52 protein-coding genes (2 of these 52 running past the window's edge) are annotated in these 57,671 nt (G+C 67.0%); 32 read left to right on the top strand and 20 right to left on the bottom strand.

Translation table 11 applies throughout. From position 1 onward, the window contains the following. Nucleotides 1-106, bottom strand: partial view of an AAA family ATPase gene (locus tag OG203_RS20435; RefSeq protein ID WP_405167226.1) — the start only. It extends 3,152 nt beyond the left edge of the window; the window shows 106 of its 3,258 coding nt (coding positions 1-106); its start codon is at nt 104-106; its stop codon lies beyond the left edge, outside the window. 391 nt (nt 107-497) lie between these two features. Here OG203_RS20435 and infA point away from each other — a divergent pair, with 391 nt between their 5' ends. From infA to OG203_RS20370, 13 genes are all read left to right on the top strand, one after another. Further along, nucleotides 498-719 carry a translation initiation factor IF-1 gene (infA, locus tag OG203_RS20430; protein ID WP_003418601.1) on the top strand — a complete coding sequence of 74 codons (222 nt, stop codon included), beginning with the start codon at nt 498-500 and terminating at the stop codon, nt 717-719. Nucleotides 720-970: 251 nt separating this feature from the next. Beyond that, complete coding sequence (gene rpmJ, locus OG203_RS20425; protein WP_011207363.1) at nt 971-1,084, top strand: 50S ribosomal protein L36; 114 nt, start codon at nt 971-973, stop codon at nt 1,082-1,084. Nucleotides 1,085-1,333: 249 nt separating this feature from the next. Further along, nucleotides 1,334-1,708, top strand: coding sequence for a 30S ribosomal protein S13 (rpsM, locus tag OG203_RS20420; RefSeq protein WP_218473860.1), 375 nt, complete (start codon nt 1,334-1,336; stop codon nt 1,706-1,708). A gap of 10 nt (nt 1,709-1,718) precedes the next feature. Next, nucleotides 1,719-2,132, top strand: coding sequence for a 30S ribosomal protein S11 (gene rpsK / locus OG203_RS20415; RefSeq protein WP_040731638.1), 414 nt, complete (start codon nt 1,719-1,721; stop codon nt 2,130-2,132). Nucleotides 2,133-2,154: 22 nt separating this feature from the next. Next, entirely contained in the window at nt 2,155-2,760 is a 606-nt protein-coding gene (rpsD, locus tag OG203_RS20410; protein ID WP_357386299.1) for a 30S ribosomal protein S4, read from the top strand. Nucleotides 2,761-2,862: 102 nt separating this feature from the next. Further along, a complete protein-coding gene (locus OG203_RS20405; RefSeq protein WP_014981770.1) occupies nt 2,863-3,921 on the top strand; it encodes a DNA-directed RNA polymerase subunit alpha in 1,059 nt (352 codons plus the stop codon). 52 nt (nt 3,922-3,973) lie between these two features. Continuing rightward, nucleotides 3,974-4,510 carry a 50S ribosomal protein L17 gene (rplQ, locus tag OG203_RS20400; RefSeq protein ID WP_405167225.1) on the top strand — a complete coding sequence of 179 codons (537 nt, stop codon included), beginning with the start codon at nt 3,974-3,976 and terminating at the stop codon, nt 4,508-4,510. 94 nt (nt 4,511-4,604) lie between these two features. After that, nucleotides 4,605-5,501 (top strand): tRNA pseudouridine(38-40) synthase TruA, encoded by an 897-nt coding sequence (gene truA / locus OG203_RS20395; RefSeq protein ID WP_405167932.1) that lies wholly within the window; start codon nt 4,605-4,607, stop codon nt 5,499-5,501. Between the two features lie 51 nt (nt 5,502-5,552). Beyond that, complete coding sequence (locus OG203_RS20390) at nt 5,553-6,383, top strand: LLM class F420-dependent oxidoreductase (protein ID WP_405167224.1); 831 nt, start codon at nt 5,553-5,555, stop codon at nt 6,381-6,383. 198 nt (nt 6,384-6,581) lie between these two features. Continuing rightward, nucleotides 6,582-8,030, top strand: coding sequence for an MFS transporter (locus OG203_RS20385; protein WP_405167223.1), 1,449 nt, complete (start codon nt 6,582-6,584; stop codon nt 8,028-8,030). A gap of 50 nt (nt 8,031-8,080) precedes the next feature. Then, nucleotides 8,081-8,740, top strand: a complete 660-nt coding sequence (locus OG203_RS20380; RefSeq protein ID WP_405167931.1) for a response regulator transcription factor — start codon at nt 8,081-8,083, stop codon at nt 8,738-8,740. 13 nt (nt 8,741-8,753) lie between these two features. Then, nucleotides 8,754-10,187, top strand: a complete 1,434-nt coding sequence (locus OG203_RS20375; RefSeq protein ID WP_405167222.1) for a sensor histidine kinase — start codon at nt 8,754-8,756, stop codon at nt 10,185-10,187. 175 nt (nt 10,188-10,362) lie between these two features. Continuing rightward, a complete protein-coding gene (locus OG203_RS20370; protein ID WP_405167221.1) occupies nt 10,363-11,274 on the top strand; it encodes a TAXI family TRAP transporter solute-binding subunit in 912 nt (303 codons plus the stop codon). Between the two features lie 87 nt (nt 11,275-11,361). On the opposite strand, the gene OG203_RS20365 is transcribed toward OG203_RS20370, so the two are convergent. Beyond that, nucleotides 11,362-11,685: a metal-sensitive transcriptional regulator gene (locus tag OG203_RS20365; RefSeq protein WP_357386312.1), complete on the bottom strand. Its 324-nt coding sequence runs from the start codon at nt 11,683-11,685 to the stop codon at nt 11,362-11,364. 191 nt (nt 11,686-11,876) lie between these two features. Here OG203_RS20365 and OG203_RS20360 point away from each other — a divergent pair, with 191 nt between their 5' ends. Further along, nucleotides 11,877-12,686, top strand: coding sequence for an S-methyl-5'-thioadenosine phosphorylase (locus OG203_RS20360; protein ID WP_405167220.1), 810 nt, complete (start codon nt 11,877-11,879; stop codon nt 12,684-12,686). A 32-nt stretch (nt 12,687-12,718) separates the two neighbouring features. Next, nucleotides 12,719-13,861, top strand: coding sequence for an NAD-dependent epimerase/dehydratase family protein (locus OG203_RS20355; RefSeq protein ID WP_405167219.1), 1,143 nt, complete (start codon nt 12,719-12,721; stop codon nt 13,859-13,861). Nucleotides 13,862-13,865: 4 nt separating this feature from the next. Here the strand turns inward: OG203_RS20355 and OG203_RS20350 are convergent, their stop codons facing one another. Next, complete coding sequence (locus OG203_RS20350; protein ID WP_405167218.1) at nt 13,866-14,837, bottom strand: GAF domain-containing protein; 972 nt, start codon at nt 14,835-14,837, stop codon at nt 13,866-13,868. Between the two features lie 133 nt (nt 14,838-14,970). Between OG203_RS20350 and OG203_RS20345 the strand changes: the two genes are divergently transcribed. Next, nucleotides 14,971-15,531, top strand: a complete 561-nt coding sequence (locus tag OG203_RS20345; RefSeq protein ID WP_405167217.1) for an NADPH-dependent FMN reductase — start codon at nt 14,971-14,973, stop codon at nt 15,529-15,531. Between the two features lie 84 nt (nt 15,532-15,615). On the opposite strand, the gene eccE is transcribed toward OG203_RS20345, so the two are convergent. Further along, nucleotides 15,616-17,265: a type VII secretion protein EccE gene (gene eccE / locus OG203_RS20340; protein ID WP_405167216.1), complete on the bottom strand. Its 1,650-nt coding sequence runs from the start codon at nt 17,263-17,265 to the stop codon at nt 15,616-15,618. 112 nt (nt 17,266-17,377) lie between these two features. Here eccE and eccB point away from each other — a divergent pair, with 112 nt between their 5' ends. Continuing rightward, a complete protein-coding gene (gene eccB / locus OG203_RS20335; RefSeq protein ID WP_405167215.1) occupies nt 17,378-18,868 on the top strand; it encodes a type VII secretion protein EccB in 1,491 nt (496 codons plus the stop codon). Nucleotides 18,869-18,872: 4 nt separating this feature from the next. On the opposite strand, the gene OG203_RS20330 is transcribed toward eccB, so the two are convergent. From OG203_RS20330 to eccD, 3 genes are all read right to left on the bottom strand, one after another. Then, nucleotides 18,873-19,667 carry a potassium channel family protein gene (locus OG203_RS20330; protein ID WP_405167214.1) on the bottom strand — a complete coding sequence of 265 codons (795 nt, stop codon included), beginning with the start codon at nt 19,665-19,667 and terminating at the stop codon, nt 18,873-18,875. 124 nt (nt 19,668-19,791) lie between these two features. Continuing rightward, a complete protein-coding gene (gene mycP / locus OG203_RS20325; RefSeq protein ID WP_405167213.1) occupies nt 19,792-21,207 on the bottom strand; it encodes a type VII secretion-associated serine protease mycosin in 1,416 nt (471 codons plus the stop codon). Next, a complete protein-coding gene (gene eccD / locus OG203_RS20320; protein ID WP_405167212.1) occupies nt 21,204-22,670 on the bottom strand; it encodes a type VII secretion integral membrane protein EccD in 1,467 nt (488 codons plus the stop codon). Before eccD ends, mycP begins: the two co-directional genes overlap by 4 nt. Nucleotides 22,671-22,918: 248 nt before the next feature. On the opposite strand from eccD, the gene eccCa reads away from it, so the two are divergent. Continuing rightward, nucleotides 22,919-26,950: a type VII secretion protein EccCa gene (gene eccCa, locus OG203_RS20315; protein WP_405167211.1), complete on the top strand. Its 4,032-nt coding sequence runs from the start codon at nt 22,919-22,921 to the stop codon at nt 26,948-26,950. After that, on the top strand, nt 26,950-28,404 hold the full coding sequence (locus OG203_RS20310) for a type VII secretion-associated protein (RefSeq protein ID WP_405167210.1): 1,455 nt from the start codon (nt 26,950-26,952) through the stop codon (nt 28,402-28,404). Before eccCa ends, OG203_RS20310 begins: the two co-directional genes overlap by 1 nt. A gap of 108 nt (nt 28,405-28,512) precedes the next feature. Here the strand turns inward: OG203_RS20310 and OG203_RS20305 are convergent, their stop codons facing one another. The 8 genes from OG203_RS20305 to OG203_RS20270 all read right to left on the bottom strand — a co-directional run bounded on the left by OG203_RS20305 (nt 28,513) and on the right by OG203_RS20270 (nt 37,344). Then, nucleotides 28,513-28,815 (bottom strand): WXG100 family type VII secretion target, encoded by a 303-nt coding sequence (locus OG203_RS20305; RefSeq protein ID WP_405167209.1) that lies wholly within the window; start codon nt 28,813-28,815, stop codon nt 28,513-28,515. 38 nt (nt 28,816-28,853) lie between these two features. Then, nucleotides 28,854-29,171 (bottom strand): WXG100 family type VII secretion target, encoded by a 318-nt coding sequence (locus OG203_RS20300; RefSeq protein WP_405167208.1) that lies wholly within the window; start codon nt 29,169-29,171, stop codon nt 28,854-28,856. A 391-nt stretch (nt 29,172-29,562) separates the two neighbouring features. Continuing rightward, nucleotides 29,563-30,750 carry a hypothetical protein gene (locus OG203_RS20295; RefSeq protein WP_405167207.1) on the bottom strand — a complete coding sequence of 396 codons (1,188 nt, stop codon included), beginning with the start codon at nt 30,748-30,750 and terminating at the stop codon, nt 29,563-29,565. A 77-nt stretch (nt 30,751-30,827) separates the two neighbouring features. Then, nucleotides 30,828-32,015, bottom strand: coding sequence for a hypothetical protein (locus OG203_RS20290; protein ID WP_405167206.1), 1,188 nt, complete (start codon nt 32,013-32,015; stop codon nt 30,828-30,830). Nucleotides 32,016-32,041: 26 nt separating this feature from the next. Then, nucleotides 32,042-33,601, bottom strand: coding sequence for a serine/threonine-protein kinase (locus tag OG203_RS20285; protein ID WP_405167205.1), 1,560 nt, complete (start codon nt 33,599-33,601; stop codon nt 32,042-32,044). Nucleotides 33,602-33,676: 75 nt separating this feature from the next. Beyond that, nucleotides 33,677-34,900, bottom strand: a complete 1,224-nt coding sequence (locus OG203_RS20280) for a hypothetical protein (RefSeq protein ID WP_405167204.1) — start codon at nt 34,898-34,900, stop codon at nt 33,677-33,679. After that, nucleotides 34,897-36,102 carry a hypothetical protein gene (locus OG203_RS20275; protein WP_405167203.1) on the bottom strand — a complete coding sequence of 402 codons (1,206 nt, stop codon included), beginning with the start codon at nt 36,100-36,102 and terminating at the stop codon, nt 34,897-34,899. Before OG203_RS20275 ends, OG203_RS20280 begins: the two co-directional genes overlap by 4 nt. An 81-nt stretch (nt 36,103-36,183) precedes the next feature. Then, nucleotides 36,184-37,344 carry a hypothetical protein gene (locus tag OG203_RS20270; RefSeq protein ID WP_405167202.1) on the bottom strand — a complete coding sequence of 387 codons (1,161 nt, stop codon included), beginning with the start codon at nt 37,342-37,344 and terminating at the stop codon, nt 36,184-36,186. Nucleotides 37,345-37,532: 188 nt separating this feature from the next. On the opposite strand from OG203_RS20270, the gene OG203_RS20265 reads away from it, so the two are divergent. Continuing rightward, nucleotides 37,533-38,810, top strand: a complete 1,278-nt coding sequence (locus tag OG203_RS20265) for an FHA domain-containing protein (RefSeq protein WP_405167201.1) — start codon at nt 37,533-37,535, stop codon at nt 38,808-38,810. Nucleotides 38,811-38,817: 7 nt separating this feature from the next. Here the strand turns inward: OG203_RS20265 and OG203_RS20260 are convergent, their stop codons facing one another. Continuing rightward, the gene (locus OG203_RS20260; protein WP_405167200.1) at nt 38,818-40,266 is read right to left on the bottom strand and encodes a metallopeptidase; all 1,449 of its coding nucleotides are present in this window, start codon (nt 40,264-40,266) and stop codon (nt 38,818-38,820) included. Nucleotides 40,267-40,373: 107 nt separating this feature from the next. Here OG203_RS20260 and OG203_RS20255 point away from each other — a divergent pair, with 107 nt between their 5' ends. The 5 genes from OG203_RS20255 to glmM all read left to right on the top strand — a co-directional run bounded on the left by OG203_RS20255 (nt 40,374) and on the right by glmM (nt 47,389). Next, a complete protein-coding gene (locus tag OG203_RS20255; RefSeq protein ID WP_405167199.1) occupies nt 40,374-42,845 on the top strand; it encodes an FHA domain-containing protein in 2,472 nt (823 codons plus the stop codon). A 76-nt stretch (nt 42,846-42,921) separates the two neighbouring features. Continuing rightward, a complete protein-coding gene (locus OG203_RS20250) occupies nt 42,922-44,691 on the top strand; it encodes a hypothetical protein (RefSeq protein ID WP_405167198.1) in 1,770 nt (589 codons plus the stop codon). Nucleotides 44,692-44,850: 159 nt separating this feature from the next. Beyond that, a complete protein-coding gene (gene rplM / locus OG203_RS20245; RefSeq protein WP_218474021.1) occupies nt 44,851-45,294 on the top strand; it encodes a 50S ribosomal protein L13 in 444 nt (147 codons plus the stop codon). Then, complete coding sequence (gene rpsI / locus OG203_RS20240) at nt 45,291-45,806, top strand: 30S ribosomal protein S9 (RefSeq protein WP_405167197.1); 516 nt, start codon at nt 45,291-45,293, stop codon at nt 45,804-45,806. The genes rplM and rpsI overlap by 4 nt, the downstream gene beginning before the upstream one ends. Nucleotides 45,807-46,012: 206 nt before the next feature. Then, a complete protein-coding gene (gene glmM / locus OG203_RS20235; RefSeq protein WP_405167196.1) occupies nt 46,013-47,389 on the top strand; it encodes a phosphoglucosamine mutase in 1,377 nt (458 codons plus the stop codon). A 52-nt stretch (nt 47,390-47,441) separates the two neighbouring features. On the opposite strand, the gene OG203_RS20230 is transcribed toward glmM, so the two are convergent. After that, entirely contained in the window at nt 47,442-49,097 is a 1,656-nt protein-coding gene (locus OG203_RS20230; RefSeq protein WP_405167195.1) for an ABC-F family ATP-binding cassette domain-containing protein, read from the bottom strand. Between the two features lie 257 nt (nt 49,098-49,354). On the opposite strand from OG203_RS20230, the gene OG203_RS20225 reads away from it, so the two are divergent. From OG203_RS20225 to OG203_RS20205, 5 genes are all read left to right on the top strand, one after another. Beyond that, nucleotides 49,355-49,546, top strand: a complete 192-nt coding sequence (locus OG203_RS20225; RefSeq protein ID WP_357386371.1) for a PspC domain-containing protein — start codon at nt 49,355-49,357, stop codon at nt 49,544-49,546. A gap of 106 nt (nt 49,547-49,652) precedes the next feature. Continuing rightward, nucleotides 49,653-49,961: a DUF6802 family protein gene (locus tag OG203_RS20220; RefSeq protein WP_405167194.1), complete on the top strand. Its 309-nt coding sequence runs from the start codon at nt 49,653-49,655 to the stop codon at nt 49,959-49,961. 243 nt (nt 49,962-50,204) lie between these two features. After that, nucleotides 50,205-50,429, top strand: coding sequence for a hypothetical protein (locus OG203_RS20215; protein ID WP_405167193.1), 225 nt, complete (start codon nt 50,205-50,207; stop codon nt 50,427-50,429). An 11-nt stretch (nt 50,430-50,440) separates the two neighbouring features. Further along, nucleotides 50,441-52,282 (top strand): hypothetical protein, encoded by a 1,842-nt coding sequence (locus tag OG203_RS20210; protein WP_405167192.1) that lies wholly within the window; start codon nt 50,441-50,443, stop codon nt 52,280-52,282. Between the two features lie 151 nt (nt 52,283-52,433). Continuing rightward, entirely contained in the window at nt 52,434-52,781 is a 348-nt protein-coding gene (locus OG203_RS20205; protein WP_405167191.1) for a hypothetical protein, read from the top strand. A gap of 4 nt (nt 52,782-52,785) precedes the next feature. On the opposite strand, the gene OG203_RS20200 is transcribed toward OG203_RS20205, so the two are convergent. After that, nucleotides 52,786-53,643, bottom strand: a complete 858-nt coding sequence (locus OG203_RS20200; protein WP_405167190.1) for a dienelactone hydrolase family protein — start codon at nt 53,641-53,643, stop codon at nt 52,786-52,788. A 36-nt stretch (nt 53,644-53,679) separates the two neighbouring features. Between OG203_RS20200 and glmS the strand changes: the two genes are divergently transcribed. Then, on the top strand, nt 53,680-55,563 hold the full coding sequence (gene glmS, locus OG203_RS20195) for a glutamine--fructose-6-phosphate transaminase (isomerizing) (protein WP_405167189.1): 1,884 nt from the start codon (nt 53,680-53,682) through the stop codon (nt 55,561-55,563). Nucleotides 55,564-55,816: 253 nt separating this feature from the next. Here the strand turns inward: glmS and OG203_RS20190 are convergent, their stop codons facing one another. After that, entirely contained in the window at nt 55,817-57,016 is a 1,200-nt protein-coding gene (locus OG203_RS20190) for an MFS transporter (protein ID WP_405167188.1), read from the bottom strand. 137 nt (nt 57,017-57,153) lie between these two features. On the opposite strand from OG203_RS20190, the gene OG203_RS20185 reads away from it, so the two are divergent. Continuing rightward, nucleotides 57,154-57,645, top strand: coding sequence for a MarR family winged helix-turn-helix transcriptional regulator (locus tag OG203_RS20185; protein ID WP_405167187.1), 492 nt, complete (start codon nt 57,154-57,156; stop codon nt 57,643-57,645). Nucleotides 57,646-57,655: 10 nt separating this feature from the next. Here OG203_RS20185 and OG203_RS20180 read toward each other — a convergent pair whose 3' ends face one another. After that, a protein-coding gene (locus tag OG203_RS20180) for a cupredoxin family copper-binding protein (RefSeq protein WP_405167186.1) crosses the window boundary here: on the bottom strand, nt 57,656-57,671 show its final stretch. The gene runs 413 nt beyond the window's last position; 16 of the gene's 429 nt are visible here — the last part of the coding sequence; its start codon lies off the right edge, out of view — the gene reads right to left on this strand; it ends in the stop codon at nt 57,656-57,658.

The following is a 57,671-nucleotide window of genomic DNA, read 5'->3' as shown; positions in this document are numbered from 1 at the left end:
CGTCGGAGGGAAGGTTCTGTACCGGCGCTTCGTAGCCGACCTGTGTGACATCGCTCTCGGACAGCCACGGCGGCAGCATGGGGAGGCCGTCATTATTCCGGCTCATGCCTGCACCTCGCTAACGCTCGGCGCCGTCATGCCCGAGGGCGCTGCGTATGGGGTTCGCTCGCTGCGCTCGCTCACGGATCCCCCTCGATCTGCTCGACCCTGATACCTGGACAGCGGTCAGTTTACGCGACGCATGGACACGGCAGCGGGGCAGGAGGCCGGGCGCTCTCGCCCCCGATTCAGTGCTCTGATCGGGGCGAAAAGAGTACCGAGGCCCGGTGCTGGCAGGGGGCATTTTTGCCGGAACCATCCGGTACCGGTAAGCTGGAGCGGCGGTGCACCTATGCGCCGACTGTTTGTGTGTCTACCGGTCACTTCGACCGACAGGTCCATGTAAGCAGAAGCAAGCCAAACAAACCAGGTTGAGCGTAACCGGGATCGCGGAGGACATGGCGAAGAAAGACGGGGCCATCGAGGTCGAGGGTCGAGTTGTCGAGCCGCTGCCCAATGCGATGTTCCGGATCGAGCTCGAGAACGGTCACAAGGTTCTCGCGCACATCAGCGGGAAGATGCGGCAGCACTACATTCGTATCCTCCCCGAGGACCGCGTGGTCGTTGAGCTGTCTCCCTATGACCTCTCACGCGGCCGAATCGTCTACCGCTACAAGTGAATCGAGTGGGCGAACTCCGCTCGCGGAGTGCGCTCGCCGAAGTCGATTCACTTGGAGTTTTGTGGGGGTGCAACCCCCACACCCCGCCCGGCGGGCTTCGCCCCCGGACCCCGGCGGGGGTCGATAGAGCGATTACCGCTTGTTAAGGTACAACGTTCGCCCGACAGGGCGGCACAACAGACTTCCCCAGCCATTGGGCTGGGGAAAAACTGTGTTCACACCCGTGTGAACCACAACAAGATTGGACGGACGTGAAGGTTCAGCCGAGCGTCAAGAAGATCTGCGAGAAGTGCAAGGTGATCCGCCGTCACGGTCGGGTCATGGTGATCTGCGACAACCTGCGCCACAAGCAGCGCCAGGGCTGATCGAACGGGGGCAACCCCATACCGATCCGAGGCTTGCCGAGGGTCGAATCGACGCAGCACCAGCCGGGCACCGATCACTGATCGGCTTGGCCAACTAAAGAAGAACTCCCAGCTCCAGCCGCACGCTGCGGTATTCCAGGTTCGCCAGGAAGGCGTGTGTGCCAACCACCGGTACGGAGGCCGGTGCCCCACTAAGACGAGGGGACGGACAGGGAGCAGACCTCCGCAACAGCTAAAGGAACCTGCCACATGGCACGTCTCATGGGCGTTGATCTCCCGCGCGAAAAGCGCATGGAGATCGCGTTGACCTACATCTACGGCGTCGGCCGTACCCGCTCCAAGGAGATCCTCGCGGCCACCGGCATCAGCCCGGACCTGCGCAGCAAGGACCTCAGCGACGACCAGGTGACGCAGCTGCGTGACTACATCGAGAGCTCGCCCGAGCTCAAGGTCGAAGGTGACCTGCGCCGCGAGGTGCAGGCCGATATCCGTCGCAAGATCGAAATCGGCTGCTACCAGGGCCTGCGCCACCGTCGTGGCCTGCCCGTGCGTGGTCAGCGCACCAAGACCAACGCGCGCACCCGCAAGGGCCCGAAGCGCACCGTCGCCGGCAAGAAGAAGTAGGGGATAACCGATGCCTCCGAAGTCCAGGGCCTCCGGCCCCAAGAAGACCCAGAAGTCGCGTCGCCGGGAAAAGAAGAACGTCCCGCACGGCCACGCACACATCAAGAGCACGTTCAACAACACCATCGTGTCGATCACCGACCCGGCCGGAAACGTCATCTCGTGGGCGTCCTCGGGCCATGTCGGCTTCAAGGGCTCGCGCAAGTCGACCCCGTTCGCCGCGCAGCTCGCCGCCGAGAACGCTGCCCGCAAGGCGCAGGAGAACGGCGTCAAGAAGGTCGACGTCTTCGTGAAGGGCCCGGGTTCGGGCCGCGAGACCGCGATCCGTTCGCTGCAGGCCGCAGGCCTCGAGGTCGGCACGATCTCCGATGTCACGCCCCAGCCGCACAACGGCTGCCGTCCGCCCAAGCGTCGTCGCGTCTAGCGGGAAAGGAAACAGATAAAAAATGGCTCGTTATACAGGCCCCATCACCCGCAAGTCGCGTCGTCTGCGCGTCGACCTCGTCGGCGGCGACCAGGCGTTCGAGCGTCGCCCCTACCCGCCCGGCCAGCACGGCCGCGCGCGGATCAAGGAGAGCGAGTACCTGCTCCAGCTGCAGGAGAAGCAGAAGGCTCGCTTCTCCTACGGCGTCATGGAGAAGCAGTTCCGCCGGTACTACGAAGAGGCCAACCGCCTCAAGGGCAAGACCGGTGACAACCTGCTTCGTCTGCTCGAGTGCCGTCTGGACAACGTCGTGTACCGCGCCGGTCTGGCCCGTACCCGCCGTCAGGCTCGCCAGCTGGTCTCGCACGGTCACTTCACCGTGAACAACCGGAGCGTCAACGTTCCCAGCTTCCAGGTGACCCAGTACGACATCATCGATGTCAAGGAGAAGTCGCTCAGCACGCTGCCGTTCCAGGTGGCGCGCGAGACCGTCGGCGACCGTCCGGTTCCCGGCTGGCTCCAGGTCATCCCGGGCCGCCTGCGGATCCTGGTGCACCAGCAGCCCGAGCGCGCCCAGATCGATGTGCCGCTCTCGGAACAGTTGATCGTCGAGTACTACTCGAAGTAACACGCTGCTACACGGTGTGTGGTCCATCGAATCGGTGGACCACACACAACCCCTTAAACGAGGCGTCAAATAGCGGGCGCCCAAACAGGAGGATGATCCTAAATGCTGATTTCACAGCGTCCGACACTGACCGAAGAGGTCGTTGCCGAGAACCGGTCGAAGTTCACCATCGAACCGCTCGAGCCGGGTTTCGGTTACACCCTGGGCAACTCGCTTCGGCGTACCCTGCTGTCCTCGATTCCGGGGGCCGCGGTCACGAGCATTCGTATCGACGGCGTGCTGCACGAGTTCACCACCGTTCCCGGCGTGAAGGAAGATGTCACCGACATCATCCTGAACCTCAAGGGTCTGGTCGTGTCCTCGGAGGAGGACGAGCCGGTCACGATGTACGTGCGCAAGCAGGGCCCCGGCACCGTCACCGCCGGTGACATCGTGCCGCCGACCGGTGTCGTCGTCCACAACCCGGACATGCACATCGCCACCCTGAACGACAAGGGCAAGCTGGAGATCGAGCTCGTTGTCGAGCGCGGTCGCGGCTACGTCCCCGCCGTGCAGAACAAGGCGTCCGGTGCGGAAATCGGCCGGATCCCGGTGGATTCGATCTACTCGCCGGTGCTCAAGGTGACCTACAAGGTCGAGGCCACCCGTGTCGAACAGCGCACCGACTTCGACCGTCTGATCCTGGACGTGGAGACCAAGAACTCCATCAGCGCACGGGACGCGCTCGCCTCGGCGGGCAAGACCCTGGTCGAGCTCTTCGGCCTGGCCCGTGAGCTCAACGTCGAAGCCGAAGGCATCGAGATCGGCCCTTCGCCGGCCGAGGCGGACCACATCGCCTCGTTCGGTCTGCCGATCGAGGACCTGGACCTCACCGTCCGGTCCTACAACTGCCTCAAGCGCGAGGGTGTGCACACCGTGGGCGAGCTCGTCGCCCGCACCGAGTCGGATCTGCTGGACATCCGCAACTTCGGCCAGAAGTCCATCGACGAGGTGAAGGTCAAGCTGCACGCGCTCGGCCTCTCGCTGAAGGACAGCCCGGCGTCGTTCGATCCTTCGTCTGTGGTGGGTTACGACGCGAGCACCGGAACGTGGAGCGACAGCGGCACGTTCAGTGACACCGACGGTGGCGAGCAGGACTACGCCGAGACCGAACAGCTCTAGGCCAGACGCGGGGTAGGCACCCCGGCCCGGCCTCACACAAGGAGAACCAACAATGCCCAAGCCCAAGAAGGGTGCTCGCTTCGGCGGGTCGGCGTCGCACCAGAAGGCGATCTTCGCCAATCTGGCGACGGCGCTCTTCGAGCACGGTCGTATTTCGACCACCGAGTCCAAGGCCAAGGCGCTGCGCCCCTACGCCGAGAAGCTTGTCACCAAGGCGAAGGCAGGCACCCTTGCCGACCGTCGCGAGGTGCTCAAGGTGATCCGCAACAAGGACGTCGTGCACGAGCTCTTCGCCACGATCGGCCCCTCGTTCGAGGGTCGCGAAGGCGGCTACACGCGCATCACCAAGACGCTGCCGCGTAAGGGTGACAATGCGCCGATGGCCATCATCGAGCTGGTCCGCGAGAAGACCGTGACCAACGAGGCCGACCGGGCTCGCCGGGTCGCGTCGTCCAAGAAGACCGAAGAGGCCCCGGCCGCTGAGGTTGTCGAGGAGACCGCTGACGAGGCCGTTGCCGAGACCGCCGAGGTCGAGGCTCCGGCCGCCGATGAGGCCGCCGAGGACAAGAAGGACGAAGACAAGGCCTGAGGTCGAGTTCAGTTCTGAACGAGCCCGCCGCCCGCTCTGCGGGTCGGCGGGTTCGTTCGTTGACCAGGAGATCGAAGTGAGCGCGGAGGATTCGATGCTGTCGGCTGCCACGTCGTCGGATTCGGCTGAGCCGACACAGGATTCGGCGCCGGTCGAGGTACCTGCGCGTCCGGCGGCCCGGTTCCGGCTCGACATCAGCTACGACGGAACCGATTTCACCGGCTGGGCGCGACAGCCCGGGCTGCGCACCGTGCAGGGTGTACTGGAGGAATCGCTGAGCAAGGTGCTGCGCGAACCGGTGCAGCTGACCGTCGCGGGCCGCACCGACGCCGGTGTGCACGCCGAAGGGCAGGTCGCGCACTTCGATACGATCGCCGAGGTCGACACGGACCGGCTCGTGCACCGGATGGCACGATTCCTGCCGAAGGACGTGCGGATCAAGGACATTCGCGTCGCCCCGCCCGAATTCGACGCTCGTTTCTCGGCGATTCGCCGTCACTATGTGTACCGGCTGACCACCGCCCCCTACGGTGCCGAACCGCTGCAGGCACGCGGCATCGTCGCCTGCCGCCACGACGTCGACATCGACGCCATGCGCGCGGCGTCCCGAAACCTGTTGGGACTGCACAACTTCGCCGCCTTCTGCCGCCGCCGCGAGGGCGCGACCACGATCCGCGAACTCCAGCGCTTCGACTGGGCCCGGCACGCTGATCTACTCACCGCCTACGTCAGCGCGGACGCTTTCTGCTGGTCCATGGTTCGCAGCCTGGTCGGTGCCGTGCTCGCGGTGGGGGAGGGGCGTCGTACTCCGGACTGGGTCGGCGGTCTGCTGACCGAAACCGAACGTTCCAGCTCGGTGACCGTAGCCCCCGCGCACGGTCTCAGCCTGGTCGCCGTCGACTACCCCGCCGACGCGGACCTCGCCGCCCGCAACGCGGAGACCAGGGAAGTGCGCACGGTGCCGGTCGGCGATGGCTGTTGCGGCAGCTGAACCCGTTCCCTTGGCTGGAATAGGAACGACGGCACGGCGGTTCCGCAAAGCATGACAATCGAGGGTCTCGGACGGTTCGGCGTGTGGCGGGGGTACAACCTGTTTACCCCGGAAGACGCACAGGAGCTGGAGCAGTCCGGCTATGGAACGTTGTGGCTCGGGGCGTCGCCGCCCGCCGATCTGTCGACTGTCGAACCGTTGCTCGAGGCGACGGCGACGATCAACGTGGCGACCAGCATCGTGAACATCTGGTCCTCGCCAGCGAAGCAGGTCGCCGAGTCGTTCCACCGGATCGAGGCGCGGTTCCCCGGACGCTTCCTGCTCGGCGTCGGTGCGGGCCACCCTGAGCACACCGGTGAGTACCGCAAGCCGTACGACGCCCTCGTCGAATACCTCGATGAGCTGGACGAATTGGGCGTTCCGGTCGAGCGCCGCGCCGTGGCCGCCCTCGGCCCCCGGGTGCTGAAGCTGGCCGCCGAGCGCTCCGCGGGCCCGCTGCCCTACTTCGTCCCGGCCACGCACACCGCGCACGCCCGTGCCATCCTCGGCCCGGACGCTTGGATCGCCACCGAGCACAAGGTCGTGCTGACCGACGATGCGCGGCAAGCGCATTCGGTCGCGGACGGGACCGTCGGGTTCTACCTCGGCCTGACGAACTACGCCTCGAACCTGACCAGGCTCGGCTTCACCGACGAAGAACTCGCCAACCCCGGCGGCCGCGTCTTCGATGCCGTTATCGCACACGGCAACCCGGAGCAGGTCGTCGCCCAGCTCACCGCGCACCTCGATGCCGGTGGTAACCATGTCGCGATCCAGGTCCTGAACGAGGACTACGTGTCCGCGCTCCGCACGTTGGCTCCGCTGCTGAACAGCCACGGCTGAGCGACACACTTCGCACCCCGCACGAGGTCGAGACACCTTGTGCGGGTGCGCTCTTGTACCGGCGGTGACCAGGGGAAGCCCGTCGAGCAATCGCCCTAACGGAGTGTTAAGAACGGGCCCGGACAGTTCCCTTGCACCTGTGACAGCAGACACACTCGATCTCGGCTGACGCGCTGATGCGTCGAAGAAGGAGATCTTGTGACTACGACAAAGCCCGTCAGCGAGCGGCGGGTCGTCGCGAACGTGCTGCGCGGTTCCATCGGCAATCTCGTCGAGTGGTACGACTGGTACGTCTACGCCGCGTTCAGCGTCTACTTCGCGAAAACGTTCTTCCCCAAGGACGATCCGACGGCGCAGCTGCTGTCCACCGCCGCCGTTTTCGCCGTCGGCTTCCTGATGCGTCCCATCGGCGGCTGGCTGCTCGGCCGCTACGCCGACAAGTTCGGCCGCCGCTCCGCGCTGACGTTGTCGGTGACGGTGATGGCGGCGGGTTCGCTGCTGATCGCGGTGACCCCCGGCTACCAGACCATCGGCCTGGCCGCGCCGGCGATCCTGCTGATCGCCAGGCTGCTGCAAGGCCTTTCGGTCGGCGGTGAATACGCCACCAGCGCAACGTATCTGTCCGAGGTCGCCTCGTCGGGCAAGCGCGGGTTCTACTCGAGCTTCCAGTACGTCACCCTGGTCGCGGGCCAGCTCGTCGCGCTCGGCGTGCAGATCATCCTGCAGCAGTTCCTGACCAACGCGGAAATGAACAACTGGGGTTGGCGCATCCCGTTCTTCATCGGTGCGGCCGGTGCGCTCATCGTGATGTGGCTGCGGCGAAGCATGGACGAGTCCGAGCAGTTCCGGGCCGCGGCCGCGGATCCGGAGAACCGGGTCTTCATCACCGACGGGATCGCCGAGCACGCTTACCAGCACGGCAAGGACAAGGCAGCCGCGTCGGCGGCCGCGAAGCGGGGCGAGCCGAAGCCGCCGCCCGCGCGTGGTTCGCTGCGGATGCTGCTGCAGTACCCGCGCGAATGCCTGCTGGTGATGGGTCTGACGCTCGGTGGAACGGTCGCGTTCTACACCTACACGACCTATATGCAGAAGTTCATGATCAACACCTCCGGCATCTCCAAGGGCACGGTCGCCTGGATAAACTTCATCGCCCTGCTCGTGTTCGTTGTGCTGCAGCCGCTGGCCGGCGCGCTGTCCGACCGGATCGGGCGGCGCAAGCTGCTCATCTTCTTCGGTGTCGCAGGCACGCTGCTGACCGTGCCGATCATGACCGTGCTCGCGCACACCACGAACGTGCTCGCCGCGTTCGCGCTCATGATGCTGGCCTTGGTGATCATCTCCGGCTACACCTCGATCAACGCGATCGTGAAGGCGGAGCTGTTCCCGACCAAGATCCGCGCGCTCGGCGTCGGCCTGCCCTACGCGCTGACCGTCGCCATCTTCGGCGGCACCGCGGAAACCATCGCCCTCTGGCTGAAGCAGGCGAACCACGAATCGGTGTACTTCTGGTATGTCGCCGGGTGCATCCTCATCTCGCTGGTCACGTACTTCTTCATGCCGGAGACCTCGGCCACGTCGACCATCGACACCGAGGGATCCATCGCCGCCGCCGACGAGCCGAGATCGTCCGTCGGCCACCGTGCGTGACTGACCGCCCGGCGCACGCGCCGATCCACCCGCTATGGGACGATCGGCGCGTGCGGCTTGCGGTGGTCGAAGACGACGACGGCGTTGGCGATGCGCTGGTAGAGGCGCTGAACGCCCGGGGATACCGGGCCGAGCGCAAACGACGCGGCGCGGATCTGCTGATGGCGCACCGCGGCTACGACGCGGTCATTCTCGACCTCGGGCTGCCCGATGCCGACGGGCTGCAGATCCTGCGGCAGCTGCGCGAGGTGAGTCAGGTGCCGGTGCTCATCCTGACCGCGCGCAGCGACGAACGTTCGATCGTGCGCGGGCTGCGTGGCGGCGCCGACGACTACCTGGTGAAGCCGCCGCGCATCGCGGAACTGATGGCCAGGCTGGAGACCGTCACCCGGCGCGCGGCGGCCGCGGCGCAACCGACGCAAGCGGTGGTGGTCACCGGGGATGTGCGGGTGGACCTACAGGCCCGCGTGGTCGAGGTGGGCGGCGCGCCGATCACGTTGACGCAGAAGGAATTCGAATTGGTGCAGGCGCTGGTGGAGCGGCCCGGCGCCGCGGTGAGCCGCCAGCAGCTGATGGACCGGATCTGGGGCGACGCGTTCGTCGCGGTCTCGCGATCGCTGGACGTGCACATGACGGGGTTGCGCGCCAAGCTGAATCGGCCCGGGCTGATCACGACTATTCGCGGCTACGGATATCGGTGGGGGCAATGACCAGGGGGAGGCCATGCGCCGCCGCCTACTCATCGCGCTGACCGTGTTCGCCGCGATCGCGGTGCTGGCCTTCGCCGTCCCGCTATCGCTGACGGTCGCGACGAGCCGGACCCAGCAGCTGGTGCTCGCCCGCTCCGGCGACGCCGACCGGTTCGCGAATCTCGCCGCGGCCGCCTCGACCGCGGGCGACAGTCGCGCGCTGTCCGACGAGGTCGGCCGCTATCACGAGCTGTACGGCGAAAACGTGCTGGTGGTCGATGCCAAGGGCGCGACGACCGCCAATGGTGGCGCGAACATGGAAGATCCCGGTATCGCCGCCGCCGTGGCGGCGGCCCGGCGCAATCAGCGCCCGCACGCGGAGAACCAGCTGACGCCGTGGGGTGCGCCGACCATGCTCATCGCGCGCCCGGTCGGTACCGGTGTGCAGGTGAACGGCGCAGTGGTGATCGAGGCGTCGACCGCGCGTGCCCGTGCCGATATCGCGCAGACCTGGGCGTTGATCGTGCTCGGCGGCGTGTTCGCGATGGCGCTGTTCACCTTGCTCGCACTGACTTTGAGCCGCTGGGTGCTGCGCCCGCTCGCGGCGCTCTCGCACGCGGTCGCCGATCTCACCGCGACGCTGCCGAAGCCGCGAGCCGAGTCGCTCGCCGCGGCACATCCCGTGTCGATCGCCAGGCATCACGGCGGTCCGCCCGAAATGCGCGCCGTCGCGGAATCTTTCGACACGATGGCGCTTGCGGTCGCCGACTCGGTGGACGCGCAACGCCAGCTCGTCGCCGACACCGCGCATGCGATGCGGAACCCGCTGGCCGCCTTGATGATTCGACTCGACTCACTCGAGCACGCGGTACCGGCCAACGCGGCGAACACATTTCGTAGTGCCGGTGCGGAGGTCGAACGGCTGACCGCGCTGCTCGACGGTCTACTCGCGCTCGCCTCCGCCGAAACTCCCGCCGCATTCGATGCGGTCGGCCTCGAGGAAGTCGACGACCACCATTGCGACGCGGTACAGGTGGTCGCCGACCGCTTCGACGCGTGGTCCTCGGCCTATGCGGCCGCAGGTCAGGAACTGCATGTCAGCCCACCGATCGGACATGCCGACGTCGCGATTTCCGCCGACGTGCTCGCGCAGATTCTCGATGTGCCGCTGAGCAATTCATGCCGCTATGCGGGGACCGGCGCCAAGACCGTACTCACCGTCGCCGCCGAACCCGGCTGGGTCACCCTCACCGTCCACGACGACGGCACCGGTGTTCCCGCCGACGAGATCGACCGGCTCAGCACCCGCTTCTTCCGCGGCTCGACGGCCGTCAGCGGCGGCTCCGGACTCGGCCTGCCTATCGCTGCCGCCCTCGCGCAGGCCCGCGGCGGCACCCTCACCGTGGCGTCGGCGCACCCGCATGGCCTTGCTGTGCACGTCAGGCTGCCTGCGGCGGAGTCCGCATGATCACGCGCCTGGATCGGTTGGTGCGGCACCCTCGCCGTGACCGCGATCAACCTGCGCGGTCGTGCCGTGCAGATCAGGTGGCCGGCTGCGAAGTTCGTATGACCGAACGCTGGAACTGGTTGCGATTGGCGTGGGCAATTTCCGGGGCCGAGCGCGAATGCGGGGTGTCGCGGTGATGATGGGACGGCGTGGATTTCTCGCACTGACCGGCGTGGCAGCGGCGAGTGTCGCTGGATGCGGGCCGAGTAGCGGTGGGCCGCTCGTGCGGCTGGCTTCGGGTGAGGTGGGCGGGTTCTATTACGCGTTCGCGGGATTGCTGGCCGCCGCCGCGGCCCGGGTGGGGGACGTACGGATCGAGCGGATTACCACGTCGGGATCGCAAGAGAATCTGACGATGCTGGCGCGCGGACAGGTGGATGCCGCGCTAGCACTGTCGGATTCGGTGGGGGACACCACGGATCGGATGCTGGCGCTCGGCCGGGTATACGAGAACTACCTGCAGCTCGTGGTGCGGTCGGACAGCTCGATCGGGAGCGTCGCCGCACTGCGTGGTACCCGGGTGAGCCTGGGCGCGGACGGGTCAGGGGCGGCGTTGACCGGCGACCGAATCCTTCGGGTGGCCGGGCTGAATCCCGAGACAGACGTGCAGGTTTCGCATCGGCCGTTGCGAGAAGCGATGGCGGAGTTGACATCCGGGGCGGCGGACGCGCTGCTCTGGGCGGGCGGCGTGCCGACGAGCGTGCTGGAGATCCCCCAACGCATGCGCCTGGTCGACATGGGCGAGCTGGCGATGCCGATGCGTGAGCGATTCGGTCCGGTGTACGACCGGGTGGAGGTCCCCGCCGACGCCTATCCCGGCGGTGTCGCCGTGCACACCATCGGTGTGGCGAATTACCTGCTCGCCGCCGCGTCCATGCCCGACGACGTCGCCGCATCGATCGTGGAACTGCTGGTGTATCAAGCCGATTCGCTGGTGCCCACCGAGGCGGCGGGCACGCAGTTCCTGGACGGTCGTTCCCTCATCGGCACCGCGCCGGTCCCGCTGCACCCCGGTGCCGCCGACGTTTATCGCCGCTGGCACGGCTAGTAGCGACCAGCCGCACACACTTTGACGTCCCGCACACCGACTCGCCGCACTAACACGCGTGCGTATGTCAAAGGGTGTGCGGCGATGTCAGGAGCGAACCAGCCGGGCGATGGCGTCGGTGGCCTCTTTGATCTTCGCCTCGGCCTCGGGCCCGCCCGCTACCGCGGCATCGACCACGCAGTGACTGATGTGGTCCTCGAGCAGGCCCATCGCCACCGCCTGCAGCGCCTTGGTCATCGCGGAGACCTGGGTGAGGATGTCGATGCAGTACTTCTCTTCCTCCACCATGCGCTGCAGCCCGCGCGCCTGTCCCTCGATGCGGCGCAGCCGCTTGAGGTAGTCGTCCTTTGCGGTGATGTAGCCGTGCGCGGCATGATCGTGCGCGGTGTGGTCCTGTGGGGTGGGGGTCACCGTGTCTCCTCGCTGGCCGCCGGTCTGCGGGCGGACCGGAATCAATACCCCCCTAGGGTACAGTTTACCGGCTGACTTGTCAGGCCAGCGCCTGGTCCGCCGGGTCATGCGGGCGATCTGTCGAGCCGCCGGGCGCTCGGAGTTTCGATCCCCGTCGAGCAGCGGAGGCGCCGAGACGAGAGAATTAGTGCATGAGTTCGCATGCCAAGCCCGCGCTCGCCGTCATCGGCGGCAGCGGCTTCTACGATTTCTTCGACAACGAGGCGACAAACGTCGAGGTAGAAACCCCCTACGGGGCGCCGAGCGCGCCGATCGCGGTCGGCGAGGTGGCGGGCCGCCCGGTCGCCTTCCTGCCGAGGCACGGCAAGAATCACGAATTCGCCCCGCACACGCTGCCCTACCTGGCCAACATGTGGGCGCTGCGTTCGCTCGGCGTGCGCCGGGTGTTCGCGCCGTGCGCGGTCGGCAGCCTGCGCGCGGACTGGGGTCCTGGCACAGTGGCGGTGCCGGACCAGCTGGTCGACCGCACCTCCGGCCGTCCGCAGACCTATTTCGACGGCGGTGGCGTGCACGTCTCCTTCGCCGACCCGTACTGCGACGAGTTGCGCACCGCGACGATCAAGTCCGCCGACGAGGCGCTGCCGATGAAGGGCGCGGGCACGATGGTCATCGTGCAGGGGCCTAGGTTCTCCACCAGGGCCGAGAGCCGCTGGTTCGCCGGACAGGGCTGGGACCTGGTGAACATGACCGGACACCCCGAGGCCGTCCTCGCCAGGGAACTCGAGATGTGCTATGCCGCAGTCGCTTTGGTGACCGACCTGGACGCCGGACTCGAGGAGGGCCACGGTGTGCACGCGGTCGACGTCTTCGCCGAGTTCAAGCGCAACCTGCCGCCGTTCAAGGACCTGATCCGCCGCTCGGTGGCCGCGGTCACCGAAACCGACACCTGCGATCGCTGCCGCGTTCATACCGGGGTGTCGCTGCCCTTCGAGCTACCCTGACCCATGCGGGGTGCCGAACAAGGGTGCGGTGAATGAGAGTGCTGGTCACCGGCGCGGCCGGTTTCCTCGGAACACACGTGTGCAAGGCCGTGTCTTCCGCAGGGCATGAGGTAATCGCGATCGATCTGATGCTCGACGCTGTGCACGGGCCGGACGCGGAGCCGCCGGACGGCGTTTCGCGGGTGGACGTGCGCGACGCCGACGCGCTGGTGCCGCTGCTCGCGGGGATCGACGTCGTCGTGCATCTCGCGGCGGCCACCGCGGGCACCGGTCCGGCCGACTTCGCGGCACACAACGACCTCGGTACCGCGGCGCTACTCGGTGCCATGGAGCGGGCGAAGGTGCGGCGCCTGGTGCTCGCGTCATCGATCGCGGTGTACGGCGAAGGGCGCTATCGCAGCGTGCGCGGCGGGCCGTTCTTTCCTGGGCTGCGCAGGCGCGCTGACCTGGATCGGGCCCTGTTCGATCACCGGGCTCCGCGCACCGGGGACGTGCTGACCTGGGAGCCGGTGGGCGAGGACGCGCCGCTGCGCCCGCGCGGGAGCTACGGCGCGAGCAAGGTGGCGCAGGAAAACTACGCCTTCGCTTGGGGATTGAACGTCGGCGGCGCGGTGACCGCGCTGCGGCTGCATCAGGTCTACGGCGACGGCGCCCGCGCCGGGATGGTCGGCCAGGTGCGTGCCGCGCTGGACGAGGGACGCGCGCCACATGTGTTCGAGGACGGCGGGCAGGTCCGGGATTTCGTGCACGTGCGCGATGTCGCCTCGGCCGTGCTCGCGGCGATCGAGCGGGCGCTGCCCGGTTTCGTCGCGCTGAATATCGCGTCCGGGCGGCCGATCACGCTGTGGGAGGTCGCCTCGATCATGGCCAAGGCGTGCGGCGGTCCCGCGCCCGTTGTCACCGGGCAGTATCGGCTCGGCGACGTGCGCCATTTCGTCGCCGACCCCGAACGTGCCAGGCGGACACTGGGTTTCACCGCGATGGTGGCGCCGAGGCAGGGGCTTGCCGAGTTCACGGTGACTCCGGCGAAGGCTGACGTGACTCCGGCGAAGACCGACGTGGGTCAGGTGAAGGCCGACATAGGTCCGGCGAAGACCGAGGCGGGCCAGGCGAACGGTACGGCAGATCCGGCGACGGCCGAGCAGGCTCGTGCCGAGGCCGCGACGGCGGGCTGACGGCTCACCGTTCTCGCGGACGCTCGGTGATATCCAGCTGAATCAAGGCGAATTCGGGTGTCTCCGTTGTCCCGCCGGGTAGCGGGGATGCCGCGAGGTCGGCGACGAGCCAGTCACCGTTGTCGGTGGCCAGGCGCATCCTGGTCAGCGTCACGCGCTCGGTGCCGGAGCGGAGGTCGTTGCGGGCGAAGATGATTCGCTCCCGATCGTCCGGGTGCGGCACGGTGCGCTCATCGGTGCCGCGACCCCAGCGCAACCCGGGAACGGGTTCGGTGATCCACCGGATCAGCCGCACCTGGGCGAGGTCGACGATGGCGAGGTACAGGTTCGGCTGTGCGCCGCGTAGCAGGTCAAGGGTTGCCGCCTCGAACGATTTGCGCTGGGGTGCAACGCTTTCGGTGACATCGACGGCAAGGCCGAGCCAGCGATAGCGGTTCTCGTCGGGGTTGCGGGCGGCGAGCAGCAGCGTGCGCGGGCCGGTCCGCGCACGCACGGTCGCCGTGTCGAGCCACCGGTCGCCGGGTGTGGATCTGGCCAGTGTGGTGACGAGATCGAGTGCGCCGTCGAAACGTTCGATCATTTCGAAGGATTCGGCGCCGATCCAGACGATGCGGTCGTGCTCGAAATGCGGCCCGAGGTCGTGCGGGAGCGCCTCGATCCGCCGGGCGCGCGCGTCGACACCGAACGCGGCGACGCCGACCGGCGGCGGCGGATCGCCGGTGCCAACCCACAGGCGGACGGCATGCACGCGGCCATCGGGTCCGTGCAGCGGCACCACCAGGATGCGCTGGCCGGACCAGTTGTGCCGGGACCGCGGCAGTTGCTGATCGATGCTCGAGCCGGTGGTGTAGGCCGTGGCCACGAGGGACTGTAATCGCGGGGATACCGCGCGCTGGAACGACTTCCACTCGCGCGGCGCCGTACCGACCGCGAGCAGCGACCAGGTGTCGACATGTCCGAGCGTCTCGATGAGCAACCAGCGCCCGAGTATCACAAATCCCCCTCCCGAGTCGAACACTATGCCGCGGTCAGGCTGATAGCCAGTGCATATCGTGCCATGCGCAGTCTATTGACGGACCAAGTCCGGCCACGCCCGTTACGCTCACGCGGTGGACACTCCGTTGCGGCTCGAGGTCATCGTGGCCAGCGTGCGTCCGGAGCGGTTCGCTCCGGTGGTCGCCGACTGGTTCCTGCGCACATTAAGCGCGCACGCCGAATTCGATACCGGCGTAATAGATCTGGCCGACACCCGCCTGCCGACCGACCTCACCGACACCCCCGAGGTCGAGGCCTACCGAGCCCGCCTTGCCGCCGCGGACGCCTTCGTCGCGATCACCTCCGAGTACAACCACGGCTACCCGGCCGCGCTGAAGACCGCCTTCGACACCGCCAAACACGAATGGCGTGCCAAGCCGATCGGTTTCGTCTCCTACGGCGGACTCTCCGGCGGGCTGCGGGCCGTGGAGCAATTGCGTCAGGTGGTAGCCGAGATCCACATGGTCTCGATCCGGGAAGCCGTCAGCTTCCACCAGGCCAAGCGCCAATTCGACGCCGCGGGCGAAACCAAGGACGGCGCCGCCATCGACGCCTCGGCCCGCATGCTCCGCCAGTTGTCCTGGTGGGCAACAACTCTGCGCACCGCCCGAGCAGCCGACCCCTACCCCGGCTGATCACCACTCGCCGCGCACCGGTTATGCCGCCGCGCACGAAATCGTCGGCGAATTCGTGCGCGGCGGGTCAGCTGGTGCGCGACGTCAGCTGCCAGCGCCGACCGGTGCACGGCGGCCGCGGGGGTGACCGATGTAGGTGGCCTCGCGGGGGATGGAGACGAGGGTGAGGTCCACCTGGGCGGTGCCGGTGCGCAGGATGACGTGGTTGCCGATGGCCGAGGGCTGGTGGATGGAGAGGTCGGGGCGGGTGGCCGGCCAGCCCATCGGGTCGCCGGTCACGTAGATCGTGGTGACACCGGCGTGCGGGGCGGGGGCGAGGACGCCGTCGACCACGGTCGCGGTGAAACCCGCGTCGGACTGGTGGGTTTCGACCGCGAGGGTGAGCCGCTCTGGATTGCCGATGGTGGTGACCAGGTTCTCCCAGGCGTGCGCGCGATCGGTGCGGATCAGGACACGTTCGCCGACCGCGAGCGCGCGGAACACCAATTGCTGTGCGAGATACAGCTCGCCGGCGACGTAGACGGTCGAGATGCCCGCGCCGACGATGCGGACCGCGACGCCGTTGCCCTCGTCGTCGGAGCCGATCAGCTGACCGCAGCCCGAGGACGGCAGGTGCAGCGCGTCGATCACGTCGATCGGGTATTCGCTCATCGGGACGGTGGCGTCGACGCCGGGCACGGCCAGCGGCAGGTGCGCGAGCAGCCCGTCACGGTGTCGCCCGTTCATCGACACCATGCCGGAGAGTTTGCTGCGCTCGGGCAGTTCGCGCGCGGTGAGCCGCCAGGCGGCGCCGATGCTCACCGACTCCGCCGAGCTGCCCGGCCGCAGCCGCACCGCGACCGTGGTGCCGCGCGACGGGGCCACCCACAGTTGCGCGAGCAGATCCGAGCCGAGTCGCTTCGGGTCGACGGCCATGCCGATGTTCACGCTGTTGCCGATTTCGGCGAAGCGCCAACGATGTTCGAGGGTGCGCGGATCGAAGCCGCTGGTGATCTGCAGGACCGCCTTGCGGATTTCCGGTGCGGTCAGGATGCGGGCGTTGCAGTCGGCGTCCTCGAGCGCGCGCATGATGCGCTGGGTCGCGATGGTGACCGCGCGCGAGGCGCCCTCCGCGCCGCCGCCGCGCCGGGCCGCCGCCTCCGGACAGGCCACCGCGTCGAAACTGATCGCCAACCACACCGTGCGATGCGCGGTGGCGGGCAGCGGCCCGAGCAACGATTCGTAGATCTTGCCCGCGGGCGTGCCCGACCTGCTGCGGTGTCCGTGGCTGACGATGTCGATGCCGCTGAGCAGGATGTCGTGCTGGTTGAGGCATTTCGCCAGTTCCGGCAGCGGAAGCAGGTGCGAGGCGTGCACGGTGTTGCGGGCGATCCTGGTCAGCCCGCCGGGCGGGGCAAGCACCTCGACGACCGTGACCACCCGGCTGCCCTCCCAATACAGCCCGAGCGAACGCCCGTCGGTGCCGCGGAAGTCGACGGTCTGGCCGATCGTGTACTCACGCTTGGTGAGGTAGCGCCACCAGGTCGCGATCCAGTCGAGCACGGTGCGCTTGGCGATCGGGATCAGCGGGATCAGCGCGACGACGATGCCGACCCCGAGCGCGATCAGCGGCGGTAGCCCGGCGACCAACGCCACCACGCCCGCGATAAACCCGATGACCTGCGCGATCAACAGATTCTGCAGCGAGATTCGGCCAAGCAGCGGCCGTGGTCCCGCCCCGGCAGGTTCCGCCATCGTCGTCCCCCAAGTACCCGGTGTCGGCCGATTAGTAGTGGCCGAGCTGAACAAGAGTCCTCGGGAACTGTACTGTGTTGCGCGAACGTGAGCACTGTTCGGGGGAGGAATAATGCCTTCAAAACCCACCACTCGATGGCAGGTGAGCGGCTACCGCTTTCTGGTCCGCCGGATGGAGCACGCCCTGGTCCGCCGGGACGTGCGGATGCTGCACGACCCGATGCGCTCGCAATCGCGAGCCTTCGCGGCCGGGCTCGTCTTGGCGGTCGTCGTGTTGGCCGGTTGCGGTGTCCTCGCGCTGCTGCGCCCGCAGGACAAGATCGGCGACAACAAGATCCTGATCGCGAAGGAATCCGGCGGCGTCTATGTGCAGATCGACAACGTCGTATACCCCACCCTCAACCTCGCCTCGGCCCGTCTCGCCGCTGGCGACGCGTCCAAACCCACCATCGTCAAGGACTCCGAGCTCGGCAAGAAGCCGCGCGGGCAGCTGATCGGCATCCCCGGCGCGCCCGGCTCGCTGATCTTCGATAAAGCGGGCAAGGGGCGCAGCTGGACCGTCTGCGATTCGCTGAAGACCGACGGCAGCGACGACCGCACCACGTCGGTGCTGATCGGCGACCTCGATCTCAGCGACAAGGCCTCGCCGATGGGGAACGACCAGGCGCTGCTGGTGAAGGGCAAGGACGCGACCTACCTGGTGTGGAACAACACGCGGGCTCGGGTCGACATGACCGACCCGTACGTCACCGATCCGTTGAACATTCGCGGGGCGACGCCGCGGCCCATCAGCGAGGGGCTGCTGAACGCCATCCCCGAGGTGTCGCCGATCGTGCCGCCGAAGATCGACGATCCGGGCGGGATCCCCAACGGCTACTCGATCGGCAATCTGAAGATCGGCACGGTAGTTCAGCGGTCCGGCAAGGCAGACCAGAACTACGTCCTACTGCGTGACGGATTGCAGCAGATCAACCCGCTGACCGCCGCGATCATCCGCGTTTCGCAGCGCAACCCCGACCACGGCACGGCGGTCAGCGACAACGAGGTGACCCTGCCGCCGCCGTCCAAGGCATTGAAGGTGGACACCTACCCGGTGACCGCGCCGACCATCGTCCAGTCCACCGCTCGTCCGGTCAGCTGCTTGTCGTGGAAGCCGATCGCAGGGGCGGCGGGCAACGCCGATGTCGTTGTGCGCGCGAACCTTTCGGTGATCGACGCGACCGACCTCCCGATGCCGGCCAACGCCAAGCTGGTTCCGCTCGCGCAGGCCGACGGCAAGGGCGACAACGTCGACTCGGTGTACTTCAAGCCGGGCTCGGGCGCGTTCGTCCAGACCACCGGCATCGAACCGGACAGCCGCCGCAAGGACAGCCTGTTCTACGTCGCCGACACCGGCGTCCGCTACGGCATCAAGAACAATGATTCGGCGAAGGCGCTCGGGATGGACGTCGAAGGTGGCGTGACACCGGAACCGGCGCCATGGCCGATCGTTGGTCTGCTCGCCGGTGGACCGACCATGGGCCGCGAGGAAGCCATGGTCGCTCACGACGGCGTCGCACCCGATCCGAACCCAGCCAAGCAGCCGGTCGCCGCCGCGAAGTAGCCGACTAACGGCCTTCCGCGCCAACGGAATTCGGGTTGTTCGCGTGTAGTGCGGCCACCTCGGCACGCAACGCGCGGATCTCGTCGACGAGCACGTTGATCTCCCGGTCGGTGCGATCGGCGCTCTCCTCGACGGTCTTCAGCTGATCGATCACCCAGCTGGTCGTTGTGCCGATGGCGAAGGAGATCAGGCCGATGCCGACGGTCATCAGCACCAGCGAGATCAGCCTGCCTTCGACGGTGACCGGGTAGATATCGCCGTAGCCGACCGTGGTGACCGAGACGGCCGACCACCACAGGGCGTCACCGAAGTTCGACACCTTGCTGCCCGGCGCGCCGTACTCGGCGTCGAAAAAGGCCAGGCTGCACAGGAACATGATCAGTGCCGAGCTGGCGCCGACGAACACCGACAGCCGGGTCCGGCGGGTCAGCGTGTGCCGGTTCAGGGTGCCGAGCACCAGCACGGCCGCCCGCACCAGCCGCAGCGGCCGAAACGGCGGCACGATCACGATAAGCAGTTCCAGCGGATGGGTCCGCAGGAAATCCCAACGGCGAGTGGACAATCCGAAGCGCATCAGAAAGTCGACCGCGAAAAGCCCCCAGATCACCACATCGACCCGGCCGAGCCACGCATCCAACTGCGGCGACGCGCCGGTATCGAGCACGAACCAGGCGTAGACGCCGAGGAACAACAACGCGAGCACCACCATCGGCACCCCGGTGGCCCGCTCCCACGCCTGTCGACGGCTCGGCCGCTTGATAGCTGATGTGGCGCTTGGCGTTTGCTCTTGCTGCTCCATGGGAAATACCTGCGTTGATCGACTCCGGCACCCGGTGTACCGCAGTGTGCCGTGCAGACGCTACCTGGCGCTCAGCCGATATCCGGTGACCTCGCGTGAGTCGCCGAGCCGTATGGTCCCGCTGCTACATGTCGTCGCCGGTGATGCCGAATCTGCGCCGGATCGGGAAGGACGCGAGCAGGCCGAGGGTGAGCAAGAGCGCGACGGTGCCGCTGCCGATCAGGGCGACATTGCGGGCTCGGTTGTCCGGCGGGGTCGGCGGCGCGGGTACCGCTAGTTGTACCTGCTTCGGCGCGGTCGGGCGTTTCGGCGGCAGTGGTTTCGTCGTTTCGGCGGTGAGGGCCGCGACCGGATCGATCGCGCCGTAACCGATGTACGGATTCCAGCCTTCGGCCGGGGCGTGCGCGGTGGCCTCGACGCGCTTGATGACGTCGACCGCGCTCATTTCCGGGAAACGGGCACGGACCAGCGCGACTATGCCGGACACGTAGGGTGCGGCAAAGCTGGTGCCTTCGAGCGGGACATTCTGGTCTCGGTCATAGATGCCGGTGATGGTGCCGCTGCTGCGTGCGTCGAGCGAGACGATGTCCTCTCCGGGCGCGGCGATGCCGACCCAGGGGCCAGGCACCGTGAACTTCGACGGTGCGCCGTCCTTGTTGATGGATCCGACGGTAAGGACGTAGTCGTCGAAACGCGCGGGCGTGACGTTGGTCGTCACGTTCTTCCACGGGTCACTGTTCGGATGGAGCGGATTGATGACGTCCGGGTTGCCCGCCTTGCAGTTCTTGTCGGTATTGCCCGCGGCAACCACGACCACGGAATTCCGCTCCAGGGTCGCGTAGCGCACGGCGGCACCGACCGCGTTGTCGGCGGGTTGGGTGCTGCCTGGTACGCACAGGACCAGTGAGATGTTGATGACCGAGGCATTCATATCGGCGGCCCGGCGAATGGCGGAGGCGAGCGCGTTGATGTCGCCGTAGCCGTCCGGCGGATCTTCCGGCCTCTTGTCCTGTCGACCCGGGGTTTCGTAGAACCTGCTGGTTTGCCGGATCGACAGTATGCGAGCCTCGGGTGCGACACCGGAAAAGCCTTGTCCGGCTACCGGTTTCGCGCCGATGATGCCGGCGACGACCGTCCCGTGTCCGTCGCAGTCCTCGCTGACGCCGTCGCCGGGGTCGGCAACGTAGTCACCGCCTGCTTGCAAATCGGGCAGCCGAGGGTGGCGGGTGACCCCCGTATCGATGACCGCGACGAGTTGACCTTCGCCGCGGGAGAAGTCCCACGCGCGTTTGAGGTTGAGCGCGAGCTGCGGCAGCGGAGTGGCGGGGCCGTCGCCGCCCTGCTGGGTGGACGCGCATGGCGTGTTGGCCGGATGTTCGGTCTTGGTCGGCGGTCGTGCCGGGTCGCCGGGTGGCAGCGCGCCAGGGTCGACCGGCGGCGGCCGATCGGCGTATGCCACACCCTGACTCGCGCCGAGCCCGAACGACAAACTCATCGCGAGCACCGCCGCCGCCGCGCCGGTGCGCAGGATCCGGTTCACAGCCCGCGGACGAGGGAGTAGAGACCGGCTACCCAGAAGACCAGGGGGAGGACGGCGGCTACGAAGGCGTATTCGAGTAGTTCGACGCCGCGGCGCATCGGCGGGGTGGCCGACTGGTTCGGGATGATGATGCCGAGGATCAGGGCCGCGATCAGGATGACCATCGCGATGCCGAAGACCGCGAGCGGCTGGTCCATCTCGAAACCGGCCGCTACCAACATGATCAGCACGATGCCGGCGCCGCCCGCGATGAGCACGACGGCTTGTTCGGCGCCCGCGTAGGTGCGGCTGCGGAACATCAGGACCGCCGCGCAGACCAGGGCCAGCGCGATGCCCTGCCAGTACTGGTCGTCGGCCATCGGGTCGGTGGCGGCCAGCGCGCCGACGACGGTGACCAGGGTGGTGGCGGCGACCAGACCGGCCAGGTACATGCGGGCGCGCTCGGACTTCACCCGCAGCGCCTCCATCGTCGGCAGGGCGCGGTGATCGTCGGGGTCGTCCTCGGTCGGGTCGATCGGGGTGCCCGGCGAGGGGACCGGCGGCAGCGGCAGCTTGGCGAGCAGCATGGAGATGCGCGGTCCCATGGCGAGACCGGCGAGCCCGAGTGCCGCGGCGCCCGCGCCGATCGCGTGTTCCGGTTGCGCGGTGAGCAGGCCGACCAGCGCGGCGGGTACCGCGTAGGCCGCGAGGGTGGTCGCGCCGATGAACAGCGCGAGGCCGACACCGCTGACCCGCCACGCCAATACGGCTGTGGCACCGAGCAATACGGAGCCGAGCAGGATATGCGGCCAGCCGTAGTGCTCGGGCACGTAGAGCATGCCCGCGGTGAAGGCGGTCGGTAGCGAGCAGCCGCCGAGCACCAGCGCGGTCGAGGTGTCGCCGTACATCCGGCTGAGCACCATGGCCGCGACCACGAGCAGGATCGTCACGGCCAGCGCGACCGAACCGCTGACCCAGTAGGGCAGCGAGCCTGGAGCGAGCAGCAGGCCGAGACAGCCGACCAGCATGGTGAGCGCGGCGAGCACCGAACCGGTGATCCGCGCGACCTTCGGGGTCCAGCTGCGGTAATGGTCGGTGTCGGCGATCGCGACGTTGTACATGATGTCGTCGAACAGCGGCGTCGGCGCGGTGTGCGAGGCGCTCTCCAGCATGAGCAGCTCGCCGTCACGGACACCGTGCTCGCCGAGGCTGAGCGAATTGGAGAACGGCGGATGACCGATCCGCGCGAGCACCCACTCGGCGGGCTCGAAGCGCTCGCCCTCGTTGTCGAAGTCGTTGGTGCGGCTGTGCTGTGCGACCATGTCGACGACGCTCGGGATCACCAGCGCGACAGGCACGTCGACCGGGATCGCCATATCCACCTGGGTGTGTTTGGCGAGGATGGTCACCCGGGCGAGATCCGGTGCGCGGACGATGCCGTGCGAGGAGTTTTCATCGATGTGGTCGAGTCGCGCGTGCGTCAAGCTTCCCCCAACTGGTCTTCTACCTCGTATTTTCGCAAACCCGAGAGCCGACGTCGAGTTTGCGAACCCACGGTTCGGGCAGCAGAATGCTGGTCGAACTGTACGACATGTCGGCCACGGCCTCTACACTGAGCCGGAATCACAGCAGTCGAGGAGGGGGATTCTCGCACCATGAGGGAGCGTAGCGACCGAATCATGTGCCAGCGTGCTGTGCACATTCCGGAACCGAGCGCTAGCGAGGTGCAGGAATGAGTACCGTCCGGTTCCAGCGCAGGGCGCGCAGGGAGATGCCGCGCTCGCCTGGTGGTGAGGTCACCCTGCAGCCGCCGCCCGAGATCCCTCGGGTGACTCCAGGCAGCCTGCTGATGAAGCTGATGCCGGTCGTGATGATCATCGGCATGGTCGGCATGATGGCGCTGATGTTCACCCAGGGCGGTGGCATCGGGTCGAACCCCATGAGCATGATGTTCCCGCTCATGATGATGTTCTCGATGGTCGGCATGTTCGCGGGTCAGGGCGGCGGCAAGGGGGCGAAGGCCGCCGAGGCGAACGAGGACCGCAAGGACTATCTGCGCTATCTGGACCAGGTGCGCCGCGACGTCGACAACACGGCGACCCAGCAGCGCGCCTCGGTCGAATGGAGCCACCCCGAACCCACCCTGATCTGGATGCTCGCTGGCACCAGCCGGATGTGGGAGCGCCGGGCCGGCGACAAGGATTTCTGCCACGCGCGCATCGGCGTGGGTGGTCAGCGGCTGGCGACCCGTCTGGTCGCGCCGGAGACCGGACCGGTCGAAGAGTTGGAGCCGATCGCGGCCGTCTCGCTGCGCCGTTTCGTGCGCGCGCACTCGACCGTGCCCGACCTGCCGACCGCGATCGCGGTCAAGGGCTTCGCGACCATCGCCCTCGACGGCGATCGGGTCGAGGCCAGGGATATGACGCGCGCGATGCTGTTGCAGCTCAGCATGTTCCAGGCGCCGGACCAGGTGCTGTTCGCGGTGGTCTGCGGTCCGGACACCGCGCGCGAGTGGGAGTGGACCAAGTGGCTCCCGCACACCCAGCACCCCGACGCGCAGGACGGCATCGGCACCCAGCGCATGTTCTACGGCTCGATCAGGGAGGCCATGGCCGGGTTGCAGCCGCTGCTCGGCAACCGGGTCCGTTACTCGCGTAATCAGCCGGCCAACGCGAACATGGTGCACATCGTCATCATCGTCGACGGCGGCCTACTCGAGGCCGAGGACGATCAGCTGCGCGAATCCGGCTACGAGGGCGTCACCATCATCGACCTGTGCGGGTACGCACCGCGGTTGGCGGTATCGCGCGGCATCAAGATGATCGTGGAGAACGGCGAGTGTGTCGGCCGCGGCGCGACCGGCAACCAGGAGCGTTTCGCGCTGATCGACCGGATCAGCCCGCAGCAGGCGCAGCAGGTGGCCCGCAGGCTCGCGCCGTATCGCGCGGCGACCCAGCGCAGCAGCGACGTGGAAACCGATGACTCCGAGGTCATTTCGACCTGGAGTCAGCTGATGGGCCTCGGCGATATCGGCATGTTCAATCCCGAACACGCCTGGCGCCCGCGCTACGGCCGGGAGCGGCTGCGGGTGGCCTTCGGCGTCGGCGCCGACGGCCTGCCGGTCGAACTCGATATCAAGGAAGCCGCCGAGAACGGCATGGGCCCGCACGGGCTGTGCATCGGCGCGACCGGTTCCGGCAAGTCGGAGTTCCTGCGCACGCTGGTGCTCAGCCTGCTCGCCACGCACTCGCCGGACCAGCTCAACCTGGTGCTCGTCGACTTCAAGGGTGGCGCGACATTCCTCGGGCTGGACAGCGTGCCGCATGTCGCGGCCGTCATCACCAACCTGGAGGAAGAAGCCGACCTCGTCGATCGGATGAAGGACGCGCTGGCCGGTGAGATGAACCGCCGCCAGGAGGTGCTGCGCGCCGCGGGCAACTTCGCCAACGTCTCCGAATACGAGAAGGCCCGCGCGGCGGGCGCCGACCTCGACCCGCTGCCCGCGCTGTTCGTGGTGCTCGACGAGTTCTCCGAACTGCTCACCCAGCACCCGGATTTCGCGGAACTGTTCGTGATGATCGGCCGCCTCGGCCGCTCGCTGCACGTGCACCTGCTGCTCGCCTCGCAGCGCCTCGAAGAGGGCAAGCTGAAGGGCCTGGAGAGCCACCTTTCCTACCGGATCGGCCTGAAGACCTTCTCCGCCAACGAATCCCGTCAGGTGCTCGGCGTGCCCGACGCCTACAACCTGCCGAACAACCCCGGTGGCGGCTACTTGAAGTCGGACTCCGGCGAGATCGTCCGTTTCCAGGCGTCCTATGTCTCCGGCGCGTACGTCGGCGGCGGTTCGCAGCGCGATATCACCGTCGCCACCCAATCCGGCGATATCGATATCAAGGCGCGGCCGTTCACCGCCACCCACGTGGATTTCCGTGCGATCGACCGTGTTCCGCTGCCCGCCGAGTCCAACGAGACCGAGCAGCAGGGCGACGACGGCGAACAGGTCTCCAACGTGCACATGCTGGTCTCGCGGATCAACGGCCACGGCCGTCCCGCGCACGAGATCTGGTTGCCGCCACTGGATGAGGCACCGACGCTCGACCAGCTCATCCCGCGCTCGATCCTCACCGGCGAGTACGCCGCGGTGGCCACGCTGCGCGCGCCGATCGGCATCGTCGACCGGCCCTATGACCAGCGGCGTGACCCGATGGTCGTCGACCTGTCCGGTGCTCGTGGCAACGTCGCCGTCGTCGGCGGCCCGCAGTCCGGCAAGTCGACCGCGCTGCGCACGCTGATCATGGCCATGTCGCTGACGCACACCGCCGAGCAGGTGCAGTTCTACTGCCTCGACTTCGGTGGCGGCACGCTGATGAGCCTGCAGGGTCTGCCGCATGTCGGTTCTGTCGCAAGCCGATTGGACGGAGACCAGGTCCGGCGCACCGTCGCCGAGATGACCACCATCGTGCGGACGCGTGAGGCGCGGTTCCGGCAGCTCGGCATCGAATCGATGACCGAGTTCCGCCGCCTGCGCGCCATGGATCCGTCGAGCAGCCCGGCCGCGACCGGTGCGCACGAGGATCCGTTCGGTGACGTGTTCCTGGTGATCGACGGCTTCGGCTCCATTCGCCAGGACTTCGAGCTGCTCGAACAGACGATCATGAACCTGGCCGTGCAGGGTCTGTCCTATGGCGTGCACATCGTCATCGCGCTGGCCGGGTGGCGGGAGGCGCGGCCGGCGCTGAAGGATCAGATCGCCACCAGAATCGAACTGCGACTCGGTGATCCGATGGATTCCGACCTCGGCCGCAAGTTCGCCTCGATGGTCCCGCAGGCCCGACCGGGTCGCGGTATGACGCCGGACTGCCTGCACATGCTGACCGGCCTGCCGCGCATCGATGGCAGCTCGGACCCGACCGATATCGGCCAGGCCGTCGGCGACGCGGTCGCGACCATCGCCCGCTTGACGCCGGGCCGCCCGGCGCCGCCGGTGCGCATGCTGCCCGAGGAACTGCCGCGCGAGCAGATGCTCTACCTGGCTGGGAATTGGCCGTCCCAGGTCGACCAGTCGGCGAAGTGCATGCGATTCCCCATCGGTATCAACGAAGCTGAGTTGGCCCCGGCCTACCTGGATTTCGCCGTGACCCCGCACTTCATCGTCATCGGCGACACGGAGTCGGGAAAGACGACGCTGCTGCGCTCCATCGTCGACGGCATCTGCGCGTCGAACACTCCGGACCAGGCGCGGATCATCATGGGCGACTACCGGCGCTCCATGCTCGGGATAGTGCCGGAGGGCTACCTCGCCGGATACGGCTCGACCGCATCCCAGTTCACCCAGAACATGGCCGATCTCGCGGCGTACGTCAGCAACCGGTCACCGGCCCCGGATGTGACGCCGCAGCAGCTGAAGGATCGCTCCTGGTGGAGCGGGCCCGAGCTGTACGTCATCATCGATGACTACGACCTGGTGTCCACGTCTAGCGGTAACCCGGTTCAGGCTTTGCTGGAACACCTGGCGCACGCTCGTGACCTCGGCTTCCATCTGATCATCGCCCGGCGCTCGGGTGGCGCGGGTCGCGCCATGTTCGAGGCCACGCTGGCCAGGATGAAGGACCTCACCGCGGCTGGCCTGATCATGAGTTGCAGCCGTGACGAGGGTGTGCTGATGGGTACGACGCGGCCGAGCCTGATGCCTCCGGGGCGCGGCACGTATGTCGCTCGAAACTTCGAGGGTCTGATTCAGACGGCCTGGATGCCGCAAACCTGATGTCCACCGTCGAGCTGGTGGTCACCGAGACGCGCGTGTGGGCGCGTGGCGCGACGACGCACTGGGACATGCCGCCCTCGATCGTGTTGGGTAGCAACGGGTTCGATCTGGTGGTCGGTGAGTCGCTGACGCCGCCGACGCAGGTGAGTTCCGCGGTGCAGTACCTGCCCGCCGAGGCGGTCGCGTTGCTGCCGCGCGTCCCGTCCGTCATCGACGGATTGATCGCGGTGTTCGCCGCCGTGCTGGAGAACCTGCGCGTCGTCGCGCCGTGCGAGCGGATCACCCTGATCTGCCCGACCGAATGGGGTGCGCCGCGTCGCTCGGTGCTCGACCAGGCGGCTCGTCGCTTCACCTCGGATGTCGTGTTCGAGGAGTTGGCGGTGCGGGCCGTCGCGGCGGACGAGGGCACCAGCCACAGTCGGCGCACGCTGGTGCTGGAGTTCGGCGCCCTGACCACCACGGCGACCTCGGTCATTCGCAGTCATCAGGGCGTGCACATCGAATCCTGTGAGCACGCGCCAACTCTCGCGCTCGCCGAGATACTGCCGGAATCGCGGGGCTACACCGAGCTGTGCGCGCTGATCGATCGACTGCTGGACGGCCAGCCCGCCGACCTCGCGCAATCCGTCGGTGTCACCGATGCGGGCAAACTCGACCTGCTCCGCGCGGCCGTACAGCAGCGGTGCGGGCCTGGTGTCGGATTGCGGGCGCTCACCGGGCCCGATCTCATTCGCGGTCACCAGACCGAACCGCTCCATCAGCCGGAGTCGCCGTCGGCGCTGTCGCAGACCGAGTGGATGCAGCCGCTGCGCGAACGCGCCGCCGCTCAGCAGCCCCGCCGTGGCGGTCTCGGGTATGTGGGTGCCGCCATCGCCGCGGTGGTCGTGGTTGCCGCCGCTGTCGTCGGTGGCGTTGTGCTCCTGAACCGGTCCGATGACACCCCGGTCGCCGCGCCCGCCACCTCGGCGCCGAGCAGGGGAGCGGCGCCGAGCAGCACCGCCGCCGCGCCCAGCACCACTGCCGCGGGGCCGGAAACGTATGGCCGCATCCGCTTTCAGACCCCGGATGGCTGGCATATCGCATCGGCCCCCGACGCGAACGGTAAATCCCGGGTAGATCTGTCTCCGAACGACGGCGCCCGGCTACGTGTCACTGTGACGCAAACCCCGGTTGCTCCGGACGCGAGCTATGAGCAGGTTGCGGCGAAACTCGAGACCCAGATGAGCCAGCGCCAAGACGGGGTGATGTCCGATCTGAAACGGGACGTCGTCTACGGTGGCCGCTCGACTCTCGCCTACACCGAACGTCCCGGCGACGGCTCAACGGTTCGCTGGCATGTGCTGGTGGAGTACGGAATTCAGGTCAGTATCGGCTGTCAATACACCGATAACGATTGGCAGTCTTTATCGACTACGTGTGGGAACTTCGGTAGTTCGGTCCGCGTGATTCAGTGAATTCTGGTGCGCAGCACAATCACTGACGCGCACAGAGAACCTCGACCCACATAATTCGGGCCCCCGACGACGTGCGCGTCGGGGGCCCGAATTGGCCGAGACAGGATCTCAGAAAAGGCCTGCGAGGCTGGTGTCGGTGCTCTGCAGGTCCGAGTTGCCGGTGCTGACGGCCCGGCCAGCGGTCTCCAGCGTGGCGTTCAGCTGGGTGACGCTGGTGTTCCACTGCGTCTGGAGCTGGGCGAACGCGTCGTTGGCGTCACCCTTCCAGTAGTTGGTCACGAAGTCGGTGACCTGCTTGTGGAAGTCCTCGAGCATGCTCGAGATGTTCTTCGCTTCGGACACGATGGACTGGGCGCCAGCCTCAACCGAGCCGAAGTTGGAGGAAATGGTGTCTGGATTGTTGGCTGCCATCTGGAGCTCCTTTGGTATCTGGTGGTTCGGCTGATCGATCAGGGAAGCGTCAGGCTGGAGGCCTGCTGCGATACCTGCTGGGCAAACTGCTCGTCCTGCGCCGCGAAGGACTTGCCGGCCTTGCGGAGGTTGTCGGCGGTCTGGTCCAGTGCGTCGTTCAGCTTCCGCGCCTGGGCAAAGTAGTTGTCCATGAGCGTGTCGAACGCCGCCCGTGCCTGGCCTGTCCAGGTCGCGGTGGTCTCGTCCGACCGCGTGTTCAGCGCGGTGATCGCGTTCTGCAGCGCGATGTGACGATCACTGCAGTTTTGCGCGAACTTCTCGATGACGATGTGGTCCGCTTGAAGCTGTCCTGCCATTTTCGGCTCCTTCTCGGTTTCCCGTCTCGGCCAACGGCAGAAGCCCCCAGTTGGCCTGTACATCTGATTGGACGCTCGATAGGTCTGATCGGTTCCATCCGACTCGAGAAAATTTGGATCTCCCCCTACGGAGATCAGACCCCAGTGTCCTTTGCCGTGCTCATCCATGGTGTCGGTGCCGCGTATGGGCCGCTCAACAGGTCACGGACGTAGTCATCTTGGCATGCTTGCGTTGCCAGCGCTCGGCTCCCCTCCTTCCCCCTGCTCGCTGGTGTCTTGATTGGCGAGTGGGCTGGCTGCGTATACCTTACCCAACCACTATGGCTCCCGCTACAGCAGATTGCGGGTATATCGGCAGTAAAGGGTCGGTGCTGTTGGCGGGGCCGGTGCGCTACTGGCTGTTGGCGAGCAAAGCGTACTGAGCCGCCGCACGCTGCTGTGCGTCCTGCAGTTGAGTGCCCCAGACGTAGCCGACGTAGTTGCGATAGCGAACGGCGCAAACCCAGTCCTTGACGTATATCTTTGTCGGAATCTCGGCGCATTTGCTGTCCGGCACATTCGACGGTGCCTGGCTGGTATCCGGTGCGTCGAGAATCGTCGACCACAGCGCTTTGGCCGAGTCGATATCCCGCGCTCGGATCAGGATGGCTCCGTCGAGGAACCTGCTGATCCCCTTGCCGAAGCTTTGCGCGATGCCCCTGGTGTAGCTGTTCGTTGTCGGCGAGTAGGCGTCCGATAAGACGAAACGTTCGCCGTTCGCGTAAAGATCCTTCGCCGCCGCGCGGTCGGTCTGCCAGTGCAGAAATCCTTGCAGTTCGTATGCCGCGAGGCCGCCGACATCGGGAACACCGAGCTTGCTCGGATTGAGGACTCGGCGGATCAGGCCCTCGGGGTCGAGGTCCAATCGCAAGGTCTGTTCGGCCGACAGTGGTGCGAGCGTGTCGAGCATCGGCAACTGTGCTGTGTACACCTTCTCGACAAGGTCGGTCAGATCGGCGAGGACAGGCTGGGATGTGGCGATGAATGTAGTGACCACATAGCTTCCGTGCGCGATGGCCGAACCTATCGTCGGTGTTCCTGGACGCCAATGAGAATGCGCCAGCGGGTATTTCGTGAGTTGCACGCGCTCGTTCTGGTCCGGCGCAATAGCGAAATCGGTCTCTTCGAATTCGGCCGCCGCTCGTTCGGCGGACTCGGCGTCCGGAAATTGCATGACGGCCACGGTGGTGAGCGTCGAGTCCGGCGGCACGGCCACGGCTGGCTCAGGCCGGAAATCGCTACTGCCGGAAGCGAATCCGAACAGTATCTTGTTCCGGGCCGCGATCGGCACACTCTGTTCCGCGAGGACGTTCTTGACATCATCGGGTGTGGTGATTTGCTGCACGCCGGTGCCGTAGCGCAGCTTGGCGTCGATATCGATGCCCGTCACCACATGGTTGGCCAGGCGCGATATGGCCAGTGCGGTCCCGCTGCGCAACGAGTGCTGAAATTCGTCGTAGGAGTCGAGTGGCTCCGTGGAGTATTGGCCGACATCGAGTGCGCGGACGTCTATCTCGCCGGGCCGCGGTGTCCCTGCCATCGGTGCGCCGCACCCGGCGATGACGAATAGCACGAGAGCAGCGGATGCGTGCCGGATACGGAGGTCGACCATGCGACTCACTTCGCCTTCGCGAGAATCGCGTACTGCGCCGAGATCCGTTGATACACATCGAACAGCTGATTCGACCACACCTCCGCGGTGTATCGGTCGTAGGAAACTATGCAGTGAAACCTGGTGGTCAACACATCCTTTGGGCGGTACTCGCGACAGCGCGCATCGGGAAGATTCTTCGGCGGACCGATCCGGCGATACAGCTTGCTCGGTGCGCTGTGGCCGTCTCGAATAAGCTGTGCGCCTTTCGGATTCTCGGCGCGGTACAGGTGTCCGGCGTTGTACGCCAACCAGTCGACGCCGGCCTCCTCGAACAGTTTCTTGTCCCGTACCGGATCGCTACTCAGATTCAGCGCGCCCGTGCGGTCGTACAGGCCGGGTGGGTTGCGAAAACCATCTTCGTTCGGCCGCGGCAGTGAGCGGCCGAGCATGCCGTCGTGGTCCATCGGGACATCGGTCAGCTTGTCCGGCGGTGTCGGATGGAACTCGCGCAGCCGGGCGCCGACCGTATCGAGGCTCTTCTCGACGAGCGAGACCATGGCGGGTAGATCGGTGGTGTCGACCGTGATCTTGGCTTGGTCCTTGACCTCGGTGTAGATCACATACTGTCCGCTGGCCTGGAACGAGTGCAGCTCCTGTGTCCCCGGTTTCCAGAACGCGAGAGCGTCTCGGTGCGTGCCGATGCCGACCGGTTCGCTCAAGCCGCGCTGTGTCGCGACGGCCTGTGCGAGCGTCGCGGCGGCCGACGTGGCGGATTGCTGATCGGGAAAAAGCAGCACTGTGTTGGAGAGGGAGGTGGCGATCAAAATATCGTTTTCGGTGTACGCCAGGCTATAAAAACCGGCTATGAAGCCTGGTGCGTTCGCCTTGAAATCGTCAGCGGAAAGGTCGAGGTGGTACAGGGTTTCGATGAACGCGAGCACCGGGCTGGTCTCGGAGTAGGGCTGGGCGGTGAACCGAGGGTCGATGTCCATCGGCAGCGGGACAAAGCTGCTGAGACGCTGGCCTTCGTTGAGTCGCGCGCGGTCGAAACCAGGCTTGCCGATCTCGCGTGGCGCGGTCGCGTAGCTGCCGACGTCGAGCTGGCTGATGTCGACGGCGGGCGGCGATGCCGGGGAGTCCGACCCGCATCCTGCTATGCCCGCAGCCAGGACGGCCAGGCCGGCGGCCAGCGCTCTGCGCGGTCTCCGCATCGTTTCCTCCCTCAGCGACGAGCGGACTACTTCACGCGCTTCTGCAGCAGCGGGACCAACTTGTCGAGGAGGGTCTGCTCCGAGTTCGGCGTCCAATTGCGGAATGCGGCTACGGCTTCGGGATCGTCGAGCGGGATGACGGTGGCCCTGGTACCCGCGACCTCGGAGGGCAGGCCGCGCAGCCCGCCGCCGCCGGCGTCTTCGTCGGTGCGCACCGCGAGGACGTAGCCGTCGGATGCCACCTCGAGCGAGTCCGCCGATTTCATCGGCCGCGGCGATGGTTCGCCGCCCTGTGCCACGTAGCTGAAGTTGTAGACAAAGCCCAGGTCCTCGAGGAACTTCGACTGTGCGGTGCCGCCAAGGAAGATCGAGACCGGTTTGCTCGCGTTGACCGAATGTTGCACGTCCACCACCGTGATGGTCTTGCCACGGAAGGCCGGATTAGTGGCGCGGGCCTGCTCGATCGACGGCAACGCACTCGCGGCGACCGTAGCGCTGGCCGCGGTGGTGGCGACGGCGGTGCCCGGTTTGTCGGTACCGCCGAGCCCCCATATTCCGAGGCCCGCTGCCAGCGCGACAACGACGACACCGGCGCCGGCTCCGATGACCCATCGCCTGCGCGAGCTCGGCGCCGCCGCCAGCGGGTGCGGCCCCGAAAACACAACGCGTGGATCGGTATTCGGCCGTGGATCGAAGGCCTGAACGGGATAGGTGGTCGAGGTGTTCGTCGGTGCCGGGATATAGCCGGGGGATAGCGCACTCGCGGCCGCGTCGGTGAACTCGCGGCAGGTGTTGAAACGTTCGGTGGGATCTTTCGCCATCGCTTTGGCGATGACGTGATCGATGGCCGGCGGCAGGCCTGGATCGACCGCGGTGGCCAGCGGCGGTGGCTCGTGCAGGTGGCCCATCATGACCAGCGCGGGTTGCGTTGCCGGATAAGGGTTCCTGCCGGTGAGCAGCTTGAAGAAGGCGCAGGCCAGGCTGTAGATATCGGCCCGGTGGTCGAGGTACCCGCCGACCAGTTGCTCGGGCGGGGCGTAGGCGATGGTGGCGACGAAGCTGCCGGTCTGGGTGAGTTCGGTGGTGTCGTCGTTGGACTTCGCGACGCCGAAATCCGTTAGCAGCACGCGTTCTTCGTCGCCCTCGGTGGAGGAGAGCAGGAAGTTGGCCGGCTTGACGTCGCGGTGCAGCAAGCCTTTTCGGTGCGCGTAGTCGAGGCCCTTGCCTACTTCGGTGGTAATGCGTAGTGCGCGTAGCGGATTCATCGCCCGCTTGTCGCGGGCCAATTCGGCGGAGGCGTCGGTGCCGTCGACGTACTGCATGGCGATCCACAGCTGACCGTCTTCTTCACCTCGGTTGTAGACCGAGACGATGTTCGGATGGTCCAGGCCCGCGGCGAGGTTGGCCTCGCGCTCGAAGCGGGTGCGGAACTCGTGGTCGTTGCTGAGTTCGCCGCTGAGCACCTTCAACGCGTCCATGCGCGGCAGGCTGGGATGTTTGGCCAGGTAGACCGTGCCCATGCCGCCCGCGCCGAGCACGCCCTGGACGCGGTACCCGCCCACGATGGTGCCGGGGCTTATCGCCATGATCCACAATCTCCTAGTTGGTGCTCCCCTCGCGGCAGCATACTGGACCGGTCGGAATGCGATGGTGGCGTCGCATTACCGGCTGTTCGCGAAGATTGCGTACTGGGCCGCGGCGCGTTGCTGCACGTCGAGCAGCTGGTTTCCGGTCACGAATCCCGCGTATTGGCGATAGGCGACGACGCAGGTGAATCGTGCCATAGTGGCGTCGAACGGGTCGCGTTTGTTCTCGACGCAGGCCGAATCAGGCACATTCGGTGGGGCATCGGCATCGTGCGCTACCGGCGCTGGGGTCAGTCGTTCGGTGACAATCTTCTTCGCGGCGGCCGAGTCAGGTGTGCGGGCAACGATCGTGCCGTCGGAAACGGCGAATCGGTCCGCGTTCATCGCGCTGAAACGCTGCTTCGCGATACTCAGGTCAGGGGCATATTGGACGATGCCGCGCAAACCGTAGAGCGCCTGACTGCCGATTGCCGGAGTTTCGAACTTGCTCGGATTCAATGCGCGGCTCAGCAGATGGTCGGCGTCCCACGGCAAATGGAATACTTCTTCGTCGGTCAGCGGCTTCAGCTGGTCGAGCACGGGAAGCTGTGCGTCATAGGTCTTTTCGGCCAGTGCGGTGAGTGCGTTGAGGTCCGGTGCGTTGGTGGAGACGAGAAGGGCGACGACGTAGGGTCCGTGTGCGAGGGTGGTGCGCAGGAACGGCGCGTCCGGGCGCCAATGGGCGTGGGCTGAGCTGTATTTCGGCAGGGGAACCGGCTGGTTGTGTTCGCGGTTGGCGTTCAGATCCGCGTCATAGAATTCGGTCGCGGCCGCCGCTGCCCGCTCGGTGTCGGGAAACTGCATGACCATCGTCGAGATCGTCGTCGTGTCCTGCTGTGTCTTGATCGGCCAGGCGGAGGGAACGATCGACGTCCGCTGATCGAAACCGGTTGTCTTGAAACCGAACAGCAATTTGTTCCGCTCGACGATCGGCTTCATCTCCGCTTCGGCGCCGAGTTCGCCTGGCAGCAGTCCGGGTGATATCTCGAAAGGCAGTTGGCCGTATTTCAGGTTCGGGTCTATTTCGTAGGGCGGCAATACGTAGTCCGACAACCGCATTGCGGCGATGTGTGGCATGTCTATGAAACCAGGCTGATAGTCGTCGTCGTGCGCGTTGAGCGGCTCGGTGGGGTAGGACCCGGTGTCGAGCTTGCGAATGTCGACCTCGGCGGGCTGCGACGTGCCGGACACGGCGGATCCACAGGCGGTGACGCCCGCCGCGAGCAGGACGGCGAACGGCAGCACGAACGCGCGCCTCATCGGGTATTCACCAGCAACGCGTACTCGGCCGAAATCCGCTGCTGCGCGTCCAATAACTGCGGTGACGCGGAGAACGCGGCGTAGCGGTCATAGGCCACCGAACAGTAGAAACGGATCGCCATCATTTCCCGTCCGATGTATTCGTGACAGTCGGCGGCAGGAAGGTTCGCCGGGGCGGCGGCACTCTTGAATCGCTTGGTGAGGCCGCCGATGGCCTTCTGCAGTGCCGCGGCAGCGGTGGCGTCGCGGGCTCGGTACAGGTCGACGCCGTTCGTCGCGTACCTGTCCGCGCCCGCCTTCTCGATGTCGCCGAGGGTGCCGGGTGGGTCATTGACGAAATGGAGCGCGGTGCGGCCGTTGTACGCGCCGGGCGGATTGAGCCACGAGTCTTCCTTGGGCCGCGCGATGGTGCGGTTGAGCATGCCGTCCATGTCGATCTGCAGGCTCATGAGTTGGTCGGGTGGGGTCGGGCTGAACTTGGCGATGGACGGAACCACCGTGTCGAGGCTCTGCTGGACCAGCGCGACCATTGGGGGCAGGTCGACCTTCTCCAGGTAGACCTTCAGGTAGTCATAGATCCACGTGTAGACGACGAATTTGCCGGTGGCATACCAGGATCCGATCGACTGCTGGTCCGGTTGCCAATGAGCATGCGCCGCAGGGTATTTCGGTATCGGCACGGCGGTGTTGCGATCGCTGGCCTCGTGGTCGACCCGTTCCAGCGCCGCGGCGGCGTCGGTGGCCTTCTGCTCGTCCGGGAAGATCATGACGGCGTTCATCAGATCGATGCCCTTGGTGTCGGCATCGGTGCGGCCATAGCTCTGGAACCCGGCGACGAAATCCGGTGCGGCCTCGGCGAACCGGTCGACGGCCATGATCTTGCCGAGGGCGAACTTCGGATCGGTGAATACCGTGGCGACAAACGGATTGCCGTGCGCGAACCGAGGGTCGATATCCAGCGGTGCTGGCACGAAATTGCCGAGCCGTTCCGCCTCGATTATCCGGGCCTGCTCGAGGCTTTTCACCGTGCCCAATTGGCGCGGTGCGGCATCGTAATTCCCTATATCGAGCTTACTCAGATCGATGGCAGCGGCCGCGGCCTGCTCATCCGACCCGCAGCCGCCGCTGACGAACACCAGTGCCGCCATCACCAGGGCATACACCGTCCGGTGCGGCAGCGAGTTCGCGCGCAGCTGCAACATCCTCCCCTAACGGCTGTGGTTCCCGCGGAATCCTACGTCACCACCTGCCTCGGCACCCGGCCACAACGTGCGGGGCCGACCTCACAGACTGTTCGCGAGCAGCGCGTACTCGGCGGCCACTTTCTGTCGGACATCCGGTTCTTTGTCGCTGGTCACGACACCGACATAACGTTTGTACGAGACGTAGCACCGGAACTTGTATTCGCGGTCCGGGTTGCCCGTTCCGTTGAGCTGCAGGCATTTGGCGTCGGGGACGTCCTTCGGCGCTGGCAGCGAATCATAGTGTGCGCCTTCGCTGTCCATCAGGCCGTCGTCCAGTTTCCGGGCGGCGGCGGTATCTCTCGCGCGTGCGACGTAACTGTCGTCGGCGACGGCTTGACGGTCGACGCCCGCGTCATCGACAAGGCGCAGGTGCGCGGATTCGTCCTCGGCGCGATTCACCATGTGGTGCGGGCCGAAGATGGCGAAGGTGGCGGCGTCGGGGGTGCGGTTGTTGCGGTCGCTGACGGCGACGCGGGCGAGCAGTCCCTCGGGATCGACCTTCAGGTCTTTGATCTGGTCCTGCGGCGTCGCCTGGAACTTGTCCAGCTGGGGGACCTCGGCGGCGAGGGTTTTGTCGACCCAGCCGACCAGGTCGGCGCTGTCGGCGGTCGGGCGCTGGATGAACAGGGAGATGACGAATTCCTTGTAGGCCATGAAGGTGCCGACGGTGGGAATGCCTGGGCGCCAATGGATATAGGCGTCCGGGTACGCGGTCGATGGCAGCTTACGGTTGTCCGGCGAGATGGCGATGTCGACGTCCTCCAGCTCGCGGGCGGCGAGTTTCGCGGTCGCCGGGTCCGGGAAGCGGAACACCGCGTCGGTGACCGCGGTGGCGTTGGGCGCTGGGTTGGTCTGTCCGGCCGGGTCGGGCTGGTCGGCGCCGCTGGCGGCATAGCCGGTGATCAGCTTGCGGTTGTCGAAGATCGGCTTGGAGGTCTTGGCGACGAAATCGAGCGCCTGGTCGGCGTCGGCCACCACGGTGCTGCCACGGCCGACCCCGAGCGACGGATCGATCTGCACGGTCGGGACCACCGCGTCGGACATGCGCATGCCCTCGAGCAGCGCGGCTTTGTCGCCGGGGTCCTGGTTGTACTGGTGGCGGTCGACCGCGTAGGTCCCGACTTCTAGCTGGCGGACATCGATTTCGCCCGCGGTGGCGGTGCCATGTAGACCGCCGCAGCCGGTTAATAGACCAGTCAATGCGATACACGATGCGGTGAGCGCGATACGCGATGTCCGAACCATGACGGGTCCTCGTTTCTTCACGTGCTGCCACTGAAGTTATCGGACGGACGCCTGAGAGGGGGTCGATAGTTGTGGGATTGCAATACCCTTGTTCGTGTGACGACGACCCGGCACCGCGCGCTCGGTAGAGGCCGATTCCTTTGATGGATCGGCAGGTCGAGGTCGTCGTCGGTGGTCACGCGGTGGCCCGCGTCGCGGGGGCGGTCGTGGTTGTCGCGCATCGCGGACAGGGCAGGCCGACACCGGATTCGCCCGCCATGCTCGCCTTGGCATCGTTGGCCGAGGTGGTGCGCGAGGCGATCGAGTCGGAGCCGAAGGGGGCGGGGGTGCTGGTTGCTCGCCAGGCCACCCGGTGGTTGATGAAGCATGCCGAGCGGATCAGTCCGGGGGAGCCGATCGATTTCGGCATTCTGTCCGTCGCGGAAAACGGTGGGGTGGCGATCTTTCTGCACGGCGCGGTGACGGCGGTGCTGGCCGGGGACGGCACGGTCGAGCGATGGCGGGGCGGTGACGCGGCGTTCACCGTCGACCGGGTTGCTGGCGTGCCAGCGCGGGCCGTCGCGTTGTTCGTCGACGACGCGAAGGGCCGCATCCCCGAGCTACCCGCGCAGCGCGGCATCGGCTGGCTGGTCGAGGGCATCGCGCAGGCGGGCGGCGCGATCGTCTGGTCCGACGAGGCGCGGACCATGGCACTGTCGGGGCTGCCGCGCGAGGGAACGCATCGGCGCGACGACGAGGAACGGTTGCCGACCGCGCGCATCGACCAGGACCCGCCGCGAGAACCGGAGCCGCACACCGGAAGTCAGGCATCCACCGCCACCCATGGACCCGGCGGCGATCCACAGCACGCGCAGACCGAGTTGAGCGGCACCACTCCGGCGCCACCGCCGGATCCGGAGTTGCAGCGCCGATTGGAAGCGACCGCCAAGGCCACCGCGCTCACCGTCAAGGTGATGGGATTCAAGTGCGCCAGAGCGCATCCCAGCGATCCGCGCGCGGCGTTCTGCACGGTGTGCGGCATGCCGGTTGACCAGACCCAGGCGTTGATCGAGGTGATCCGCCCGCCGCTCGGCATGCTTGTCCTCGACGACGGCATGACCTACGTGCTCGCCGCGGACGCCGTGATCGGGCGCGACCCAGAACATTCCGACGCCGCGCACCGCGGCCTGGTCCCGCTGCGCGTCGAAGACTCCTCCGGTGGCATGTCCCGCGCGCACGCCGAGATCCACCTGCTGAATTGGGATGTGACCGTGGTGGATCGCGGCTCGACCAACGGCACCCGCACCCGCCTGCCCGGCTACCGCGACTGGATTCGCCTGGCCCCCAACCAATCCATGGTCCTCGTCCCCGGCGCCGAGGTCATGCTCGGCAACCGTGTCCTGCGCTTCGAGCTCACCGCCCCACCGCCGTTCGGCGGCTAGCGACCGACTACGAATACCGTGACGTGCAGGTCTTTTCGCCATTGATCACGCCGGCGCGGAACGCGTCGACACGGGCGAAGCCGCTGCGCACGGTGTCGCCCTTGACGTCGCTTGCGGCCAAACCATCGGTGAGCAGGCCGGACACCGCCTCATCGAGATCGCCTGCGGCAAGGCCGATATCGCCCTGCGAGGTTGGCCGGTTCGGCGCCGCGAGCTTGCCGGTGACCACGCCGGCCAGGCAGGCCGCGCGCAGGCCGGTCTTGGGGCCGATGAGCTGTTGGCCGTGGTTCTTCTGCACCGCGAGGGTGTATCGGGAAATGAAGACGATGTAGCCGTTGTAGTCACCCGTCACCTTCAACGGCAACGGATCGTCGACATCCCAGTTCGAGGTGCCGCGCTGGGCCAGCGACGGAATGTCGGTGCCGATGGTGTTGGTATCGGGGCAATAGCTGACCGGTTCGGTGACGACGCCGTTGGGGCAGTTGATCTTCGCGCCGGAGTAGTCATAGGTCGGCGAGGGCTTGGTCGGCAGCAGCGCGCCGAGCGCCTTGCTGAGTTCGATCAGGGTGTCCTTGTTGATCTCGTATTCGCCGCGGCCGGTGTCACCGTTGAAGTCCTTCGGCAAAGCGCCGCGCCGCTGGTTGATCTCGGCCATGTCGATGCGCTTGCACCCCTTGGCGCCATCGGTGAAACCGGCCTGCACCGCGGTGACGCGTTCGAAGGCCGAGCCGTGCACGCTCTCCGGATCGCTCGGGTCGGAGTCGCGGATGGCGACGGTGGCGGCGAGCACGTTGTTGAGGCCGTCGGAGGTATTGATGGTGAAGTGCTTGGATTTGCCCTCGGCGACCGAGCGCATGAAAGCGCCTGCGAAGCAGTCGGCCTGCTGTTCCTTGACGATCACCGGGTCTTTGGCGCCGACGAGCCTCGCCATGGTCTGCACCGCGTGCCCGTATTCGTGCGCGAGCACCATGACAACGGCCATCTGGCCGAAGGTGTCGGTCATGGCGGGCAGCAGCACGGAGCGGTCCCAGCCGATGGAGTTGTCCAACCGGCAGTAGGCGGCGTTCACCAGGTGAAAGGTGGTCTCCTTACAGAATTCACGCGCATCGCTGCGTGGCGCCTTCGCGCTCCAGGACAGCAGGGTGTCGACCGGCTTGAAATCGCCGCTCTGGAATTCCTTGCCGAATTCGGCATGCCAGTAGGTCTGGATATCGTCAACGGCGTTGAGGGCCAGGGTGTCTTCGGGGCCGCCGTCGCCATTGGTGGCCTTGAGGGGGCTGTTCTCGACACCGGCCCTCGGGCCGCTCGGACCGCTGGTAGTTGGCAGTCCCGCGACCTTGAACGGGTCGTCATAGATGGAGACGGCACGGCCGTCGACCAGCTTGGTGCAGCCCGCGACCAGCACCACAACGATCAGGACGGCGGTAATGATCGCCGTCGCACGGATTTTCGACAAAGCTCCCCCTAGTCGACCGGTATCGCGTTCACAATCGTCGCCGGATCGGGGCAAAAGGCGCGTCGGGGGCACCGCCGATGTCCGGGTGATGGAATAGTATCGCCCGCATGTCTTCACCGGGGGCGCAGACCATCACCGTGCGCCATGATGGGAACGAACGAGTATTCGATTCGAGCCAGCAGGTCACCATGGGCCGTGCACCGGAGGTGACGCTTTTCGTCGACAGCCCGCTGGTTTCGCGGGTACACGCGACGCTCGCTTGGCAGGGTAGCGCCTGGGTGTTGACCGACAACGGAAGCACGAACGGCGTGTTCGTCGACGCGCGCAGACTGACCCAGGCGGTATCGATCGATCGGCCGACGCAGGTGCGTCTCGGTGACGCGATCAGCGGACCGTTGCTCCATCTCTTGCCCGCGAATCCGCAGCCCCCGCAGCGGCCTTCGGTGCGGCCACCCCAGTCGGGACAGCCGCCGATGTCGGCGCAGCGGCCCGCCCAGCAGTTCCAGCGCCCGGCGTATCAACCGCCGCAGGACGCGCAGCCGCAGGTCAATGTCAACCTGACCACCCGGGCCGACACCTCGAACATGCCGCCGGTGCGCACGCGGGCGTCCACCGCGGCGATCGCGCGGGGCGACCGCCTGCCCGCCGGCGGTTTGACGATCGGGCGCACCACCGACAACCAGATCGTCGTCAACGATCCGCTGGCCTCGCGCAAGCACGCGCGTCTCGTTGCCGCCACCGACGGACTGACCATCGAGGACCTCGGCTCCGCGAACGGCACCTTCGTCAACGGCCATCGTCAGCAGCGGTCGGTGCTGCGCGAGCGCGACATCATCACCATCGGCAATATCGACTTCGTTGTCCAGCAGGGCACTTTGGTCCTTCGGCAGAAGCCGGTGGCCGAGCAGGGCCTCGCGGTGCACGGGGTCGGGTTCACCGTCGAGGGCAACAAGCAGCTGCTCGTCGATGTCAATATGCAGGCAAGCCGGGGCACGCTGACCGCGTTGATCGGTCCGTCCGGCGCCGGCAAGTCGACGCTGTCCAGGTTGATCGCGGGCACCACCCGTCCGTCCGGCGGTGTGGTCACCTTCGAGGGCCGCAACCTGCACGCCGAGTACGAGGCGCTGCGCTCCCGGATCGGCATGGTGCCGCAGGACGATGTGCTGCACCGGCAGCTCACCGTGCGTCAGGCGCTCGGCTACGCGGCCGAGCTGCGGCTGCCGCCGGACAACAGCAGGGCCGACCGTCAGCAGGTGATCGACGGTGTGCTGAAAGAGCTTTCGCTGACCGAGCACGCCGACACCAGGGTGGACCGGCTCTCCGGCGGCCAGCGCAAACGCGCGTCGGTCGCGCTGGAACTGCTCACCGGACCCTCGTTGCTGATCCTGGACGAGCCGACCTCGGGCCTCGACCCGGCGCTTGACCGCCAGGTGATGGTGATGCTGCGCGAGCTGGCCGACGCGGGCCGCGTGGTGATCGTGGTGACCCACTCCATCGCGCACCTGGACATGTGCGACCAGGTGCTGCTGCTCGCGCCCGGCGGCAAGACGGCCTACTGCGGCAACCCGGCCGGTGTCGGCAACGCGCTCGGCACCACCGATTGGGCCGAGATCTTCGCCAACGTGGCCGCCAACCCGGATCAGGCGTTCGCCGCCTACCGATCCAGGCAGGCGTTCGCGCCGCCCCCACCACCGCCACCCCAGCAATACGGGTCAGCGGGCTCGCCACCGCAATCCAGTGGCGGCAAACAGTTCTCGACGCTGTCGCGCAGGCAGATCCGGCTGATCCTGGCCGACCGCGGCTATCTATCGTTCCTGGTGATCCTGCCGTTCATCCTCGGCGCGCTGTCGCTGGTGGTGCCAGGCAAGGACGGTTTCCAGCGCGGCGCGCTGAAAGCGTTGCCGGACGGCACCTTTGTGCCAACCGGCGGCGGCGAGACCCAGCAGCTACTCGTGGTGCTCATCCTCGGCGCCTGCTTCATGGGGTCCACGCTCACCGTGCGTGACCTGGTCGGCGAGCGCACCATCTTCCAGCGCGAACGCGCGGTCGGGCTGCTGCCGTCGGCGTATCTGTCGGCGAAGGTCGCGGTGTTCAGTATCACCGCGCTGCTGCAGTCGGCGGTGCTGGTCGGCATCGTGCTCGCCGGCAAGAAACGGCCGGACGAGGGGGCGGTGCTCGGCTCAGGCAGCGGGGAGCTGTACATCGACATCGCGTTGACCGCGGTGTGCTGTGTCGTTGTCGGCCTGCTGCTTTCGTCGGTGGCGAAGTCGAACGAGCAGGTGATGCCGCTGCTCGTGGTCGCCATCATGGTCCAGCTGGTGATGGCGGGCGGGTTGATCCCGGTCACCGGCCGGGTGGTGCTCGAGCAGGTGTCCTGGTTGTTCCCGGCGCGCTGGGGCTATGCGGCCGGTGCGTCGACGGTGAACATTCGTGAGGTGTTCCCCAACGCGCAGCCCGACACGTTGTGGCAGCACACGGCGGGCATCTGGGCCTTGGACGTCGGCGCGCTGCTGCTGATCACCGCGGTGCTCGCCGTTCTCACCTGGCGGCGATTGCGACTGAAGTCGTCGGTGGCGTGATGGGCGACCGAATTTCGGGCCACTACCGGGGGCTCCGGACAACAGCAAGCATCTCGGCCGCACAGCAGGCACACTTATGCCTGTGACGGTGCGAGTAGGGGCGGTACATCTCGGCTGGGATGTGGTGTCCGTGGCCGCGGGTGGTGGTGGCACACCGATCCGCCCGGTTCAGGTGGAAGGTATGTGGACACCGCCGGCGTATCTGCTGGCGGATTCGTCGGGGCGGTTGCACACCGCCGGGGTGGACCGGCAGCGGCCGGACCTCGGCATGGCGATCGCCGACGTGCGCGACATCCTCGGCCACCCACAGATCGTGGTCGCCGGGGCGACCTGGCCGGCGGAACTGGTGTTCCGGGCCAGGATGTACAACCCGCTTGCCGCGATCGGTAAGCATCTGCGCGGCAAGCCGGACATCGTCGCGCTGCCGTTCCCGGACGGCTGGCCGGACGAGAAGGTCGAGGTGTACGCCGCGCTGGTGGAACAGCTCGATGTGACCGTCGAGCCGCTGCCGGAGAGCGTCGCGTTGTCGGGGTATGTGCGCGCGCTCGGGTTGGTGCACCCGCCGGACCAGGCCAGGCCGCACGGCATCGGCGCGACCGGCGTGTACTCCGACGGCCGGACCGTGCTCGTCGTCGCGGTGCACGGCGACGACGAACAACCGACCGAATCGGTCGACGTGCCGGTGACCATGGAGTCCATGCGCGACGCCAGGTCCGCCGACAACGTGGTGATCGAGGTGATGGCCGCGGCCCGCTCGATCGGCGCGGACACCTCGACGGTGCTGCTGTCGGGCAACGTGTGCTTCAACGACGCGCTGCGGCTTGCCTTCCAGAACCACCTCGGCCACCGGCTACAGGTCGCCGACCATCCGATGCACGCGCTCGTGCTCGGGGCGGCACACCTGCTGGTGACCGATACCGAGGCGGCCGAGCCGGAACCGTCGGGTCGGCATGCCGAGCCAGCGCAGCCGAGGGTCGACCCGACACAGTTCCAGGACCCGGGGCCGCAGTACCGCGACCCGGCCGGGCACTACCGGGCCGAATCCGCGCCGCAGCAGGCCGCACCCGGACAGCGTCAAGCGGGGGCAGCGCACCGGCAGGCCGAATCGGCGCAGCGCCAAGCGGAGTCGTCACAGCGCCGAACGGACGTGCCACAACCCCACATGGATCCGTCCCCGCCGCGAACGGCGTCGCCTGTGCAGTACGGGCCCGGCTATCCGACGCAGGGCGAGGAACCGACGACCAGGATCACCCGCGACGAGGTGCCTCGGCTCCCGCCGAATCTCGCCGAGCGCTTCACCCGGCCGCCGGGTCAGTACCCCGAGGAACAGGGTGGCCCCGGCAGCTCGCCGCAGAGCGGGCCGCCGCCCGGCCAGACGTCCGGCGCGCGGCAGTATCAGGCACCGCAGTCCGACACCGAATCCGGGCGACACGGGTGGCGCGAGCCCGAGTCCGAGGACGACGACGAGGACCGGCCCCGCAAGGGGAAGCTCTGGAACAAGATGAAGGACAACCTGTTCGGGGCGCACACGGTGGTCGGCGCGCTGGCGCTGGCGGTGGTCGCGCTGCCGTCCGGCGGTGATCGCGTCGAGCTGACCGCGGCCGAGGTGACCATGACGGCGGCACCGTCGACCGCGGCCGATCCGATCGCCTGCCCGCTGACGCCGTATGTGACCAACGAGGTCCGTCCCGGCATCTCGTCCGCGCACGGGAACTCGGCGGGCGGCGGGCGCAACGACCGGGGGACCGCGGACGCCGACTGCAAGCCGCCCGGCATGGACACCCTGCGTTACCTGCTGCCCGGCCCCCGTCGAGCCATCGATCCAGGGCCGCCGATCGAGATCTGACTCGATTTCTGCTCGGCCGATACGGGCTGGTAGTGTGGCTCGTTGGCGTATGGACGGCCGGGCAACCGGTCGTGCAATCGAATCCCGGGTCTCCACCGGCCGCCGGGAGCTTCGACCACATGCCTGGCCGGCAACACCGACTACAGACAGGGAAGCACTGTGCCTACGTACAGCCCCAAGGCGGGTGACGTGACCCGCAAGTGGTACGTCATCGACGCCACTGACGTAGTGCTCGGCCGTCTCGCCGTTCAAGCAGCGAACCTGCTGCGTGGCAAGACGAAGCCGACCTACGCACCGAACTTCGACGGTGGCGATTTCGTCATCATCATCAACGCCGACAAGGTTGCCATCAGCGGCAACAAGAAGGCGGACAAGCTGATCCACCACCACAGCGGGCACCCGGGCGGCCTCAAGTCGCGCACTGTCGGTCAGGTGTTGGAGAGCCGTCCGGATCGGCTCGTGGAGAAGGCCGTCAAGGGCATGATCCCGAAGAACAAGCTCGGCAACGCGATCGCGGGCAAGCTGAAGGTCTACGCAGGCCCGAACCACCCGCACGCCGCTCAGCAGCCCATTCCATTCGAGATCAAGCAGGTGGCCCAGTGACCGCTCCTGAGGAATTCAACGAGGAAGCCGTCGTCGAGGAATTCGACGCCGCCGAGGTTGTCGAGGACGGCGAAGGCTACGAAGAGGCCGAGGTCGCTGTCGAGACCTTCGCTCCCGTCGTGATCGACCGCCCGGTGCAGACCGTCGGCCGTCGTAAGGAAGCCGTCGTTCGCGTGCGCATGGTGCCGGGCTCCGGCAACTTCGTGCTCAACGGCCGCACCATCGAGGACTACTTCCCGAACAAGGTGCACCAGCAGCTGGTCAAGTCGCCGCTGGTGACCGTCGAGCGGGCCGAGAGCTTCGACATCGTCGCCCTGCTGCACGGTGGCGGCCCGTCGGGACAGGCCGGCGCCCTGCGTCTTGCCATCGCCCGCGCGCTGATCGAGGTCACCCCGGACGACCGTCCCGCCCTGAAGCGGGCCGGCTTCCTGACGCGTGACCCGCGTGCCGTCGAGCGTAAGAAGTACGGTCTGAAGAAGGCGCGCAAGGCGCCGCAGTACTCGAAGCGCTGATTTTGGCTTCGCCGACCACCGTCATCCGGCACCCTGGTGCTGGGGGCGGTACGGTCGGCGGGCAACCTGTACGAGAGCAGGCTTCCAGCAACGGCTGGTCGCCTGCTCTCGTGCTGTATCAAGCCGCGGCGTTTCGGGTGCCCTTCGTGGCAACAGAGGCAGTCGCCTTCGGGCGTGCCGCGGATCCACCGATGAGGGGCTGAGGTATGGGACGTTTGTTCGGCACCGACGGAATCCGTGGGCTGGCCAACGAGTCGTTGAGTCCGGAACTGGCGCTGCGTGTTTCGGGTGCGGCCGCCCAGATTTTGAGCAGTGGCAAGGAGCGTCCCCTCGCGGTCGTCGGCCGCGATCCGAGGGCAAGCGGTGAGATGCTGGAGGCCGCGGTCACCGCGGGGCTCACCGCCGCCGGGGTGAACGTGCTCCAGGTCGGCGTGCTGCCGACCCCCGCTGTCGCCTACCTCACCGGCCTTTACGACGCGTGCTTCGGCGTGATGATCTCCGCCTCGCACAATCCCATGCCGGACAACGGCATCAAGATCTTCGCCGCGGGCGGGCACAAGCTCGACGACGCCATCGAGGACCGCATCGAGGCGCTGCTCGCCGAGGATGTCGGGGTGCGACCGACCGGCCGAGGCATCGGGCGCGTCGTCAACGCGTCCGGCGCGCGCGACCACGGGCAGGTCATCCCGGACCAGTACAGCGTCGCTGGCACCCATGAGCGGTATGTCGAGCACCTGGTCGAGGCGACCGCGCAGGACCTGTCCGGGCTGACCGTAGTGGTCGATTGCGCGCACGGCGCGGCCGCCGAGGTCGGGCCCGCCGCGTTCCGCGAGGCGGGCGCGACGGTGATCGCGATCAACGCCGAACCGGACGGCCTCAATATCAACGATGGTTGCGGCTCAACGCATTTGGCGACCGTGCAGCAGGCGGTGCGCGAGCACGGCGCCGATCTGGGGCTTGCCCTGGATGGTGACGCCGACCGGTGTCTCGCGGCCGACGCGGACGGCAATGTCGTCGACGGCGATGCCATCCTGGCGATCCTCGCCCTCGATATGTACGAGGCCGGTGAGCTGGCGAAGAACACCCTCGTCGGCACCGTGATGAGCAACCTCGGCCTGCACATCGCCATGCGCGAGGCCGGAATCACCTTGCTCACCACCGCCGTTGGTGACCGTTATGTGCTCGAGGAACTTCGTCGCGGCGGCTACACGCTGGGCGGTGAACAGTCCGGGCACGTCATCTTCCCGAAGTTCGGCACCACCGGCGACGGCGTCCTCACCGGCCTGAAACTGATGGCGCGGATGGCTCGAACCCGGCGCGGCCTCGCCGACCTGGCCGCCGTATTGCACACGGTGCCACAGGTTTTGGTGAACGTGCCGGTCAGCGACAAGTCGCTGGTCGCGGCGGCACCCGAAATCCGCGACGCGGTGCTGGAAGCCGAACGGATCCTCGGTGACTCCGGCCGAGTCCTGCTGCGCCCCAGCGGAACCGAGCAACTGGTTCGGGTGATGGTCGAAGCCACCGATCCGGCGCAGGCCAGGCAGCTGGCCGATGATCTCGCCAAGCGCGTCGCCTCGGTCTGAGCCGGTAATCCGCTGAGCGAGTGGTAACCGCCGAAGCTCGGTGTGCCGCTCGTCAGGTGGTCTCGGTGAGCTTGCCGAAGTCCATGTGCCAGCGGCGGGTGGCCTCGACGGTGTCCAGCATCCGGCGGTCGTGGGTGACCAGCAGCAGTGTGCCGGTGAAGGATTCGACGGCCTGCTCGAGTTGTTCGATGGCTGGCAGGTCTAGATGGTTGGTCGGTTCGTCGAGGACGAGCAGGTTCACGCCGCGGGCCTGCAGCAGCGCGAGGGCCGCGCGGGTGCGTTCACCGGGGGACAGGGTTTCGCAGGCGCGCAACGCATGTGAGCCGCGCAGGCCGAACTTGGCGAGCAGCGTGCGGACTTCGGCGTCCGGCCAGTCCGGCATCTGCGCGCCGAAAGTGTCGGCCAGCGAGGTGGATCCACGGAACAGGCCGCGCGCCTGATCGACCTCGCCGATCTCGACGCCGGCGCCGAGCGTGGCGGATCCGTTGTCCGGCTTGATCTTTCCAAGGAGCAGCGCGAGCAGCGTTGACTTGCCGGAGCCGTTCGCGCCGGTCAACACGATCCGGTCGGCCCAGTCGACCTGGACGGTGATCGGGCCGAGGGTGAAATCGCCCTGGGTGAGCGTCGCGTCGGACAGCGTGGCAACCACCGATCCGCTGCGCGGCGCGTTGCCGATGGTCATCCGCAGCTCCCACTCCTTGCGCGGCTCCTCCACCGCGTCGAGGCGTTCGATGCGGCGCTGCGTCTGTCGAGCCTTGGCGGCCTGCTTCTCGGTGGACTCGGCGCGCATCTTGCGGCCCGCCTTGTCCGAGTCGACCTTCTTCGGGTCGCGCGCCTTGCGGCGGGCGTTGCGTACGCCGTGTTCGAGCCAGTTGCGCTGCATCTGCGCCCGCGCCTCCAGGCCAGCCTTGGTGTCGGCGAACTCCTCGTAGGCCTCGCGCGCGTGCTGGCGGGCGATCTCGCGTTCCATCAGATACGCCTCGTAGCCGCCGTCGTAGATCCCGACCTGCTGCTGCGCCAGATCCAGCTCGACGATCCGATTCACGGTGCGCGCCAAGAACTCTCGGTCGTGACTGATCACCACCAGCGGCACCCGGACACCGGCGACGAACTGTTCAAGCCGGGCCAGGCCGTCCAGGTCGAGGTCGTTCGTCGGCTCGTCGAGCAGCAGGATGTCGAAGCGCGACAACAACACCGAGGCAAGTCCCGCGCGTGCGGCCTGGCCGCCGGACAGGCCCGTCATCGGGGTGTAGAGGCCGTTGGGCAGGCTGGCGATCAGGCCGAGATCGGCGGCTACCTCCGCGGCGCGCTGGTCGAGATCCGCGCCGCCGAGTGCGAGCCAGCGCTCCAGTGCGGGCGAGTACTCGTCCTCGCCGCCGTCGGCGATGCGCTCGGCGGCGGCGTCCATCGTCCGCTGGGCCTCGGCGACACCCGTTCGGCGACCGAGGAATTCGAGGACCGTCTCGCCGGGCACCCGCTCTGGTTCCTGCGCGAGGTAGCCGACGGTGGCGTCGGGCGGGCTCAGCGTGATGCTGCCGGTCGGGGTGTGCCGGTCGGCGAGCATGCGAAGCAGCGTCGACTTGCCCGCGCCGTTCGCGCCGACCAGGCCGATCACGTCACCCGGCGCCAGGGTGAGATCGAGGTCCTCGAACAGGGTGCGTTCGCCGTGCCCTGCGGACAGCCCGCGCGCATGCAGAGTGGTACTCACGACTCCGCCTCGCTGACGCTCGGCTCCGTCGCGCGCACAGGCACGCTGTATTTTCGGTTCGCTCGCTGACGCTCCCTCACGTCCATAAGTCTGCCGTGTTCGAGTAGCCCACCCCGCACCCGGTCGGCGACTCGGGGTCACACCCTGAACCAGGGTTGTAGGAAATCAGGGTCGGCATAGCTCCCGGGACCGATGTGTCGCGGCGGGTGGCTCGGCAGAGTGGAGTTCGAAGAGATCATCACCAGAGAGGGAAGACCATGACCGCACCCACCCGCCGTTTCACCCGCTCCACCCACGACAAGTGGATCGCCGGCGTCTGTGGCGGCATCGCCGAATATCTCGGCTGGAATGCCAATGTCGTTCGCCTGCTTTTCGTGCTTTCCTGCCTGTTGCCGGGCCCACAGTTCATCATCTACCTGGTGTTGTGGCTGCTGATGCCGAAGAAGTAACGCCCAGGGGGCTGCGTCGGACACCCGTGGATGTCAGGATGGAGCGATACGCGCTTTTGTCCGGTAGCCGGACGAACAGCACCACGAGTCCTGCTGAGGAGGAGTAATGATCACCTCGGGTGAATTGCCGGGTCTGGAACTACCCGGCATCGACGCGTCCTCGTCGCTGGACGGTCTCGGTGCCATCGAACTGCACCACCCGACCCAGGACATCGACGGTGACGGCACGCTCGACACCATCACCACCAACGGCGGCGACGCCATGCAGGTCTGGACCGACTACGACCACGACGGTCTCGCGGACCACGTCACGGTCGTCGAACACGACGGCGACTACGCCGCGTGGGAATTCCACCGGCATCCCGACGGGTCCTCGGAGTGGGTGCGCACCGACCACGGGAAGATCGGCACCTAGGTCCGTCGGCGTGGGGGTTGGCACAATCCCCGCGGATTCGATGGAACCGAACGTCGGCGAGGCGCGTCGAAGAAAGTATGGGACGCCCGGCGCCGACGTCAGTCCGGGGAGATCGTGCGAAGCGAGGACGGAGGGGGTCGCGTGGCCGGATCCGAGTTGGTGGGCGTCAAGACTGGGGAGTTGGGGCGACTTGGTAACGACCTGAGCACATCCGGACAGACCGTTCGGAATCGTGCGAAGGACGTGGCCGACAACACGTTCGGTCCGGCCGATGCCGGTGCGAACTACGCCGATCAGGGGCGGCAGATTCAGGCCGGGCTCGACACGATCTACAAGTGGCTCGGGAACTGGTCGGAGGCGACGCTGGCGACGGGCGATGTGGTGGGGGCCGCGGTGGTGAAGTACTCGAACACCGACCAAGAGACATCGTTCGATATCGCGAAGCTCGACCACGGCTCTAAGACATAGCGGGCGCCGTCATGACTTTCGATGTCCCCGCATCCGCGCCCGTCGCCGAGTATCTGAATATCGGCTCCCGGAGCCTGCTGTACTTCGAGAAGTTCGAACCGCGGTTCAAGCGTGCATTCGGTGATGTCGCGGGTGTGCCGACCTACCAGCAGTTGCACAAGCGGTTTTACGAGCAGAACGGAATGAACGAGGAGAAGCTGCGCAACGTTGCGGCGAAACTCCAGGTGGTGTTGCAGGATGCGGGCTCCCAGCTGGACGTGCAGCGCGGACAGGTGCGAGCGCTCTGGGGTTGTTGGGAAGGTGCGGCTGCCGAGGCAGCAACCACCATGCTGACCCAGCAGGTCGATCAGGCGGCGGCGGATTGGAAGGCCGCGGGGGAGGCCTGGAAGGCGATCGCCGCGGCGGGGGATGGGTTGCGGTCCGCAGTCAAGATCAAAGCGGACGTGGTGCGCTACATCCTGGAGAACGGCGAAACTATCAAGATTGCCGATAAGTCTCCCGAAGACATCGATGACATCATTTCCGGTACGAGTATCGCGGTCAGCAATGGTTGGCAGGACGATAGCTTGCTCAGCAAGCTCGGTCGAATCTTTCCGGATCTGACCGGAGGATCTGATGCCTGGGCCGCGCGGAATATCCTGGGGATTCTGCCAGGATCGGACTATCAGCAGCATATTCAGGCACGTTGTCAGCATTGGCTGGACAACGTGTTCAAACCCGACTACCTGGCCAAGGTGCAGAAGTTCACCGACGCGTGCGACCTGACCGATGGGGCGGTCAAGCAGGTCTACGCCCCGATCGTCAGTGCGCTGAGCCAAGTTTCGGTTGCGCCGTACCCGCGTCCGACAGGGGTTCCGGCGCCTGACAAGCCGAAGGACGATGGCACGCCGAAGGACCCCGGGGTGCCCGCACCGCCCGGAAGTCCGTCAACGCCAACTGTTCCGGCGGGTACCGCGCCGACACCGTCGACGCCAACTGTTCCGGCGAGTACCGCGCCGACACCGTCGATGCCGAGTAGTCCATCCACGCCCGCGACACCTACTGTTCCGGCGAGCACGGTGCCGACGCCGAGTACGCCCTCGACGCCGACGGTCCCGAATACCTCGTCGCTGGCGGGGTTACCGGCGCTCAGTCAAGTGGCGAGTCAGTTGTCGCCGTTGACATCCGGGATCGGTCAGGCGGTCGAGTCCGGGATCAGTTCGCTGTCCGGGATGGTCAAGGATGGCGTCGACAATGCGGTGAAGACGGTCGAGGGGCTGATCGATCCGACGCCGGTCGACAAGGACGGTGACGGGAAGCCGGACGGCAAGCCCGTGGCCGAATTCGATGTCGCCGGTAAGCATTTGAAGTTCGAGATGGGGCCGGACGGTCAACTGAAGCTGATGATGTCGGAGGGTGACGGGAAGACTCAGGAGTTCAGCGTGCGGCTGGACGAGCACGGGATGCCGGTCATCGATGTGCACGAGCCGAAGGACGACTCGCCTGGCGAGAAGCCGAAGGGTGACGCGTCGCACGATGAAAAGCCGTCATCCGTGACGCACGGTGACAAGCCGTCGCCCGCGTCGCCTGGGGACAAGTCGTCGCCAACGACATCCGGTGACAAGCCGTCGCCGACGGACTCCACCGCGCCCCCCGCGGACAAGCCGGTCGAGAAACCGCACGCCACCGAGGAGAACACTGGCCAACCGAACGCCAGGGTCGGCACCTCGCCGCCCGTGCGGCGGGAAGAAGACGGCGAACACAAGTCCAAACACATGCCAGGAGAACAGAATCCGGACGCACCGTTCGACAGCGGTGCGGAGCTGGCCGAGGCAGGCCCGATGGGTGATTTGGCCGAGGCGGGCCCCCTGTGAGCACGCCGCGGTGTGCCGGCGGATCGGTAACCTAGGTGCGGTCGCGGCAGGGAGTACACGCCGTCGGCGCGGTCCGCTCGGCGAGCGGAGTCGAGTGTCGGCGGGGAGCCGCGAGCTGATGTCCACGTGCGGATCGGGGAGAATCGACATCGTGAGTTATGCCGAGGAGATCGAGCGCGTCGCCGAGGAATGCCGCCGCCGCTCGGCACTGCTACTCGACGAGCTCGAGCAGATCAACCAGCGGACCGCGGACACCAGCCGCGAACTCGCCGAAGCGTCCGCCACCGAGATGCGCGAATTCTGGTCGGAGCACGCCGACGAACTGGCCAAGGCGCGCGCCGAAGCCGAAGAACGAGAGCGGCTCGAAACAGAGGCCCGCGAGCAGCGCGAAGCCATCGCCCGCTCCATCGCCGCCCGCAAAGCCAACCGCGACGTCCTCCCGGTCGACCAGGAAGACGAAGAAGCCGCCTTCTACCAACGCGAAACCTGGCTGATCTAACCCGCTATCGGCGGAGGAGCCCGGCGAGCTGGCCGATCTTCAACTTGGGGGCCGGCTTGTCTTCCTTGGCCTCCGGGTCGACGACCACCGTGTGCGGGATGTCCGCCTCGGGGTCGGCGAAGGGCAGGTAGGTCTTGTCACCGGCAACGGTGGCGAGCAGGTAGCCCGCGAGCAGGGCGCGGGTGGTGCGTGCGGTCTTGGATTCGTGCTTGCCCGCGCCGAAGGCGGCCAGCACGCGGCGACCCTCGATGATGCCGTTGTGTGAGGCGCCGTCGATCGCCCGGAACACCGAGGGCCCGCCCCACGCGGTGGCGAGCGGGATGGCGTTGGAGCTGACCGAGGCGAGATCGGTGGCACCGGCCAGGATCAGCGCGGGCGTGTCGAGGTCGGGTGCGATGGTCTCGGCCGACGGTGCCGTCGGCGCCGGGAACAGCGCGGCTACCGCGGCGACCTGACGCTGGGTCGCGGCGATGACCGCGGCACCGGCACCCATGCCATGGCCGACCAGCGCGAGCCGGTCCGGGTGCACGCTGATCGTTCCGTCACCGAGCCGGACACCCGTGCAGATATCCACAGTGGTGAGCAGATCGGTGGCAAGGCCGAGATGTGACGGGATCGGGCCGCGCTCGGTATCCGGCGCGGCGGCGACGAAGCCCCAGGACGCTAGGTGCTCGAGTAGGCCTCGATAGTTGGCGGCGCCGGTCAGCCAGCCGTGCCCGAAGGCGACGGCGGGCAGGTTGAGCCCCGATTCGGGCGTGAATACCACCCCCGGCTGCCCGGCGATGGCCAAATTGCCGCGCAGCACCCGATGGGGGCCGCGGCTGGTCAGGGTGCTCAGGAGCGATTTCACAGACGCCGACACGACGAGAACGTTATCCGATAAGTACTCTGGTGAGCCATGTGCGGAATCGTGGGGTACGTCGGATACCGGGACGCGCTCGGCGTTGTCGTTGACGCGTTGCGCCGCATGGAATATCGCGGCTACGACTCCGCGGGTGTGGCGATCGTGGACGGCGCTGGTGCGTTGGCAGTGGAACGCAAGGCGGGCAAGCTGGCGAATCTCGAGGCCGAGCTCGCCGAAATCGGGGTGGCGCGGTTCGCGGGCGCCACCGGAATGGGACATACGCGCTGGGCGACGCACGGCGCGCCGACCGACCGCAACGCGCACCCGCATCGTGACGACAGCGGCAAGGTCGCCGTCGTGCACAACGGGATCATCGAGAACTTCGCCCCGCTGCGCCGGGAGCTGGAGGACGCGGGCGTCGAGCTGCACAGCGACACCGACACCGAGGTCGCGGTGCACCTGGTGGCTCGCGCCTACGCCGAGGGACCGACGGCGGGTGATTTCGCGGCGAGCGCGCTCGCGGTGGTTCGCCGGCTGGAAGGCGCGTTCACGCTGGTCTTCACCCATGCCGATCAGCCGGACATGATCTTCGCGGCGCGTCGCTCGACACCGCTAGTTGTCGGCGTCGGCAAGGGTGAGATGTTCATCGCCTCCGACGTCACGGCGTTCATCGAGCACACCCGCGAGGCAGTCGAGCTCGGCCAGGACCAAGCGGTGGTGATCACCGCCGACAGCTACACGGTCACCGATTTCGCGGGCGACGACGCGACCGCGCGCACCCGCCCGTTCACCATCGACTGGGATCTGGCCGCCGCCGAGAAGGGCGGCCACGACTACTTCATGCTCAAGGAGATCGAGGAGCAGCCCGCCGCGGTCGCGGACACGCTGATCGGGCATTTCAGCGTGGACTCCGACGGCGCGGGCCGGATCGTGCTCGACGAGCAGCGCCTCGCCGACCAGGAACTGCGCGACTTCGACAAGGTCTTCGTGGTCGCCTGCGGCAGCGCCTACCACTCCGGGCTGCTTGCCAAGTACGCGATCGAACACTGGACCCGGCTGCCCGTCGAGGTGGAGCTGGCCAGCGAATTCCGTTACCGCGACCCGGTTTTGGATCGTTCGACGCTGGTCGTGGCGATCTCGCAGTCCGGCGAGACGGCCGACACGCTCGAGGCGGTGCGCCACGCCAAGGAGCAGAAGGCGCGCGTGCTCGCGATCTGCAATACCAATGGCGCGCAGATTCCGCGTGAGTCCGACGCGGTGCTCTACACCAGGGCGGGGCCGGAGATCGGCGTTGCCTCCACCAAGGCGTTCCTGGCCCAGGTGACCGCGAATTACCTGGTCGGGCTGGCCTTGGCGCAGGCGCGCGGCACCAAGTACCCGGACGAGGTCGCCCGCGAGTTCGCCGAACTCGAGGCGATGCCGAAGCTGGTGGAACGGGTGCTGGAGACGGCGCCGCAGGTGCGGGCGATCGCGCGCGAGCTTGCGCACGTGTCGACCGTGCTGTTCCTCGGCCGTCACGTCGGTTACCCGGTGGCGCTGGAGGGTGCGCTCAAGCTCAAGGAGCTGGCGTACATGCACGCCGAGGGTTTCGCGGCGGGCGAGCTCAAGCACGGCCCGATCGCGCTGATCGAAGAGGGCCTGCCGGTGATCGTGGTGATGCCGTCGCCCAAGGGCCGTGCGGTGCTGCACTCCAAGCTGCTCAGCAACATTCGCGAGATCCAGGCCCGCGGCGCGCGCACCATCGTGATCGCCGAGGAGGGCGACGACACGGTCCGCCCGTTCGCCGACGACCTCATCGAGATCCCAACGGCCCCAACGCTGTACCAGCCGCTGCTCTCGACGGTCCCGTTGCAGATCTTCGCCGCCGAAGTAGCCCAGGCCCGAGGCTACGACGTAGACAAGCCCCGCAACCTGGCCAAATCCGTCACCGTCGAATAACCCATCACTCGCCGAACACCCCGAATCGCTCAGCGATCCGGGGTGTTCGCGTCGAGGGCCCTACCCGTCGAACGGGACATAGCGGCGCGGAAGTGCGAGTAATCCCGCCACCATGTCCCGTTCGACGATGAAGGGATCGTCGAACGGGACATGGTGGCGGGGAAGTGCGAGTGGGGCCGCCGTGGTGTCCCGTTCGGCGCTTCAGCCTGATCTCGGTGCTACCGAGTGGGACATAGTGGCGGGGGACGGGCGGTCAGGGGTGGGCGGCTGCTATTGCGGGCTCGGTTGGGGCAGTGTGGGGTTGGGGGGTTGCGCGGCGTTCTAGGGCGCCGGACCAGACGGCCAGGGCCAGCGCGACCAGCACGAGGACTACGCCGACCCAGTTGGGGGCGGTGTAGCCGAAGCCAGCGGCGATGACCAGGCCGCCGAGCCAGGCGGAGAGGGCGTTGCCGAGGTTGAAGGCGCCGATATTGACGGCGGAGGCCAAAGTCGGTGCGCCGGAGGCATGGTCGAGCACGCGCTTCTGCAGGGGTGGGACGGTGGCGAAGCCGAGGGCGCCGATCAGCACGATGGTGATCGCGGCGGCGATCTTGTTGTGCGCGGTGACGGTGAACAGCGCGAGCACCACGGCCAGCCCGCCGAGGGACAGGTAGAGCATCGGCATCAGGTGGCGGTCGGCGAACTTGCCGCCGATCAGGTTGCCCGCGAAGAAGCCGACGCCGAACAGCACGAGCAGCCAGGTGACCGAGCTCTCCGCGAAGCCGGTGACCTCGGTCATCATCGGCGCGAGATAGGTGATCGCGGCGAAGACGCCGCCGAAGCCGAGCACGGTCATCGCCATCGCGAGCAGCACCTGTGGGTTGCGGAAGACGGCGAGCTCGGTGCGCAGCCTGGCGTCCCGCGGTGCAGGCTGTTCCGGGACAAGCAGGGCGATGCCGACCAGGCCGATCAGGCCGATGAGCGCCACGATCAGGAAGGTGAGCCGCCAGCCGAATTGCTGGCCGAGCAGGGTGCCGAACGGCACGCCGACCATGGTGGCGACGGTCAGTCCGGTGAACATGATCGCGATGGCACCGGCTCGCTTGTCCGGGCGAACCACGGCGCCCGCGACGACCGCGCCGATGCCGAAGAACGCGCCGTGCGCCAGTGCGGCGACGATCCGTCCGGTCAGCATCAGGCCGAAAGTGGGTGCGACAGCGGACAATACGTTGCCCGCGACCAGGAGCAGCAGCATGCCGAGCAACATCCGCTTGCGCGAGACCCGGGTGCCGAGCCCGGTCATCAGCGGCGCGCCGACCACCACGCCGAGCGCGTACCCGGTGACGAGCAGCCCTGCGGTGGGGATGGACACCGCGTAGGTGTCGGCGATGTCGGGGAGCAACCCGACGACGACGAATTCGGTGGTGCCGATTCCGAATGCCCCGAGCGTCAGGGCGAGGAGTGCGAGCGGCATGGGGAGAGCCTCCACGTTAAGTTGCGCCTGATCCTTACGGGCGTCAACAATAATTGCAGACGCGTGTTAATTGCAAGCGCGGTCTATTGCGGTAGTCATCTATCCTGGAGAGACAATCCCTACGCGGAAGGAACGCGATGACCGCGGATGCCGCCCTGACCGGCCTGGCCGATGGCTGGTACGCACTGTCGCTGCTGCACGATCGGATCGAGGCGCACATCGAACGTGCCCTACAAAACGGTCACGACCTGAGCGTCCGCGAGTACTCGCTGCTGGTCGTGCTCAGCCGCCAGCACGACGGGCCTGGCGGGCACCTGCGGATGAACCAGGTCGCCGAGGCCGTCGTGCTGAGCCAGAGCGCTACGACCCGCCTCGTCACCCGTCTAGAGGACCGCGGCCTACTTCAGCGTTATCTGTGCCCCGACGACCGTCGCGGCATCTACACCGACGTCACCGCGCCGGGCCTGACCCTCTTGGCGCAGGCTCGCCCCACGCACGACGCCGCTCTCTCCAGCGCGCTTGGCCAAGCTGCCGCCGACCCCGAGCTGGCACCCCTGGTGGCGGCCGTCGAAGCCCTCAACACCAGTTCCGCGCGCAGCTCGCGTACGCGCCAATATCGGCCGGTCTGAACGGGTCCGGCTACTGGACGGTGACG

It is taken from the genome of Nocardia sp. NBC_01499, from assembly GCF_045040275.1.
Taxonomy (GTDB): Bacteria; Actinomycetota; Actinomycetes; order Mycobacteriales; family Mycobacteriaceae; genus Nocardia.
Note: the sequence above shows the minus strand (reverse complement) of the source record. Positions and strands in the feature narration are given on the sequence as shown.

Coding starts and splice junctions, on each gene's coding strand:
- infA (WP_003418601.1), top strand. CDS start 498: ATGGCGAAGAAAGACGGGGCCATCGAGGTCGAGGGTCGAGTTGTCGAG.
- rpsM (WP_218473860.1), top strand. CDS start 1,334: ATGGCACGTCTCATGGGCGTTGATCTCCCGCGCGAAAAGCGCATGGAG.
- rpsK (WP_040731638.1), top strand. CDS start 1,719: ATGCCTCCGAAGTCCAGGGCCTCCGGCCCCAAGAAGACCCAGAAGTCG.
- rpsD (WP_357386299.1), top strand. CDS start 2,155: ATGGCTCGTTATACAGGCCCCATCACCCGCAAGTCGCGTCGTCTGCGC.
- OG203_RS20405 (WP_014981770.1), top strand. CDS start 2,863: ATGCTGATTTCACAGCGTCCGACACTGACCGAAGAGGTCGTTGCCGAG.
- rplQ (WP_405167225.1), top strand. CDS start 3,974: ATGCCCAAGCCCAAGAAGGGTGCTCGCTTCGGCGGGTCGGCGTCGCAC.
- truA (WP_405167932.1), top strand. CDS start 4,605: ATGCTGTCGGCTGCCACGTCGTCGGATTCGGCTGAGCCGACACAGGAT.
- OG203_RS20390 (WP_405167224.1), top strand. CDS start 5,553: ATGACAATCGAGGGTCTCGGACGGTTCGGCGTGTGGCGGGGGTACAAC.
- OG203_RS20375 (WP_405167222.1), top strand. CDS start 8,754: ATGCGCCGCCGCCTACTCATCGCGCTGACCGTGTTCGCCGCGATCGCG.
- OG203_RS20370 (WP_405167221.1), top strand. CDS start 10,363: ATGATGGGACGGCGTGGATTTCTCGCACTGACCGGCGTGGCAGCGGCG.
- OG203_RS20360 (WP_405167220.1), top strand. CDS start 11,877: ATGAGTTCGCATGCCAAGCCCGCGCTCGCCGTCATCGGCGGCAGCGGC.
- OG203_RS20355 (WP_405167219.1), top strand. CDS start 12,719: ATGAGAGTGCTGGTCACCGGCGCGGCCGGTTTCCTCGGAACACACGTG.
- eccE (WP_405167216.1), bottom strand. CDS start 17,265: ATGGCGGAACCTGCCGGGGCGGGACCACGGCCGCTGCTTGGCCGAATC.
- eccB (WP_405167215.1), top strand. CDS start 17,378: ATGCCTTCAAAACCCACCACTCGATGGCAGGTGAGCGGCTACCGCTTT.
- OG203_RS20330 (WP_405167214.1), bottom strand. CDS start 19,667: ATGGAGCAGCAAGAGCAAACGCCAAGCGCCACATCAGCTATCAAGCGG.
- eccCa (WP_405167211.1), top strand. CDS start 22,919: ATGAGTACCGTCCGGTTCCAGCGCAGGGCGCGCAGGGAGATGCCGCGC.
- OG203_RS20310 (WP_405167210.1), top strand. CDS start 26,950: ATGTCCACCGTCGAGCTGGTGGTCACCGAGACGCGCGTGTGGGCGCGT.
- OG203_RS20305 (WP_405167209.1), bottom strand. CDS start 28,815: ATGGCAGCCAACAATCCAGACACCATTTCCTCCAACTTCGGCTCGGTT.
- OG203_RS20300 (WP_405167208.1), bottom strand. CDS start 29,171: ATGGCAGGACAGCTTCAAGCGGACCACATCGTCATCGAGAAGTTCGCG.
- OG203_RS20295 (WP_405167207.1), bottom strand. CDS start 30,750: ATGGCAGGGACACCGCGGCCCGGCGAGATAGACGTCCGCGCACTCGAT.
- OG203_RS20290 (WP_405167206.1), bottom strand. CDS start 32,015: ATGCGGAGACCGCGCAGAGCGCTGGCCGCCGGCCTGGCCGTCCTGGCT.
- OG203_RS20285 (WP_405167205.1), bottom strand. CDS start 33,601: ATGGCGATAAGCCCCGGCACCATCGTGGGCGGGTACCGCGTCCAGGGC.
- OG203_RS20280 (WP_405167204.1), bottom strand. CDS start 34,900: ATGAGGCGCGCGTTCGTGCTGCCGTTCGCCGTCCTGCTCGCGGCGGGC.
- OG203_RS20275 (WP_405167203.1), bottom strand. CDS start 36,102: ATGTTGCAGCTGCGCGCGAACTCGCTGCCGCACCGGACGGTGTATGCC.
- OG203_RS20265 (WP_405167201.1), top strand. CDS start 37,533: ATGGATCGGCAGGTCGAGGTCGTCGTCGGTGGTCACGCGGTGGCCCGC.
- OG203_RS20255 (WP_405167199.1), top strand. CDS start 40,374: ATGTCTTCACCGGGGGCGCAGACCATCACCGTGCGCCATGATGGGAAC.
- OG203_RS20250 (WP_405167198.1), top strand. CDS start 42,922: ATGCCTGTGACGGTGCGAGTAGGGGCGGTACATCTCGGCTGGGATGTG.
- glmM (WP_405167196.1), top strand. CDS start 46,013: ATGGGACGTTTGTTCGGCACCGACGGAATCCGTGGGCTGGCCAACGAG.
- OG203_RS20225 (WP_357386371.1), top strand. CDS start 49,355: ATGACCGCACCCACCCGCCGTTTCACCCGCTCCACCCACGACAAGTGG.
- OG203_RS20220 (WP_405167194.1), top strand. CDS start 49,653: ATGATCACCTCGGGTGAATTGCCGGGTCTGGAACTACCCGGCATCGAC.
- OG203_RS20210 (WP_405167192.1), top strand. CDS start 50,441: ATGACTTTCGATGTCCCCGCATCCGCGCCCGTCGCCGAGTATCTGAAT.
- glmS (WP_405167189.1), top strand. CDS start 53,680: ATGTGCGGAATCGTGGGGTACGTCGGATACCGGGACGCGCTCGGCGTT.
- OG203_RS20190 (WP_405167188.1), bottom strand. CDS start 57,016: ATGCCGCTCGCACTCCTCGCCCTGACGCTCGGGGCATTCGGAATCGGC.
- OG203_RS20185 (WP_405167187.1), top strand. CDS start 57,154: ATGACCGCGGATGCCGCCCTGACCGGCCTGGCCGATGGCTGGTACGCA.